We start from the raw sequence: 51,351 nt of genomic DNA on the forward strand, positions 1-51,351 counted from the left end.
GGTTGTTGCAGCGAAGCACGGGGTTAATCGTCGTGCCTGCGACTGGATTGTCAAATCTCCCCTTGTTGGAAGGGTCGATTTGACTTCTATCCCTCTCCGGGTTGCTTCGCTGAACCCGGAGTCTCACGAGATATACGATGAACACCCGCGCAATCACCCACCTTTCTATCATTGTCCTGAGTCTGACGACTGCGATCGCGCCCGCCAAATCGAGTAGCCAAGGTTTCCAAGCTCAAGCTAGGATAGCTCAATCTGGAGGCTATCTGTTGACTCAATCAGGAGGAGGCGTTAATCTTGACGCATTACCGAGTGGCTTTCATTTTTTCCGAAACATTTCCGATGATCGAAATTATCTGATTTTGCAAAAAAGAGGCAACCTAGTCGTTGGTTATGCCTATAAGTATCAAACTGAATTGAGTTATTGTTATCGAGGTACAGCAAACGGCAGCTTCATTACTGATGCTGCGTCGGCAAAACCAATTGTTAACTCTGTCCGTGAATCATGGGAATTTGATGAGAACGATAAAATCAGTCTAAACAACTACAAAAAAATACCTTTAGAAAACATTCAATCTAATATTGATTTTCAACAAATTCTTTATGAATGCAGAAGACTCTTAGCCGAAGCACCCTCCTCCGCCGTTAACGCTTGGACAGATTTTTTCTTCTATCGTCTTTACCCCCAAATGCAAGGGGAGAAGCTTGAACCCTCACAAACTCAATTACAGCAAGAGTGGGTAGCGATTCGTCGTGCGATCGCGGATAAAGTTAGATGGACATCACGGGAGTGTGAACAACCGCCTGATTCGGATGGATATGATGTGGTTAATTATAATCCGAATGAAGTTGCTGATGCCGTTTTCTATGCCCGTCATCCTGAACTTAATGAACGCAAGATTCGTCCGGGGGAAACGAATCTAGCCAGAGAATGGAATGCGATTCAAAGCCGTCTCCCTGAGTTTGTCTGCTATAACCCTTGAATTTTGTTATCTAACTTTATTTCCTGCTAACTCAGCAATAACTTGCTCCAACCCAGCAACAACTCGCGCTAATCGTTCATAGTCTACTTTATCAGGTGTATCTTCGTCAGTATGATAGTAAGGATAGCGAAAGGGTGCTGTATCCGTAACCATTACACCCAGATAACCCTGCTGCCAAAATGCCCACTGATCTGACCAACCCACACCTGGAATCATCGGGGGTAACGTCGCACCTTCAGAGGGGAATTTTACATGGCGGCGGAAGGATTCAACGACGTTGTGAACGAGTTTTCTTGACCCTAAATTACCGATAAACCCGATAAAATTTCCTTGTAATGGATAAATCTTGTCTAAGGGAAACGGATATTGCTGAGAACCAATTTTATCGGAATAATAACCCATCGTTTCTAAACTCAGCATCGCCACAATATTGTCATTGCGATCGCGGCATTGTTTAGCATAGACTAAACTTCCCATGTTATCGGTTTGGAAAAAGGGCGGTTCCTCATTCACAAACTCCACAAACCGCAGCGTTCTCGCCGATTTTTTTCCGGCAAATAAACGCGCTAATTCCAAGGTTGCGGCTGCGCCCGTACCGTTATCATTCGCCGCCGGACTGGTATAAACTGAATCGTAGTGACCGCCAACGACAACGATTTCTTCGGGTTTTTCAGTACCAAGAATTTCAACTTCAATATTGTAGTAGGTTTGATTATCAATCTCGTATCCCTGTCGCTTGACTTTATAGCCAGATTCTGATAATTGCTGTTCCAAAAAATCAGTCGTCGCGATTAAACCGTCATAGTACAAATAGTTGCGTCGTCCAATTTCACCCGCCAGTTTTTCTACATCTTGCTGAAGCGCATTTTGCAAGGCGATTTCTTTCTGAGTCAGGGGTGGGAGTTCACCGTGATAACTTTCTCCAGGCATTCGGATCATTAGGAACCACGCGCCAAGTAGGACTATTACAAGGATTAGACTCAGTATAGCGAGTCGGATGGCTCCGGAGCGATTTAGTAGAGGAATTTTCCACCACGGTTTATTAGTTGAGTCATTGGTCATTGGTCATTGGTCAAGTCGGGGCGGGTGTAGGGTGCGTTAGCGAAGCGTAACGCACCATTTCAAAAGATAGTAGTGGACTGACACAGCTAAAATTGTGGAATAGATTTGACGTTTAAACCGGGCGCAAGCCTTGCGCCCCTACAATTCTAATCCACCAAATAAGGTGTGCCACGCCAGTAGTGGCGTGACCCAACTAAAATGGTGCAATAGATTGGGTACGTAGTGAGGGCTTTAGCCCTCTCCAGCTAGGCGTTAGAGAACTAAAGTTCTCACTACAAACAAAGTCTTATTTTAGCTGGGTCAGTCCAGTAGTGAAACCCGCCCCTACACAACTTCCCTCATCTCCCTCATCTTCCCCATCTCCCCCATCTCCCCCAGCTTCCCCAGCTTCCCCAGCTATGAAACCACCTCATCGTTATTGGTATTGGGCTGGGGAGGTAAGGTACAACAGTTAATATCATTCAAACAAACTTTACCCCACTGCAACGCCCAACGCACCAGTGCGACCCGATTATCGGTATGGGTCTTCTGCAAAATATTACTAATATGGTTATCGACAGTGCGCTTACTGATTTCCAAGTCCTGGGCAATTTCCTGATTGGTTAAACCAGCGGCGACCAGGTCTACAATTTGTAATTCCCGGTCTGAGAGAGAAACCGATTTATTTGACTTGCCACCAGCCATAGGTATTTTGCCCTTGGTAAATCTACTTATGCCTTTTTAATTCTAACGAACTATGGGATACCTACACGCCATAACTCATCCTGGTTTGAGAGATTCTTTTTAACCAAAGGTTAAGGCTCTGGTAGTCTGAGGGAAAAGTTGAGGTGTATATTGCCGTGACTAATCCTCGTGTTCTCTGCCTCGGTGAAATTTTATTCGATCGCCTAGCTAATCAGGTGGGGCGATCGCTCGAACAAGTCGAATCCTGGACGCCTTATCCTGGGGGAGCGCCAGCGAATGTGGCTTGTGCGTTGGTTAAGTTGGGAACCCCGGCGGCGTTTATCGGAGCTGTGGGAGTTGATCAGCCAGGAAACCAGCTTGTCCAATTATTAGAAGATGTCGGGGTGGATAGTAGTGGGGTTCAACGCCATCCTACCGCACCAACCCGACAGGTTTACGTCCTGCGTTCAGACAAGGGCGATCGCGAATTTGCTGGGTTTGGTGATTTTGACACCTCCCAATTTGCTGACGCTTTCCTTGATGCGTCTAAGTTACCCGAATCCTTATTTGAGGGAGCTGATTATTTAGTGTTGGGTACCCTGGAGTTAGCCTATCCCCAAACCCGACAAGCGATTTACAAAGCCCTGGATCTCGCCAATCGCTACGATGTCAAAGTTTTAGTGGATATTAACTGGCGTCCGATGTTTTGGTCAGATCCCAGTAAGGCAAAACCACTGATTGAAGAATTTGTCAAGCAAATCGATTTTCTCAAAATAGCCAAAGAAGAAGGGGAGTTATTCTTTGATACCTCGGATGCAGGGGCGATTACCCATCGTCTAGATTCAGTTGAAGGAGTTTTGGTGACGAATGGAGATCAAGATATAACCTACTGTCTCGGTGAACAGGAGGACACCTTCTCACCCTTTACTATGAATGTGCAAGATACCACAGGGGCGGGTGATGGTTTTGTCGCGGGCTTTATTCACCAACTTTGTCAGAATGGGCTTAAATGTCTAGCGACGCCAGAGTCAGCACGAGATGTGGTCAAATACGCCAGTGCTGTGGGTGGATTAACGACGCTCAAACCTGGTGCGATCGCGGCTCAACCCACCCGACGCGAGGTAGAAGCGTTTCTGAAAGACAATAGGTAATGGTTTAACCTTGTTTTTGCGATCGCTCTGTCACCTGATTATCTTGCGATCGCTTCTTGCGTTCTGCATATTCATGAAAGTTCACGACTTGAGGGTCAGAGGCTGCAATATCATGATTAGCATTGGGTGGGGAAACCTCCGGTGGAACAGGTGGAGGCGTCATTGTAAAGTGCTGCATCGGAGGTGCTTCAACTTTTTGATACGTGACCCCACGAAATCGGAATGTTTTAACTGATGGTTGTGGCGGGTGTTGTGGCTGAGAAGAACGGACAGCTTGTTCTTTTGGAGAGGAGGTGACACCATTCCCTGAATGAGGGACACTCGGTTGAGTCACTGTTGCCAGTTTTCCGTTAACCAGGGTTATTTTTTTCTGGTGTAATAATTCTTTCAACGTGTCCCAATTTCTTTGAGGATTCTCTTTTAACCAAGCGTCCACAGCTTTTATGGCTGGAACAGGAGGTAAGTTAAATTGCATCAAAAGAATAGCGAGAACTTTTCCTTCAGTTGTCATTTTTTTTTGTAAGTTAGGAAGCAAACAGTTGGGACAGTAGATACACTTGAGAGGAGTGATATAAACTCTGGAAAAAGAAAACCCTGATACGAATTCTTCATTTTTTTAAGAAAGTTGTCTATAATTGTCTTCGCCATCCGGATGTTACTGCCTCAGCCATTTGGCGTAATTTTTTAAGCCATTTGGCGGATTGACAATATTCGTCATTTGTCATTTGTCATTTGTCATTTGTCAGGGAACAGGGAACAGGGAACAGGGAACAGGGAACAGGGAACAGGGAACAGGGGATAGGGAATAGAAATTTTGTCTTCTATCTCCCTCAGCTTCCCCATCTTCCCCAGCTTCCCCAGCTCCTCTACACCTCTACAGTTGCAGATTCAGCGCATTGAGTTGAGCTTGGGCTTTTTGTAGAGATTCATACCATTCCTTTTGTGGATCACTGTCAGCCACAATGCCAGCACCCACTTGTCCCCAAACCGTTGCTCCAGGTTGAGAATGGCTCGATTTACTATACAGCAACGTGCGAATTAAAATATTTAAGTCCAGGTTTCCCCGCCAATCTAAATAACCGCAAGAACCATAAAATAAATTGCGTTTTACTGGTTCAAGTTCTTCAATAATTTCCATGCAGCGAACTTTCGGACAACCCGTAATGGTTCCCCCAGGAAATACACCTCGAATCAAGTCTATCGGGTCACACTTAGGACTAAGTGTTCCCATAATATTGCTAACCAAATGCATAACGTGGCTGTAGCGTTCAATAGTGAGAAGTTCATTCACTTGTACAGTTCCCCATTCACAAACTTTGCCGATATCATTGCGCTCTAAGTCAACCAACATGATATGTTCGGCTCTTTCCTTCTTATTAGAAATTAACTCTTTTGCTAACTGATCATCTTGAGTTGAATTAGCGCCACGTTTTCGCGTTCCAGCAATCGGTCGAGTCTCAACTTTTGTGCCAGATAACTGAATCAATCGTTCTGGCGAACAGCTAATCATTGCTCCCCACGGCGTTTGCCAATAACTGGCAAAGGGAGAAGGATTAATCTGTTGCAATGCTCGATAAATTGACCAGCTATCCAAAGCAGTATACGCTTCAAACCGCAACGACAAATTCGCCTGGAAGATATCCCCAGCTTGAATATATCGTTTCGCTTGCTGCACCGCCGCCATATAATCGTGCTGAGAGCTGTGGAAAATGGGAGTGATGGGATTACTTTTGTCCGGTTCTGGTGTATTCTTTACTCCTGTCTTCCTATCCGCTTCCTCTAGCTGATGTTGTAGGGAGTCAAGTTGAGCCGCATCCGTCGTCGCTAACCAGAGAAGTTGCTGATGATGATCCAGCACCGCAAAGGATTCGGGTTCATACCAGTAGGCGATGGGGAAAGGTAGAGGATTAGTGTTTAGGTGGGGGAGTTGTTCAATCTCCCCGGCTAAGTCATATCCCAGCCATCCTAACCACCCCCCGGTAAAGGGAAGTTCAGCAGGTACAGGCGATTCTGCCTTTTGCACTTGAAGCAGGCGGCGCAGGAAAGGTAGAATGTCTCCCACAGGCGGAGTCCATAGTTGAGGTTGATTCGCAATAAAGCGAGGAGAACCTGCACAAATCGAATATCGAGCCAGATGGGTATTATGTGGCGTCACTGGGCTTTCTAAAAGAGTAGCAATGTGATAATTTGCCGCTAAATTTTTTCCCAGAGTCGAATCTCCTCTGGGATGGAGAAATAGTGCCTCAAAGACGTGTGAACCACTACGCTTAGCCAGAGGAAGCTTGCGCCAATGCCAAGGGTGTAGGGGGTTAAGGGAGGATGGGGTGGGTTCAAATAACTCAGTCGCGATCGCGGTATTCACGTCCATTCTGTGGTAAATTTTTCCTGATGCTGTGCTTTTGGCTACAATATTTGTATAACATCAACCCTTTATAGACAATAACAATTTAGTCAATTTCCTGAGCGAGTGAATCTACCTATCCGTCTTCAAGATCCTAAGAATTCCGAAGCAATAGGTTTAAGCAAACTTGGGGAATTGAAAAATAGAGATCGAGAAAATAGTGGCAAATTTTTAGCCAAAAGCTGATGAATGAATCGATAACATTTTTACAAACAGGGCTACCCGAAGGTCCAATTGTTGCATTTACTATTCTACTGTTAGTCAGTTTAACCATTCCGCCATTGTTCGAGCGCCTGGGATTGCCTGGGTTAGTCGGATTGCTTTTGGCAGGAGTCATCCTGGGTTCCAATGGGTTGCAGCTATTGGATGCTGACAGCGAAACCATGAAACTGCTATCGGATATCGGTAAAATTTATCTGATGTTTGTGGCGGGGCTAGAAATTGACTTGGTGCAGTTTCGCAAGAAGAAACATCGGTCTTTAGTATTTGGATTGATGACCTTTATCGTACCACTCGTCGCCAGTATGATGATTGGGCGATTCTTTGGTTTTGGTTGGAATACATCCCTGCTGATGGGTTCTTTATTTGCCTCCCATACCCTGTTAGGGTATCCTATCGTCCAGCGCTTGGGTTTAGTTGAGAAAGAACCAGTCATTGTTACCATTGGCGCGACAATCTTTACTGATATTAGTGCGTTACTCGTCCTAGCTATCTGTGTTTCGATTAATGCGGGAGACTTTTCTGTCTATAGTTTGCTCCAGCAATTGGTGTCATTAGCCATTTACACCGCCATTGTTTTATTTGGCTTTGATTGGATAGGGAAGGAACATTTTCGGCGGACGGGAGATGATGAGGGCAATCAATTTTTGTTCGTACTCCTGGCGGTGTTTTTGGCGTCGGTAGGGGCGGAAATTATTCAGGTGGATCAGATTGTCGGTGCCTTTATGGCAGGTTTAGCGGTTAATGATGTGGTGGGAAACTCACCCGTGAAAGAAAAAGTGGAGTTTGTCGGTAGTGTTTTATTTATCCCCTTTTTCTTTGTAGACATGGGCTTACTTCTAGATATTCCTGTGTTTATCGAAAGCCTCACCACCAGTTTTTGGCTCACCCTAGCCATTGTCGTGGGATTGCTGGGAAGTAAATTCCTCGCCGCCGCGATCACAAAAGTCCTCTATCGTTACAGTTTTAACGAGATGATGGTGATGTGGTCTCTTTCTATCCCCCAAGTCGCTGCCACCCTAGCCGCCGCATTGGTTGGTTTGCAGGTAGGGTTAATCACAGACACCGTCTTTAACAGCGTCATTGTCTTGATGCTAATCACCTCAATTTTGGGTCCTCTATTAACCGGAAAATTTGCCCCGAAACTCCCTTTACCGAAAGCCAGCCCGAAAATTAGCCAGTCCAAACTTTGGTGGGAAAATCATCGCTTTGAACAGTTAGAGGAACAAGAGCCAGCTCCGTTTAGGATAGTCGTGCCAGTTAGCAAAAGTCAAACCAAGGGGTATTTAATGGAAATGGCAGCACTGATAGCGCGTCACCAATCCGGTCAAATTATACCTCTGTCCATTTCTCCAGCCCATACCTACATGGACGAACCCCAGATGCAGGTTAACCTGCGTCATAGTCGGCGACTCCTAAACAAAGCGCTAACGGTTAGTTCGGAGTTTGAAGCTGATGCAAAACCTTTACTGCGAATTGAGAATGACATCGCCTCTGGAATTGTTCACACCGCCCGTGAACAAGATGCCAGTTTAATTGTCATGAGTTGGCGAAAAAATACCGGATTGCGGGCACGTTTGTTCGGCACAATCATTAACCGAGTATTTTGGGCATCTCACTGTCCGGTTGCGGTAATGCGACTCTTAGATGAACCCGTCAACCTGCGTAAAATTTTGGTACCCGCGAAGAATTTCTCGCCGCAGACAATCCGCACGGTGAGATTTGCTCAACTCCTGGCTGATACCCATCAAGGGGAGGTGAAACTGCTGCACGTTTGTCCGGCTAAAACAGCACCTTCTGACATAGCGGCGATTGAAGAGGAGTATATCAATATGCTGAATGTCACGGGAGGGCAGGTCAAATCAGAGGTGCAAGTGATTAAAGCTGACGATGTGGCGCTGGCGATTTTGAAAGTAGCTAAGTTAGCGGATATGGTAATTTTGCGCTCTTTGCGTCGCCGTACTATTGCGGGGTTAGGGGTGAGTGATATTACTACACAATTGATTAAAGAACTTAGCTGCTCATTAGTTTTGTTTGGGGAACCGTATTAAGGGCAATGGTACTGAAAAACGTGCATTTTTTGATTTCTGAAACCCTTGATATACCGTAGGGTGGGCAATGCCCACCAGCCAAAATTTTAGCTGTCATGCATTTAAATGTGGAAGTTTTCATCACTCAGCCATTTCATGATTATTACTTTGTTTCTGCTGAGATAACAAGCGAGAACGAATTCCACTTAAATCAGGTTGAACGCTCACTAAACGCTGACGCACAGATTCAGCTAACTGCTCTTGACGGTTAAGATAGGCTTCCACAGCGTCTTGGTGTCGAAGATAATACCCAATTGTCGTATAAACATCAGATAACGATAGTGTTGAATAACGCTGAACAATGGATTCAGGAGAAGCACCATCCTGAAAAGCGCGAATTACTAACTCCAGCAAAACCCTTGAATTTCCGACTCGAATCGCTCCTGTTGAATCCTCAAAAAGAGGTGGCATTTCACGCTCTAAAGTCAGACTCATTTACTAATGCCTCCTACAGGTCTACATTATAAATAATCATAACTGAAATCAACTGCGCTCAAATTGGGTATCAGTTGTTGTTATCAGTGGCACAAAAATCTTTACTCATAACAGTTTTGCCTAACATGAATCCCTACGCAATTATTTCTCAAACTCAACGCCAACGAGTCAGCGATGGTATAACGCGATCGCTTCTGGAAAACTGCGAGAATGCGCCCCGCATCCTGGTACTCGTTTGGTCTCAACTCGGTGACTTTGACACACTCGAATATGCCTGGTGGTTACAGCGAGAGGCTGAACAGTTGCAGGCTAAGGGAATCGCCATTCGCGCTGTGGGGATTGGTAATCTGGATTCAGGAAAACAATTTTGTAACTATACCGGATTTCCGGCGGAATGGTTGTTTGTTGATCCAGAGGCTCAATTGCATCGCCAGCTTAACCTCTATCCTGGGTTAAATCTCAAACTTCCGGGACTTTCTACCTCACAAAGGGCTTGGTTAAATCTACTCTTAATGTGTGCGGGGATTGGTAGCCCAGATACGCTTGCAGAAGTATTTCGCGGTTATCGGGGCGATCGCAATGCACCTCAGCTTATCGGCGATGAGGAAGTTGTGAAAGCAAAACCCTTACCGCCTCTCAAAGGCTCATTTTTTCAATTCGCTGGTGGAAGTGGATATCAGCGCCCCTTTGAACTCGCCACCTTGAGACTACGGAATATGGTAGAAGTGTTAAGCCATTGGAAAACCTACGTTCCCAATCCCGCCTACATGACACAGCGAGGTGCAACCTTCCTCTTTGACGCCGACGGTAACGTATTGTACGAACATCGCGATCGCGGAATACTTGGCTTTGCTGCCAACATGAGCCGCCCATTATCATTTTTAGCTGGAATAGGGTAAAAGGGTAGAAGGGTAGCGATCGCATCGATTCCGGAATACAAGTACAGACAATTGGTGATTGAGTAAGAAAGAAAGTTTTATGTAGGGGCGGGTTTTACTATTATCATTTTTTACCTTACCCATCCGTAACTAAAACCACCCCGATGTAGAGACGTAGCATGCTACGTCTCTACTCCTTCAAAGATATACCCTAATCATGAACTATTGTTTTCCCAAACCAAATTCCCCTTTCCTCTGGATTCCCAGCAATCTTCTCCTCAGCCTTCTCATCTTCATCAGCACAGCCAATGCCGAAATAATCCCCGATAACGATAACTTTTCAACCAACACCAACATTACCAATGGTGAGATTCAAGGCGGAATCCGCACCGGAAATCATCTCCTCCACAGTTTTGAGGAATTTTCTATTCCTACCAACTCCCAAGCCATCTTTAAACTGACTCCCCAAAACCTAGACATAGAAACCATTATTAGCCGCGTCACAGGCAACAAGACATCCATCATAGATGGCATCCTTGCCGCAGATGGCACTGCCAACCTAATCCTAATTAACCCCAACGGAATTATAGTTGGCGCTAATGCACAACTTAATATCAATGGTTCCTTTTTAGCCAGTACCGCGAATAGTGTTATTTTTGCTGATGGCAGTGAATTCAGCACCACCAATCCCCAACTCCCTCCCCTGCTCACCATTAACGTACCGATTGGTTTACAGTTTGGTGAAAATCCAGCACCGATTATTCATCAAGCAAATAGTAATTTATCAGTCGATTCCGGTCAAACCTTAGCCCTAGTGGGAGGAAATTTATCATTAAATGGAGCCAATTTAACAGCACCACAAGGACGAATTGAATTAGGAAGTGTGGCAAGTTCTGGACTCGTTCATCTAACTCCAATAACCCCAGGTTTTACCTTCGACTATTCTGATATACCACAATTTGGCATGATTAACTTAACCAATGCCACAGCCGTTAATACCAGTGGTTTAGGTGGTGGCACAATTCGGGTGCGGGGGGGACAAGTCACCCTGACTCAAGGCTCAAACCTAGTGGCGGAAACCTTCGGGAATGTAAACGGCGGCGGGATTGATATTCAGGCAAATCAGATAAAACTGCAACAAGGTTCCTTTGCTTCTACCTCTACATTTGGTGCAGGTACAGGAGGAAATCTGACCCTTCGTGCTGACCAAGTGAACGTGACTGGCACAACTCCTTTAGAACCCTCACGGCAGATTTTATTCGCAACATTTAATCCACTGAATCTTAGTAATGGCTTATTTAGCTTTAGTGGTGGACAGGGTAATGCTGGACATTTAACCATTGAAACCGACCAATTGATTGTACAGAACGGCGCGATGATATTAACCGCAGCCTTGGCTGAGGGTAAGGGTGGCAATTTAACCTTAAACGTTTCGGAGTTAGCCGATTTAACCAGTGGGTCTCTGTTACTAACAGGAACCACGGATAAAGGAAATGCAGGTGATTTCACAATTACGGCTAATCAATTGAGAGTGCTAGACGGTACATCCCTAAGCACCACGCCTGGCGGTACAAGTCAGGGTCAAGGGGGAAATCTAACCGTAACCGCTGAATTGGTGGAACTTAGAGGAACTCCAGCCAACGCCGTTGTTCCCGGCGGGTTGTTCACAACAACGCTGGGTGCGGGGGATGCGGGTGATTTTACCCTGAATACAGGTCAACTTATTGTTGCTGATGGGTCTCAAATCTCAGCGTCGGCGGCGGGTGGGGGACGAGGCGGACATCTTATGATTAACGCTGATACGGTGGACTTGAGGGGAATTTCTGCTGATGGTCAGTTTTTAAGTGGTTTGTTTACGTCGTCATCGCTGTTAACCGTAGAAGGACAAAGGGGAACAGCACCCGCTGGAGATTTAATGATTACCACGCGACGCTTAAGTGTGCAGGATGGCGCTCAAATTTCCGCCGCTACAGGGAGTGCCGGGACAGCCGGAATGTTAACAATTAATGCGGCTGAATCGGTAACCGTGGCGGGTGTGGCGACGGGTGTTGATCCCGGTGTCGAACGTGTCTCCTTTGGCATCATTGGTGATGGTATCGTACCCAGTGCGATTGAAGCGAATACGAGTGGTGCAGGTGGCGCGGGGGATTTGCAGATTCAAACCGGAGAGTTAAATGTGAGGGATGGCGCAGAAATTGGCGTCAGGGGGACAGCATCGGGTGCTGCTGGTAACTTGGATATTATCGCTGATTCGATTTGGCTGGACAATCAAGGGGCAATTAGTGCAGCTACGGTGGCGGGGACAGAGGGAAATATTCGACTCGACGCCTCGAATGTGTTGCTGCGGCGCAATAGTCAGATTACGACGAATACCGAGAACAGTGATGGGGGTAATATCCGCATCAATACTAATCTTTTAGTCGCGATCGATAATAGTGATATCACGGCTAATGCTCGTCAAGGTCAAGGGGGTCGTGTTAGTATTACAGCTCAAGGTATTTTTGGCACTCAGTTTCGGGATGAACTGACCCCCAATAGTGATATCACTGCCACATCAGATTTAGGACCACAATTTAATGGTCTGGTGACTCTCAATATTCAGGGGATTGACCCGAATCGGGGATTAGTTCGCTTACCGGAAAACTTTACTCAACCCGGTGATCAAATTGCCACAGGTTGTGTCGCTGAAACTGGAAATTCCTTTGTCGTGACGGGACGCGGTGGATTACCCGAAGACCCCAGTCAAATTTTACGTGGTCGAACCCTTTGGCAAGATTTGCGAACTTTTGATTTGGCTGAAGAAAATCTGGAGGAGACGGGACGTGGAGAGAATCGACAGCAATTCCCTTCGTCAAGAGAGGAAATACATCCAGAGGAAAACCTGACCTCTCGCCGTTCTTCTATTGTGGAGGCTAAAGGATGGGTTATTGATGGCGATGGTAATGTTGAACTGGTGGCGAATATTCCTAATAATAGACTGAGGGGGCTAGAGTCATCCAGAACATCTCATTGTTATTAAATAAAACAGTAGGTTGGGTCGAGATACAAGACCCAACACAAGCCAATGCTGCAAGGGATAGAGGAGAAGGGGAAGCAGGGGAAGCAGGGGAAGCCGGGGAAGCTGGGGAAGCTGGGGAAGCTGGGGAAGCTGGGGAAGCTGGGGAAGCTGGGGAAGCTGGGGAAGCCGGGGAAGCTGGGGAAGCCGGGGAAGCTGGGGAAGCCGGGGAAGCTGGGGAAGCAGGGGAAGCTGGGGAAGCCGGGGAAGCTGGGGAAGCAGGGGAAGCAGGGGAAGCCGGGGAAGCCGGGGAAGCAGGGGAAGCCGGGGAAGCTGGGGAAGCTGGGGAAGCCGGGGAAGCCGGGGAAGCCGGGGAAGCAGGGGAAGCCGGGGAAGCTGGGGAAGCTGGGGAAGCTGGGGAAGCTGGGGAAGCCGGGGAAGCTGGGGAAGCTGGGGAAGCCGGGGAAGCCGGGGAAGCTGGGGAAGCTGGGGAAGCTGGGGAAGCTGGGGAAGCTGGGGAAGCCGGGGAAGCCGGGGAAGCCGGGGAAGCCGGGGAAGCCGGGGAAGCCGGGGAAGCCGGGGAAGCTGGGGAAGCTGGGGGAGCAGGGGAAGCTGGGGAAGCAGGGGAAGCAGGGGAAGCCGGGGAAGCCGGGGAAGCCGGGGAAGCAGGGGAAGCCGGGGGAGAAAAAGTTAAATTTAGAGGTTATCTGAGCGGTATGGCAACAGAAGTTAACTTGATACTGTTGGGTTTCACTCCGTTCAACCCAACCTACTTTAGTAATGACTTAAATTAACAATCACCTATGGAAAGTTTTATTCAGAAAAAATCATTTATATTACTTTTATTAACCGGGAATTTATTTGTTGACTTACTGGTTTCGAGTAAGATAGCTCATGCCCAGGTTATCCCTGATGACACATTACCCCAAAATACAGTGGTCACTAAAGATGGTAATATTAGTGAGATTCAACAAGGGACAAGAGTAGGCGATAATCTATTCCACAGCTTTGATCAGTTTTCTGTTTCTGAAGGTTCAACGGCATTGTTTAACCTAGAAACGATCAATCAGGATGTCCAAAATATTATTAGCCGGGTTACCGGAAATCAAGCGTCACAAATTAATGGCACAATTCAGAGTAACAATACAGCCAATTTATTTTTAATTAATCCTCAAGGTATTATTTTTGGTGCGAATGCCAAACTCGATATTGGCGGATCTTTTTTAGCCAGTACAGCCAATAGTATCCAATTTCCCGATGGGCGGGAATTTAGCGCCACGAATTCCTCAACCCCACCCTTATTATCAATAAATGTACCGATTGGTTTGCAGTTTGGTTCAAATCCGGCTCCAATCAGCAATCAATCGACGGCTGGCTTACAAGTAAATTCAGGTCAAACCTTAGCCCTAGTCGGTGGCGAACTGCGGTTTCCGGGAGGACATTTGACAGCACCCCAAGGGCGAATTGAATTAGGTAGTGTTGGTGAAAATAGTTTTGTCCAGATTACGCCAGCGATTAATGGCTTTACTCTGGGATATGAAGAGGTGAAAAATTTCCAAGATATTCACCTATCCCAGCAATCTGTTGTAGATGTTAGTGGTACAGGTAGCGGGTTTATTCACATCCAAGGTGGTCAGGTGAACCTGATGCAAGCCTCACAGATTCGTGCAGATACACAGGGTAATATTGACGGCGGTGATATTACGATTCAAGCGGAACAATTGAACCTAAAAGAGGGCGCTTTTGTTTCGGCGTCTACCTTTGGTGATGGGGCGGCTGGTCGCTTAATGGTCAATGCTGCATCAGTGGAAATTATTGGCATAAGAAATCTACAAGAGGTATTAGATACACTTTTTGAGGAGAAAACAATTACCCTTCCGGAGTTGGGTACGGGTCTATTTTCGCTAAGTTTCGGTTCTGGTGCGGCAAATAGCTTAATCATTAATACGGAAACATTAAGTTTGCAAGAGGGTGGTTTTATCTCAACCTCTCCCTTTAGCACGGGTTCAGGCGGCGATATGATGGTGAGGGCGTCTGAATCGGTGGAAATGGTGGGTTCAGAACTATTTGCTGATAGTTATGGCGAAGGAGATGCAGGTCAACTAACCGTACAAACCCGACAGTTAAGGGCTAGCGAAGGAGGTGGAATATTTAACTCTACCTTTGATGCAGGGCGTGGCGGAAATGTACTAATTCAAGCATCCGATTCCATTGAACTAATGGGTACAACACCCGATGGTCGATTCAAAAGTGCGATCGCCTCTAATGCATTTCAGGATGCGACTCAAGCCACGGGCAATGTGATCATTGAGACTCAACGCTTAACAATTCGGGATGGGGCGGGAATTGGCGCGGCTACCTTCGGTACGGCTCAAGGGGGAACAGTGAAGATTCAGGCGTCAGATCGGGTGGAACTGATTGGCACTTCGGAAAATGGTCAAGAGTTGAGTAGTTTAAATACCCAAAGTTTTGCTGAGGGTGCAGCCGGAGATATTGAGGTTTATACCAAGCGATTGGTGCTGCGTGATGGCGGAGTGGTATCAACCACCACGCAAAATGTTGGGCGGGCGGGACGAGTGGTAGTTCGAGCCTCAGAATCTGTGGAACTGAGTGGTATTTCCGCTGATGGCGAGTTTCCCAGTAGTTTGCGATCTGATGCATCGTCTGATTCGGTTCCCAGTGGTTTTATTCCACCGCCTCAGACTGAGGTATTGGGAGAAGCGGGAGATGTCACGATTGATACAGGACGTTTAATCATCCAAGATGGAGCAGAAGTCACGGTCAATGGGGAAAAGTTCGCTGCCGCAGGGAATTTGAGAGTTGATGCTGATTTAATTTGGTTAAACAACGATAGTCGAATTTCAGCGACAACCCTGGCGGGAACAGAGGGAAATATTACGCTACAAACGCAAAATTTATTGCTACAGAATCAGAGTCAAATTAGCACGAATGCGGAGAATACCAATGGCGGTAATATTACGATTGATACCGATACGTTAGTCGCCCTGAACAATAGTGATATCAGTGCCAACGCCCAAGCGGGATCAGGAGGTCGAGTTACGATTAATGCTTTTGGTATTTTTGGCATAAAATGTCGAGAACGAAAATGTCGAGAACGGTTAACTCCGGAGAGTGATATCACAGCCACATCAGCCCTAGGACCGGAATTTAGCGGTATCGTCAATATCAATATTCAGGCGATTGATCCCAATCAAGGATTAATCCGGTTACCAGAAAACTTTACTGAATCCAATAACCAAATTGTTACAGCTTGTGATGTGGAGCAAGGCAATTCCTTTGTGGTAACTGGACGAGGAGGTTTACCCGAAGACCCCACTCAAACCCTGCGAGGTCGAACCCTTTGGCAGGATTTACGGGTTCTGGCGTTGAATGAAGATGAAGGAGATCCTGTAGAGACGTTGCCTGCAACGTCTGGGAACGGGGCTAGTAGAGACGTGACCGTGGAACGTCTGGGAGATAGAAGAGAATCTCCCTCTGAGCGTCATTCGCCCATCGTAGAAGCTCAAGGATGGATTATTAATTCCCAAGGTCAAGTTGAGTTAGTGGCTCATGTTCCTGACGTTACTCCCCACAGTTCCTGGTATGGAGCAGCAAAATGCTTAAATTAAGTTATAAGCACGTCCTCGAACGAAATTAAGCCCTGAACTAAAGTACTCTAAGAGAAGCCGCTCCGCGTCTACTGGCTCAAAGCTTAAACCCGTTAAAACGGGTTCAAAGACTGACCTAGTAAGCTTCAGCTTACTTGAGCTTAAAGATTAAAAAAATTATTTTCTGGGTCTAAATTGGCGATATTCAGATCAAGGAGCGTGCCATTGCATTTAGGAAAGCTTGTTACAGCAGGTTGCGCTGGTCTATTTAAAAATCAAAAGGCTGAAGAACTGCTAAAAGCCCTATATAATCAGTATTTCTCCCCCCTATTGCCTATTGCCTGTTTTATTCTTTCCCTCATGACTTTTTTGCCCCAAATCAGACTGAAAACAGTTATCAGGCGATCGCGAACTCAAAAAATAGCGATATTCTCCTCACGCCTCAAGGTTTTCAGTCGCTGTATCGGGTTAGGATTACTCACATTGTTCCTGATAACGTGGGTTTTTCCCACCCTAGCGCAGCATCCGCCGATACCGCTTACGGGATCAACTCAGATTCAAGTCTTGAGTCGGGAACAGGGAACTCTTAACAAGGAACAGGATATAAACTCCGTTCAGGAGAATGACAATGCTTTAACTCAACTCGAACAAGGCAAAGCCCTCTATGCGGCGGGGCGCTTTTGGCAAGCGATTAGGGTTTGGCAAGAGGCGATGCAAGCGTATCAAGCTCAAGGCGATCGCATCCACCATGCCCTGAGTTTAAGTTATCTCTCCTTAGCCTATCAAGAGTTGGGACAATGGCAGGAGGCGGAACAAACGATCACCCAAAGCTTAAATCTAGTCGCTAATCTGCTCAAACCCACCTCCAATCATCAACGCCTTCTCGCCCAACTGCTGAATACTCAAGCCAGTCTCCACTATGCCCAAGGACAAATGGAAGCGGCTTTAGAAACCTGGAAACAGGCAGAACAGGCGTATCAAGACGCGGGGGATCAAACGGGTATATTCGGGAGTCAAATTAACCAAGCCCAAGTTTTACAAGCGTTGGGACTCTATCGGCGATCGCAGATTACCTTAGAGCGAGTGCAAACCCAACTCCAAACTCAACCCGATTCGTTACTCAAAGCCGCCGGATTACGCAGTCTGGGCGTCGCGTTGCAAGTGGTGGGTAATCTGGAGGAATCGCAACAGGTTTTGCAGCAAAGTTTGGCAATAACTCAGCGCTTGGATGCAGTCGCTGAGCAAAGTGCGACGCTATTTAGCCTGGGAAATACAGCTAGAGCGTTACAGGAATTTGAAGATGCGATCGCCTATTATCAACAAGCCGCCTCAACAGCAACCACCCCTCTTACCCAAGTGGAAGCCCAACTCAACCAACTCAGCCTGCTGATTGAAACCCAAAATTGGACAGACGCCCAAACCTTAGTCCCCCAAATTCAGGCTGAATTATCTAGTTTACCTCTAAGTCGGGCGGCGGTTTATGCTCAAGTGAATCTCGCTGAGAGTTTGATAAAAATGGGAAGCAATGTAGAGACGTTGCCTGCAACGTCTGGGAGCCAATCTGTAGGGGTGGGGTTGAGGGATAATAACGTTACCCAAGACGCCGCTAAGTTGACTAAAGCTGTTCTAGCTGGGGAACAGGGTAGAATGCCTCAATCCCTGATCCCTAATCCTGGAGGCGCTAAAGCGCAACTACAAGCGCAACTACGAACGATCGCACAATTGTTAGCTAGAGCGATCCACCAAGCCAGACAGCTTAATGATAAGAGAGCCGAGTCTTACGCCTTGGGTCAATTGGGACATCTCTATATGCAGACACAGCAGTGGTTAGAGGCGCGAGAGTTAACCGAAGAGGCGTTAAGTTTGGCGCAAGGAATACAAGCCACTGAAATCGCCTACCGTTGGCAATGGCAACTGAGTCAGATACTCCAACATCAAGGTAATCTGACAGGTGCGATCGCGGCAAATCGGGAAGCCGTTCATACCCTGCAATCCCTACGCCGTGATTTGGTGGCGATTAATCCTGATGTGCAATTTTCCTTTCGGGAAACCGTTGAACCCATTTATCGCAATTTGGTGGAATTGCTCTTAAGCAATCAGCCCACACCAGAACAGCTCACCCAAGCTCGTGAAACCATTGAATCCCTGAGATTAGCGGAACTAGAGAACTTCTTTCGGGAAGCCTGTTGGCAAGTTCAACGCCAAGCCATTGATCAGATTGATCCCCAGGCTTCGGTGATTTACCCAATTATTTTGCCTGATCAGTTTGCCGTTATTGTCTCCCTACCAGGAAAACCCGTGCGCTATTTTCAAACAGATGTAGCTCAGACTCAAATAGACAGCACCATTGAGCAGCTACTACAAGCCTTAAATCCAGTATGGTCAAACAAAGAACGGTTACGCCTGTCCCAACAACTTTATGATTGGTTGATCCGACCGATTGAACCGGAGTTAAAAGAGAATGAGATTAAGACCCTAGTCTTCGTTTTGGATGATGCTTTGCGGAATTTGCCTATGGCGGCGCTTTATGATGGACAACAGTATTTGATCGAGAACTACAATATTGCGCTATCGGTCGGATTACAACTGATCGAGCCGCGATCGCTCCTTCCCCAACAACTGAAAGCCTTAACTGCTGGACTCACCGAGGCGCGGGACGGTTTTCCAGCTCTCCCCGCCGTGAAGTTGGAAGTGGAAAACATCGCCGCCCAAATTCCGACTAAGGTCTTTTTAAATCAACAGTTTACCCATCAAGCGCTGCAAGAGCAAATTGAAGCGACTCCCTTTCCAGTGGTTCATCTAGCGACTCACGGACAGTTTAGTTCCAAAGCCGAGAACACATTTCTGCTCACTTGGAATAGTCGCATCAAGGTGAAAGATTTGGATCAACTCCTGCAAGCCAGACAGCGACAGAATACCAACCCGATTGAACTGCTGGTTCTCAGTGCTTGCCAAACGGCGACAGGGGACAAGCGAGCGGCTTTGGGACTGGCGGGATTAGCCGTGCGATCGGGCGCTCGTAGTACTCTAGCAACCTTATGGTCAGTTAATGATGAATCGACGGCTCAGTTGATGGTTGAGTTTTATCGACAACTCACCCAATCTCAAGTCAGTAAAGCCCAAGCCCTGCGTCAGGCTCAACTCACTCTTCTACGTCAACCTAATTATCAGCATCCCTTTTACTGGGCACCCTTTGTCTTAGTCGGAAATTGGCTTTGACAAACGTGAAGAATTGATATTGAGAGGCACGGTTCATTCCACGTTATGATACTATACTGGGTATTAATAATAATTAAGGGGTGTGACCCCACACTCCACTATAAAAACTAAGTGTTAAGCGGGGCGACACATCCAGGGTTGTAGGTACTCTCTCATTCTTCAGTTGCTTTACTAGGGAATTGGTATGCTCAACAATAAATAGACAAGTTACCATTAATTTAGTAAAATGCGTGTTTTATTTGTCTGTCTGTTATGGGATACCGCTTAAAATCCCTGTGATGCACTACAACTCATTCTTCTTCACGAGGGTTTTTTATCATGGCTTGGAAACATACACCTCAACCGCTTGCATTTTTGTCAGTAGGTCTTTTCCTAAAGCTGCTACTGGTTAGTAGTTTAGCAGTATCATTACATGCTGAAACCATACCCCTGTCTGAAACAGCCAGTGCGACCTTTATTCCCGACAGGAAAGGAGCGCCCAAAGATTCAGCCGGGGGAGCCTCACGGGATGGTGGTGTATGTCCCAATGACACCAGTGAGCTGGGAACATCAGTCACACCGTTCCAATTAGCCACAAATCATGGATTCACGGTAGCCGAACGTCCCACATTCTTTGTTTACATCCCACCAACAGTAGCTCAAGACGCTGTATTTATTCTCAAGGATGAAACAGAAGAGTATTTCTACCAAAAAACCGTATCACTTCCTAACCAGAGAGGTTTGGTCAGCTTTAAACTACCCATTGATGCACCAACTCTGGAAATTGGCAAGACCTATCAGTGGTCGTTTTTACTCATTTGCGGACAATCCCTCCGACCCGATAGTCCTAAAGTAGAAGGGCAAATTCAGCGCATTCAACCTGATCCCGCCTTACTCAGCAAACTTCAGCCATGGTCTCCTGTCGATAGAGCCGCTTTTTATGGAGAGGAAAGTATTCAATAACAAGGGTTTCAGGCGTTTTTATTAGGGGTATTTGACCGGACATGATATCAAACGTCAATTTGATGAAAGATGCCCAAAATCTATCTGTGGGCATTTTTTATTAATTAACTAGATGTGAGACCATAAGTAAGTCATTGATGATAGCGTCAATGGCAATAGTTTCATTAAAGATTAAACATACAGCATTTCTCAGTCTAGTGAGGTGCAGTAACAAGACGAAATTAGCCTCTGTGAGCGCAAAAGTCTTATTCTCAATGTACCTCACCAGCATGGAAAAGGCTGTATACCTCTTTGAAAAAGTCTCTGAGGGGAATTCAATGAGCTGAAGTCGGATTTTAAAATAAAAAGGAGGAAACTTGCAAATTACGAAGGAGTTAACAAACCACTCATTTGAGTATTATTACTTAGTCTTCTTTGGAGTCACTCTTGTCCGATACTTTCTGATTGCTGGGGGAGCCTATTGGCTCTTTTATGTCGTTCTGGGAAAGTCACTCGCCAACAACAGTTTGCGTCTGAAGCCACTAATGAATGATTCTATCAGAAATGATATCGTACTATCGGTTTTATCGGCAACTGTTTTTGCTTTTTGTGCAGCGCTAATCTTATCAGAGTACGGTTTGGGAGTAACGCTCCTCTATACTAACCCAGATGAATATGGACTGTGGTATATAGGAGTTAGTTTTGTTGCAGTGCTTGTGCTTCAGGATACATACTTTTACTTTATCCACCGCCTTTTTCACCACCCTTGGCTGTTTAAATGGATGCATTCTGGACACCACCGTTCGGGAGAACCAACCCCGTGGAGTTCCTTCGCATTTGATCTACCCGAGGCAATTATACAGTCACTCTTCTTTGTCGTTATCATCTTTATCGTCCCGCTCCATTTCATCACCTTAGCGGCGGCACTGATTACGATGACAATATGGGCAGTAGTGTCTCATTTGGGATTCGAGCTATTTCCCTCATCATTTCTTCACCACTGGCTGGGGAAGTGGTTTATCGGGGCAACCTATCATTCAATACATCATCGCCAGTACACTGTACACTACGGATTGTATTTCACGTTCTGGGATAAGTTGCTTGGTACTTAACTTTACTTACCCTGCTCCCTCTGCTTCCCCTGCTCCCCCTGCTCCCCCTGCTCCCCCTGCTCCCCCTGCTCCCCCTGCTTTCACCTTAAGTTGATACCAATGCACGTCGGTGCGCCCCTACAGTGTTGGTGCTTGGCGCGAAGGAATCGTTTTAAAGACGCGAATCAAATCGGCTTGACGAATCGGTTTACTAATATAATCATCCATCCCCGCCTCTAAACACGTTTCTCGATCTTCCTGCATCGCATTAGCTGTTAGAGCCACAATCCAAGGGCGCTGGGAGTAGTTTTGGCAGATATAACGGGTAGCGGTTAAACCATCCATTTCTGGCATCTGTACATCCATTAATATGACATCGTAGGATTGACGGGAGATGGCATCAAGAACTTCCTGTCCATTACTGACCAAATCAGCTTGATAACCTAAACGTTTTAACAGCAACAATTCTACCTTTTGATTGACTATATTATCTTCAGCCAAAAGAATCCGTAACGGCAACTGTTGGGCAAGAGGTGAATCTCCAGATTCTGGCGAAGCAGGCTGAGACTTAATAGCAGTCGCTTGCCTTCCTAAAACTTGAGTCAAAGTATTATAAAGTTGCCCAAGTTTAATCGGTTTAGGTAAACAAGCAGCAAAATGACGCTCAATTAAAGACGTTTTCGTTGTCAATTTTCCTATAGGCGTTAATAATACCAAAGGCAATTCTTTGAAACCTGATTGGTTGTGGATTTGCAGACCCAGAGTTAGCCCGTTCATTTCGGGCATTTGCCGATCGATAATTGCCACATCAAAGGCTTCTTTCTGATTGAGCCAAGCCAAGGCTTCATTCCCCGATTGAGTACTTCGGGCAATCATGCCCCAACATTGGGTTTGCTGGGTTAAAATTTGGCAACTTGTCGGATTATCATCAACAATTAAAACTCGTTTACCTGCAAGCTGAGGTTGAGGAGTTGTTAAATTCGGTTCAGACGTATCTTGATCTACCGTTAAAACAACACAGAAGGAAAAAGTAGACCCTTCACCCAAGGTACTGTCTACCCAAATTTCTCCCCCCATCATTTCACTTAATTGTTTAGAAATAATTAAACCGAGTCCCGTACCCCCATACTGGCGAGTGGTTGAAGAATCCAGTTGACTAAAGCGTTGGAATAAGCGGTTAAAGCGGTCTTTAGGAATGCCAATGCCCGTGTCTTTTACCGAAAACATAAGGCAAAGAGTCGGCGAGGTATGGCTATCCTGGTTTTGAGTCGAATCGGTGACATAGCAATGTTCAACCTTGACTGAAACGCTAACTTCCCCCACATCAGTGAACTTAATTGCATTACTCAACAAATTGATGAGAATTTGGCGCAGGCGGGTGACATCTCCGACCAGAGTAGAGGGGACTTCTGGGTCAATAAAATAAGTTAATTCTAATCCCTTTTGTACGGCTTTGGGCGCAAACAGATCAACAGCGGTTTCCAGACAGTCACGTAGATTAAAGGGTTTGAATTCAAGTTCTAGTTTACCCGACTCAATCTTGGCAAAATCTAACACATCATTAATCGTGATCAGTAGAGTTTCCCCACTTTGGCGAATCGTTTCTACCAAATCCTGTTGGTGGGCATCCAGTTTTGTATTCTCTAAAATTCCGGTTAAGCCAATCACCGCATTCAAGGGGGTGCGGATTTCATGGCTCATGGTTGCCAGGAATTCACTTTTCGCTCGGTTAGCGGCTTCTGCGGCTTCTTTTGCCTCTGCTAGGGTGGCGTTTTGAGCTTGCAGTTGCTGCTGAATATGGCGTAACGTGAGTTGAGTTTTAACCCGCGCGATTACTTCTTCGAGTTGAAATGGCTTTGTAATATAGTCTACGCCACCTACCTCAAAGGCTCTCACTTTATCCCAGACTTCATCAAGGGCGCTCAAGAAAATTACCGGAATTTCGGCGGTTTGTTCGTCAGCTTTCAAGCGTTGACAAACTTCATACCCATCCATTTCCGGCATTTTAATATCCAGCAAAATTAAATCCGGCGGATCAGTATTAACCGCATTCAGTGCCTGTTTCCCACTAATGACTCGACGAACTTCATAGCCTTGGTTCGCCAGCATGGTAAACAAGATACGTAAATTATCAGGGATATCATCGACAATTAATATGTCTCCCTTGATGGCTTGAGATTGACGTTCACTCATGAAGGAGGGGCTGTGTTAAATCCACTATGCGATCAAAACAAAGGGTGTTAACCCATTGGGTCAAGGTTTGAGCCAGAGATAGTTGCTCTTCTGGAATTTGGGCAATAAGCTGGATAATCACTTTCTCTCTAGCGCTGAGTGCGGCTTTGTGCAGTTGTGCCAGCCATTCAATCGGCATTTGTGCCAACGTTTTTTGTAAAGCAGTTTCCTGCAAGGGTGCTGGCGACGTATCCGGCGATGTGAGAGAGAGAGGTTCAGCTTCTGCATACAAATAACGCACGCCTAAATGTTGCGCCATTTTTTCAAAGATAACCTCTTCCTGAAACGGCTTGCTAACGAAATCGTCGCAGCCTGCGGACAAAACAACCGATCGCTGTTTATCGAAAACACTAGCAGTCAAGGCTATAATTACCGTGGCTTGACCCTGCAACGATTGTCGAATTCGACGAGTGGCTTCATAACCATCCATCACAGGCATCCGCATATCCATCCAGATTAGGTGAGGTTGCCAACTCTGCCAACGTTCAACAGCTTGCTGTCCATTTTCGGCTTCCTGCACCTCAAACCCCATCGGTGCGATTAGATTAACCAGCAACACCCGACTTTCCCATTTATCATCAGCAATCAGAATCCGATAAGTCGGTTGATTGGGGGCTAAACCAATCGCCCGTTTAGACTGTTGAATCTCAATGTCAGCCGCTTGAGCGGGATTAACCTTAATTGTAAACCGAAACGTTGTTCCTTGACCCAAAACACTGCTGACGGCGATGGTTCCTCCCATCAGTTGGACAAATTTCTGGCTAATCGGTAAGCCTAATCCTGTGCCTTCTTGGGATTTGCGCCCGGTTTCGGTTTGGATAAAGGCTTCAAATAAGGTATCAAGTTCGGCTGGGGCAATTCCTGGACCCGTGTCTTCAACTTCAAAGGTGATTCGGGATTCGGGATTCGGGATTCGGGATTGGGGATTTATATTCCGTTCCCCAAGCAGGGCGGGTTTAGTCAAGTTATCGGTTTCTTGGGTAACGTTATCGGTAAAACCCGCCCCTACACATTGGTTTACAGACGTGCCATGTAGAGACGTTGCATGCAACGTCTCTACATGCAAGGTGACACTCCCTTCCCCTGTAAATTTAATTGCATTTCCCAATAAATTAATTAAAACCTGACGTAACTTACTCTCATCCGTCCGCACATATTGGGGAACTTCTGGATCACAATCAAAGATTAGCTGTAAGCCCTTTGATGCCGCTTTGAGCTGGAGCATTTCTTCTAAACTTTTGAGTAAGCGATACAGATCAAAACTGGTTTCATTCAGCGTAATTCGACCCGCTTCTATTTTAGACATTTCCAGGACATCATTGAGCAACGTGAGTAAATGTTCACCACTGCGAGCAATAATTCCTAAATACTCCTGTTGAGTTGGAGTTAACGTCGAATCGCGGGTCATCACTTGGGCAAAACCCAGAATCGCATTCAAGGGAGTCCGTAGTTCATGACTCATATTCGCTAAAAACTCACTTTTAGCCCGGTTCGCCGCATCAGCCGCTTCCTTGGCATCTTTGAGTTGAGCCATGAGGGCGGCTTGTTGTAGCGCCACGCCCAACTGATTACTCACCTGTGTCAGTAAACTAATTTCTGCGGCGTCCCAGTGACGGGGACTAGAGTTTTGATACGCCCCTAATAATCCCCACAGCTTATCGCCGACAAAAACCGGACTTAAACAGTAAGCTTTGATATGAAATACCTCTAACAATTTGACATGACAGGTCGAGTAAATCCTTTGGTAAATATCATTAACGACAATATTTTCATGATTTTTAAATCGACCGCCCTGAGTTTTTTGTAAACAGGTATCTGACCAAACCGATGTCAACTCAGAACCGACTAAGGGCGACCAACCTGATGCGACAGATTCGGAGACAAAATCTCCACTCCAGTCCGGATTGAATCGATAAACCACGACGCGATCGCAGTTAAGAATTTGCCGTACTTCTTGGGTCGTCGTATTAAAAATCTGATCAATATCTAACGTTTGACGAATACTTTCAATCACCCGTGCTAATGCCCGCGCCTGTTCAGCAGCCTTGGCTTGCTGGACAGCTTGAGCTTGCAATAACTCCAAATATTCCGACTGTTGCAATGCTACCCCTAATTGGGCTGCCACTTGCATAAGTAACTTAACTTCCCGTTCTTGCCAATGGCGGGGTTTACTATGTTGAAAAGCACTCAGCATTCCCCAGAGTTTTTCCCCTTTAAACAACGCCACAACCGCAAAGGATTTAATCCCAAAGGATTCTAAGGTTTCAATATGACAATCGGTTAAATTTGCCTTATAGATATCATCAGCAAAAAACGCTTCATTTTGGCGTAATCGACCACCTTGATGTTTACTTAAATAGGTATCATCCCAAGCACTCCCCACCAGTTTGGGTAAATCTCCTGCTTCCGATTCAAAAATAAAATCGCCGAAATAATCCTCACGAAATTTATAAATGGCAATTCGTTCAACATCCAACAATTGCCGGACTTCTGTAGCCGCTGTTTGGAAAATTGTATCTAAATCTAACGTTTGGCGAATTTTATCAATAACCTGAGCTAACGCCCGTTCCCGTTCCGCTTCCTGGGCTAACTCATCCGCCCGTTGTTGTAATTGCGCCTCCAGTGTGGTTTGCAATTCTGCCGATCGCCGTTGGGCTTTGCCTAAAAGTTCAGCCTGTTGAATCGCTACCCCTAATTGAGCGCTAATTTGCACCAAAAAATTAATATCTGTCTCATCCCAGGATCGTGGTGCGGAATTTTGAAACGCGGCTAAAAGTCCCCAGAGGTTTTTACCTTTGTAAATCGCAATAATTGTGTATGCTCTGGCTTGATAGCGTTCTAAGCTTTGAATATAGCAATCCGAAAACCCGGCGGTATAAATATCACGACAAACCCGAAAGACTTCACCTTTGATAAAGTCACCGCCTCCAGTTTGCTGTAAATAGGTATCAATAATTTGAGGATTGGCTAAGGATTTAATACTACAATCACTAATATTTTGGCATAACTGGGGATCTTGATATTGCTCTTGGACTAATGGTTTCCAGCCCTCAGCCACCGATTCAACCACGAATTCACCACTCCAATCGGGATTAAACCGATAAATTGCCACCCGATCCGCATTCAGCAACTGCCTTGCTTCTTGAGTTGTCGTCTGGAATATGGTATTAATATCGAGCGATCGCCGAATCTTATCAATAATAGCCGCAACTGCTTTTTCTCGTTCAACCGCTTGATTAACCGCTTTCGTCAATAACTCTGACTGCATCTGCAATTGCGCCACAAACTCCGCTTGCTGCAACGCCACGCCTAAATGAATGGCAATTTGATGGACAAACTCGATTTCATTACTTTGCCATTGGCGGGGGCGCGAACATTGGTGAATACACAGCAATCCCCAAAGCTGATTCCCTTTAAGTAACGGCACAACCAAGTTGGCTCGAACTTGGAAACGGGATAAAATTTTAATGTGACAATCGGGTAAGTTCAGAGCATAAATATCTTCAGCCGCCCAAATTCGCCCCTGCTGATAATGAGTCGCATGTCTTTCTCCGAAACAGTCATCCTCTATTTTGGTGGCGATGGCTGACGTAAACGGCGACACCACATCTTCAGAGACAACTTCCCCACGGCGACAGCCAGACTCTGGATCAAAGCGAAACATCCCCACCCGATCCGCATTCAGCAGTTGACGCACTTCTGTGGCGGTTGATTTAAAGATACTCTCCAAATCCAGAGATTCCCGAATTTTAGTCACCACAGCCAAAAGCGCCTTTTGCTGGGCAACTTGAGTCGGTTCTGGCATTCTCATCGCGTCCAATTGTGCCACACGCGATCGCAGATAGGTTAATTCTGCTTGGAGTGACTCGTAGGTTTTGGCGTTGAGAACGATATCCTGATCAGACATGATAGGGTTTCGGGTGTGGGGGTGTAGGGGTGTAGGGGTGTAGGGGTGTAGGGGTGTAGGGGTGTAGGGGTGTGGGGGTGTAGGAAGATGGGGGAGAAAGAGGATAACTTGCTGAAAAACACCCTTTTATCCAAATTTACCTTGTTCTTTTAGCGCTTGTCGAATTCTTAACTGAGCTTCCTGATCATTAGGATAACGGACAATTGCCTCTCGCCAAACGCTGAGGGCTTCATCCAATTGACCCTTTTGTCTCAACGCATCTCCTAAATACCAATACGCTTGTGGCTTTTTAATATTGAGGCGAATCGCTTCCCGATACTCGTCTATAGCCGCCTGCCAATTTTCTTGAATCATCCAGCTATTGGCTAGATTTAAACGTAAAATAGCCTTGTCAGGAGACTGTTGACTCAACGTCTGATACGATTCAATTAGCGTCTCTAGTCGATTAATGTTGGATAGCATTAAACCGACATTAAAAGGAATATCTGTGTTTTGAGGATGGCGCTGGATCAACTCTTGAATAACAGGCATCGCTTGATCAGGTTTCCCTTGTTCAATCAAGGCTTGGGCTAACTTGACATACCCATCCACCGTTTTTGGCGATCGCGCGATCAGATCCTGGAAGACAGCTACCGCTTCATCCCATTTCTGTTGTGCCAAGAGTGTATTACCCAGCAGTAAGCGCACCATATCATTACTACGTTGTTTCTGGATAACTTGACGAAACACCGTTTCTGCTTCTGAGTAATCCTGTTGCTGATAAAGGGCGATCCCCTTTTGAAACAACGACGCGATCGCGATCGTCTTACCAATCAAAAAAATAACCGTTATTAAACCGACACTAACGACTGTAGCCGCTATCCAACTTAAATTAAACACAGATTAGACAGATTGTAATGACACAGACATAAACCTAACTATTGCATAACACAGATTACACAGATTGTAATTAAACCGACAGAAAACTAACGATTCTATAACACAGATTGACATAGACAACTAAATAATCTCCCTGACAATCAAATCATCGTCTGTTAATTGAGAACTAACCTCTCAGTGTAATCAGTGCGACTAACCTCTCACCTCCCACCCAAATCTCTCCCTTAAATCTGTGTAATCAGTGTTTCAGGCTAACAAACAAGCGGCGGGAAACATCAGATATTCCAAAAAGAACAGTTTCCAGATAAATTGATAGAAACTGGCGATCGCGACTTTATCCTGCAAATCTACATTCTGACTACGCCACCAAACCAAAACTAAAGCCGCCAAGTGTGTTATCCCCAAGACAAGCGGGTTAACCACGTCAAACAGTAGCACTCCACCGAGAATCATACCCAAATAGCAGAGGGTAATAATCCATCGGGTGATGTTAAATACTGCTGGCTTACCCAGTCGAATCGTGAACGTGGTGATATTGTATAACTTATCTCCATCAATATCCGGGACATCCTTAAAAATCGCGATCGCGACGGTAAACACCAAAACAAATAACGTCAGCCCCCACACCGCAGGCGTTGGCGTCATCGCTTCACCCTGTTGCCATACCCAGCTAAAATGCAAGAATAGTCCTAAATTGACTACAGCACCTCGCACTGAGAAGATACAAAGTGCTGCCCAAAAGGGAAACCGCTTCAATCGGATAGGTGGTAAGGAATACGCCGTACCAATGGCTAAACTGACGCTAACCATGAGAAATAACCATCCTCCCAGTATCCGGGCTAACAGCAGCGCACAGAGTCCAGCTATGGTAACAATCAGTTTAGCTTGTCTTCTGGAAAACTCCCCCGCTGCGATGGGAAGATGAGGTTTATTAATCTGGTCAATCTCCACATCTTCGAGTTGATTGAGTCCCACAATGTAGATATTACCGCAACAGCAGGATATCCAAGTACCCAAGAGTTGAGTTAAATTTGAGAGTGCGATCGCACCATCGGTAATCGCTAAGGCAATCACATACAATGCCAATACACTTAGAGTAGTACCGATGATCGTATGAGGGCGAGAAAACTTCCACAAAGCATAAAACCAGTCTGTGGGTTGCTTAAGCGGGTTGAGAGGGGCAGAAGTCAAGGTTGATGGAGAAATTCGGCTCATTCTGGAGTGTAATAGGCTTTCCCATTCGATTTTACTCTCTTGAGGGACATCGAAACATCAATTCGTACTCGTTTACTCTTTTCTTGATTCGGCAATTCACCAAACAAAAGACATAAGACGTAGCTTGCTTCTCGCCATAGCGAGTATGACATAGCTTGCTTCTCGCCATAGCGAGTATGACAAATGACGAATGACAAATGACAAATAACAAATAACAAAAGGCAAATATGGCACGAGGCGATCTAATTTACGCTTATCGAGAATTGTTCAACCGACAAGGCGTCTACAAACATTATGGGATTGACTGTGGCGACGGTACGGTTATCCACTACCGCAAACCCAGTGAAACCATTGAACGCACCTCTTTACCGACATTTGCTAGAGGTGGGAAAATCTATGTCAAAGAGTATCCCACTCATTTTATACCTGATGTAGTCGTTCGCCGCGCTGAAAGTCGTTTAGGTGAACGAAACTATAACCTGCTATCTAACAACTGTGAACATTTTGCTGTCTGGTGTAAAACTGGCGTCAGTGAAAGTCCGCAAATTCAAAATTTTATTCCGATTATTACTCAGATGAATACTGAGAATTTATACGAACCAATTAAACGAGCGCTGCAAGAGAAAGATCCGGACAAAGCCAATCGGTTATTAACTAAAGCCCTAGCCGAAATTAAAGGCGTTTGGAATACGCTGCAACCGCAATATAATCAAGATGTTCGGGAGATAAGCGCTTGGCAGAAAGTCGCCATTCAAGCGCTAAAACAAAATCGGGAAGACTTAGCACGGGCGGCAATTGTCCGGAAGAAAGACTATGAGAAACGGGCGCAGGAGAATAAAGAAAAGTTAGATCAGCTTGCTCAGATGACGGAAACCCTGATCCGCAATCGCCTGAATGTGAAATAGATTTTGCCTTAAGTTTACTAAAACCATGACATCCCTTCAGATAAAAGTAAGCGTGACACTACTAATGAATTTTTTTAATAGTAATCTCACGCTTAGCTATAGAATCAGGCTATAAGATAGAACAGGTTTAGCGACGAGACGATAGCGCCATCACAATCCGCAGCAAATACCAGAATAGCAATGCCACTGACGCAAATAATTCTAGTGAAGCTGCAACATAGTGATGGGATGAGTAATGATGCATCACCTTAGAGGTATCGTAGAGAATCGCGGCGGAAGCAAAAGCAACCATAACCACGGAAAAGAATAAGCCCAAGGTGAAACCAAAAATTACGCTACAGATGATTAGTCCCAAGGCTACTAATCCACCAACTTTTAAGATACCACCCAGAAAACTAAAGTCTTTGCCTGTAGTAAAAGCAACGGCGGTTAAACCAGCAAACATCAAAAGGGTGAGTATTCCCGCCGTTGGGATAACAGTGGGATCTGAGAAATAAGCTGCAATGTACAGAATCGGGGCAAAAATCAGGGCTTCCGCAACAACGTAAATCCCCAATCCAGCATACTGAGTGTTGACCGAATCCGCCTTAGCCGCTAACTCTCTGGAGAACCAACCGAGTACCGCAAAACCTGCCAGAATCGCCAGCCAGCTAAACCGACTTGCCGTGACAAACTGGGTTAATAGGGCGGCTATGCCAGTTTGAAAGAGTATAAACTCTAAAGCAATAAACGCTCCCACCGCCCCAGCCAGATGCATGTAGGTTTTCTGAATAAATTGAGCGCGTTCACTGGGGGGTGATTGTGCAACTGTAACCATAGATTTCCTCCTTACTTGGGTAAGTTCTCTTGGTCGCGAAGCTGATGTATAAATACTATTTTATTTGAGTCGTGAATTGCCATCCTACTGGAGAAGGCTTTACGCGATCGCACCCGATAATTCTTGCCAACGCTGATGCCACAATTGCTGCATTTTGTGCATAATCTCAGGTAAATCCTGAAAATCCTGACTTTGCTGATTAATTTCCGAGGCTAATCCCTGAAGTCGGCTAAACTCTCGGCAACAGTAGAGTACCCGTTCCCAAGCCCCATACCAATCCTCTGCCGCTTGTTGGTGGGCGCGAATGGGTTTCAGGCGTTCTTCCTCGTTTCTCAGGTATTGAGCCTGTTTTGCCCACGCCTGACGCCAGGGTTGCACGACTTCGGGTTGATCATGCTGATCATACCAGTCGCGTTCCCTGCGGAAGATTTTGCCTAATTCCTCAAGCTGAGAACAAGAGGTGCAGCGCCCAATCGCCGCCAATCCTGCATCAATCCACAGGGGCAAGTTGCGATAACTGACAAAGATAGCACGGGATTCCACCAGCTTGACCCAGATTTGGTGTTGCCAGCATTCGACGCGATCGATTTGCTGGAGGGGAATGTTAAGAAATGTAGCGACTTGGTGGCGTACTTCGTCCAGAGAAAATTGGCGAGGATCAATTACCCCAGCCGTGATCAAGTTCCGAGACATGGTAAATCACTCCTGATTTGGGTATTTGCGGTAGCGTTGGCTTGATTTAGAACAGTTGATGCTGGATTTGTAGCGATATCGGCTGTTTTGCCATAAAAACGCCCAAATCCTCAACCCTAAATCGATTGACCCAAAGTCTTAGCCACCCCGCACAAGTTGCCATAAGGAGTCGGAGTGGCTAGAGGAGTGTTAATATTTCTTCTAGCTTCCAGACTGGTCTGGTCAGTTTGGGGGTTAGCCGCTCAGAGCTGCGCGAACAGCTTTGAGTGGCGCTAAGAGTTTTTGGTTTAATTTGGATTATTTTAGCAGATTGAAGGATGGATGCTCCAGAGTCAAGGTTTTGTTACAAAAGTTTGTAGTCAGTACCCCAGCGTTTATGGCGCTAAAGCGCAACTACGAACATAACTTTAGCTATTACTGGCAATGCTGATCGCTGCTTTAGCGGCTAACTTGTGAGTGGCTTGATGGCACGCAAGTAAGACTAGATTAAATCCTTCGGGTTGTATGTCTTGTAGGGATAGGATTTGACAGGGTTGCAATTGTAAGTAAAGATCGGCTAATTCCCGTAACGGTGAATTTTCCATCTCTTTAGTATAACGCTTGGCATTTTTGAGTCCTAGCTCGATGACTAAAAGGTGGGTGGGAATGGTGCTAACGGTGTAGTGATCACTAATTAAATGAATTCGTTTTTGTCCAGCCATTGATGCGACGAGTTCTAAACCTTTGATGGCGGCTAAAATTTCAGCCTCTGTTGAATTACTACAATTTTCCAGTGGATAGCTATAGTGTTGCCAATCAAGGGAAAAATTTGCCTCAGATTGTTCCTCCTGCTGAGAGAGGCGTGTCAGGATAACCACTCCAGCCCCAGCAGTATTCTGTGACTGTAGATAACTCCCATCTACAACTACCCAAATTTCCGGTTCAAATAATGCAAGTAATTTGATGCCTGTTCGTTCTTGAGGAGTGACAACGTGTTCCTCCGCTTTTAATTCCTCAGCATTCATGAATGGTTAAAAGGATAGAAGGGTAAGTGGTAGGGTGGGCATTGCGATACAAGATACTCCTGACATCTTACTCTGTAGGATATGCAATGCCCACCAAACGTATGGGGGGTAAACTGCTACTGGATGAGTGTGTCAAAATGTAGCCATACAGAGACAACAAGTAGCCCAATTGGTAGAGCGTCCGATAGAGTTACAGCATCCAAAAAACTTTTGCTTGATGCCGATCTATCATTAGTTCAATGAGGTTATTACGGCTGAAAACTAATCGTCTATCGCTAGCATCTTCAAGCGTTTCAATATCCTTAAGACATCGTATAAATCATCACCTGGGTTAAACATATCAAAAATTCTAGACATTGCATATTGGGGTAAGGGATTCTGTACCAACTTGAGAAAGCGAAAACTACTGCCATTGGCAATTAGTCCAAAACTAGGACGTTCGGGATGAGGATTAGATAACATATAGGCTAAAATTTGAGGTCTGGCTATATCGAGAGAAAAATCTGCTTTTTTGGACTCAATTACGACTAACCACAGTCGTTCTAATAATACTAAGACATCAATATCCCCTCTAATCAATATGCCATTATCTTCTGCGGAGATCTGGGTAGACGCTTCGGATTTAATATGTAAGGGGAATTGGTAGAAGTCAGCTAAATCCAATAACTGACCTAGGACGACCATTTTGACGGTGTTTTCTAAGGTTGGTGGATATTTTAAAAGGTTAGAAAAGTTTGTTTCAATGCGATCAAGCCGTTGTTTTTCTGTGTCACTAATATCGGGTAGATTGTCTTGCCACTCGCGGAAAAACTGTTCCTGCTTAGTAAACTGAAGCCCAAACCGAGTTTCTAAGTCAAGTAATGTAACATTTTTTGCCTGAATTGTTTGTACCATCGTGTTGAGCTGACTATGAGGTATAAGCTAGACCAAGGTGGAATGAATTGCAATTTTACTACATTTGATGAATTAACTTTACGTCCGGAAACCGTAGGGGCGCACCGACGTGCGCCCAATCCAATGGTAATATCTATTCCACCATTTTAACTGTGCCACGCCAGTAGTGGACTGACACAGCTAAAATTGTGGAATAGATTTGACGTTTAAACCGGGCGCAAGCCTTTATCACTGATTGTCTTCAGAATTCCTAGAATATTATCTAGCCATACCTACCTGACAATTGAAAAAGGGCGGGTTTTGAAGCAACGCTATTATCAATAGCGTAATGAAAATCCATAAACCCGCCCCTACATGGGTAAATAATTAGTCACGACAATTGAAAAAGGGCGGGTTTTGAATCAACCTTATTATCAATAGCGTAATGAAAATCCATAAACCCGCCCCTACATGGGTAAATAATTAGGAAAAATTAATCTCGCCACAAGGCAATTCCGCCTAATAATCCATTGATATTGGGGACAATTTTGACATTGGGCGGTAACTCGAAGGTTATTTTTTTCGCTTCTCCCCCCCCAATATAAAGATAGTCGTAATTAAATAACTCGGCTAGGGTCGCGATCGCCTTTTTTAACCGATTGTTCCATTTCTTCTCTCCCTTCTTCTCTAACGCCGCCCGCCCTAACCGTTGTTCGTAGGTGTCTCCCTTGCGAAAGGGGTGATGCGCCATTTCTAAATTGGGGACGAGTTTACCATCGATAAATAAGGCTGAACCAAATCCTGTCCCTAGGGTAATCATCAATTCCACGCCTTTACCCTGAATTGTGGCTAATCCCTGCATATCTGCATCGTTAGCCACACGCACCGGCTTTTTTAAGGCTTGAGACAGGGTAGTGGCTAGATCAAATTCTTGCCAACTGGGATCTAAATTCGCGGCGGTTTTGACGACTCCAGCCATAACTACCCCAGGAAAACCCACAGATACGCGATCGCACTCTCCTTGGGCGGCGGCTAATTCTGCGATCGCCTCAATGACAACATCCGGTTTAGCGGGTTGGGGTGTGGTGACTCGATGGCGTTCAGTGATTGGATTTCCCGCCTGATCTAACACGATCGCCTTAATTCCACTTCCACCAATATCTACGCTAAGAGTACGACTGGATTCATCTGCTTGCGCCATCGGATTTTGATCCTCCTGTTTCAGATAAAAAAATAGGAAACCACTACAACATTTTGAATGTGTAGGGGCAGATTTAGGGACTAACTTTGATTGTTGTTCCTAGCTTGGCTGCTAAACCCACCCTTGATTTGAGTTTTGAATGTGTAGGGGCGGGTTTAGGGACTAACTTTGATTGTTGTTCTTAGCTTAGCTACCAAACCCGCCCTCCCCTCCGTTCGTTCAAAAGCCAAACTTGGGCTAGGGCAGGTTTAGTTACATCTGGATGAGGTAATAAACGATAATAGTCAAACCCGCCCCTACACACAATTTAGAACGGTTCAGATTAGATCATTTTCGCCCTCGCCCGTTCTGAACGTGCCTCAGCACTTTCCATCACGTCTGCCATTTTATGCACCATTTCTCCGGGATAGTTTTCTAACACTTTTGTCGAGAGAGAAACACGATTCGTCCCTTCATCTAAGTCAATCACGATCGCTTTAATGGATTGACCCACCTCAAACATATCGGTCAATGATTCCACCATGTTTTGGCTGACTTGCTTGATATGCAACAAGCCAGTAATCCCTTCTAATTCCACAAACACACCAAAAGGTCTGATATTAGAGACAGTACCTTCCACTAACTGTGCAACCTCTAGCATCGAGAAACTTGCAGCGCGAGTGGCTTCCCGTTGGGAAAAGACTAACTTGCTGCGATCGCGATCGGCTTCCAAGATGCTGACGGTTAAACTTTGACCAATCAACGACTCTAAATTCCCCCGTTGATTCAGGTGCGATCGCGGAATAAATCCTCGCAATCCTTGCCAATCTACCGTAACGCCGCCTTTATTCACGCCAGTCACCTGCACCTGTAGCGACTTGCCACTGTCTTGGATTTGCACCAATTGATCCCAAATCTTATTGATTTCCAACTGACGCCGTGATAGAGTTATCTGACCTTCAGCATTCTGTTCCCGAATAATCAGAAATTCCAACTCTTCCCGCAATGGCAGCACCTCTGACCAATCTTCTACGGGTGCTACTGACACTTCCCCTCCCGGAACATACGCCAGGGATTTCCCGCCAATATCGACATAAACGCCTTCCATTTCATAGCTATGCACTTTGCCTCGCACCACCTGCCCTTGGCTAAATTCGTAGTCATACTCTTCTAGGGCTTTGGCAAAATCTTCCATGGAAAAGGCAGTTTTGCTGGTTTGAGGACGGGTTGATTCTGAAGTCATGAGTATTAAGTGTTGAAAAAAATCGATGTATCATTTATCATTTGCCATTCGAGGTTATTGATGGCAAATAATCGATGACGAATAACTACAGTTCTTGCTGAAATAGCGTCTTCACTTTTTCCCAAGCATCTTTTGCCGCTTGTGGGTTATAGCTAGCACGTTGATCGCAGAAAAATCCATGATCAGCGCCCTCATAGCGAAAGATCTGGTGAGAAATTTGCTGCTTTTTCAGTTCAGCTTCAATCTGGTTAACTTGTTCAGCCGGGATGCTAGCATCGTCCCAACCAAAGAAGAGATGGATGGTTCCCGTAATATCTTGGGTGCGGGTAATCGTTGGTTCATCTCCTCCTGGCGTCATCGTGGCAATTCCTGCACCATAGAAGGAGGCTGTGGCTTTGATGTCGGGTAAGGTTGCCGCTAGATAGGCGACATGACCCCCAAAACAGAAGCCGATACAGCCGATCGCATTTGATTTAACGGGTGTTTGCCCCCGTAAGTAGTCAATCGCCCCTTGGATGTCACCCAGCAGTTCCTCCGCCTTAGTTTGCGCCTTATACTCCTTGCCGATTTTCAAGTCTTGTTCGGTGTATCCCGTTTCAAAACCGGGGGCTTGGCGTTGATAGAGGGCGGGTGCGATCGCGACATATCCCTCTTTGGCAATCCGCTGAGTCACGTCTCGGATATGGTCATTTACGCCAAAAATTTCCTGCAACACGACCACCCCTGGCAAAGACTCCTCTCCCACGGGCATCGCTAAGTAAGCGTCAATTTGTAGAGAGCCGTTTGTAATCTTAACCCAATCGCTTTTGATTTCTCTAGCCGTCATAATTCAGGTTCACGTTATGTTCGTCGATCTATCGCAGTCCTCACTGCTATGGCTTTTGACCTTCTGGTCAACGGTCAAACTTCTGTTTCATTTTAACTCTAACGTCCCCTCAATTCAGCAAATTATTTACAAATTACTCTAATTTTATTAGCTTGCTTATTATTTTTCAAGGTTTTTGTTCTTTTTTGCTGTTGTTCCAGCACGCTAATAATTGGCGTATGTCTGAACAGCGTTAAAATTAAAAATCTGCTTATTTAAGCAAAAAATACTGTTGCACGTCGTTAGTTGATTAAAGCGAACTATTTAATAGGCGAATACCCTGACTATAACAGATTACTTATTTTATTTTTTATCATGATAGGCAATTAAAATGCACAGTTGCTTAGTCAAGATGCTATTCTGGTAGGGACAGCCGAATGATACATCAGATTAAGAAAATCCCACCCGAATCGCGAGGGGCTGCGGCTTCAACCGGAACGAAGTGGAGGTAAGCCGTAGGGGGAGAGCGGGAAATACGAGGGTTAGACGCCCGAAGTATTTCCAATATTCCCGCTGAGTGGCATGATGGTAGTCATGAAACAAGTTCTCACGATAGTCGTCAAGCTTCAACCAACGCCAGAGCAGGTGACCAAATTAGAGGCAACCCTTCAGGCGTTTGCGGATGCTTGCAACTACGTGAATGAACAGACCAATCCAAAGCTGACCAACAAGATTGCTATCCAATCGCTGACTTATCAAACCATTAAAAGTCAATTCAACCTGGTAGCGAATATGGCGGTCAGGGTTTGTGCCAGAGTAGCAGCTAACCGGAAAACAGCTAAGCAAAAAGACAAACCTGTCAAGGGCTTTGTGCCAAGCAGCATGGATTGTGATAAGGACTTGTTTCGACTTCGTGAACACGACTGGACAGTAAGCATTGCTACTGTTCTGGGTAGAGAGCGAGTCGAGTTAAAGCCCGGTAACTACCAGAAAGGAAAACTTAAAGGAAGAAAACCAACCTCAGCTCAACTTTGCCAGCACCGTGATGGTCAGTTCTATCTGCACATTCAGCTCAAAGACACCCTTCCCGATCCCCAGGATACTGATCAAGTAATTGGGGTTGACTTGGGGCGTCGCGATATCGCCGTCACATCAGAGAATGAAAAATGGGACGGCAAACATATCCAGTCGGTGCGAGATAGATTTTCCCAAACCCGAGCATCTCTCCAGAAAAAAGCCTCGAAAGGTACTAGAACAACTCGACGTAGGTGTCGAGAAGTTGGGAAACGGCTGTCGGGGAGAGAGAGACGCTATCAGCAATGGCTTAACCATAATATTTCTAAGTCGGTGGTCAAACGAGCAGTTGAGTTAAGTGCCTCAATTGCGATAGAAGACTTGACAGGCATCAGGGAAAGGACTAACGAGAAGCCCAGAAATAAGACCGAACGACGACGCTCAAATTCGTGGGCATTCTATCAACTGCGAATGTTTATCGAGTACAAGGCAGCTTCTGCGGGCGTTCAAGTCATCCCTATCTCCCCTGCTTATACCTCCCAGATGTGTCACAAGTGTCTGCACATTCATCCGGTAAAAGGAAAGTCTTACCGTAGTGGCAAGAGTTTTAAGTGTGGGCATTGTGGTTGGCATGGGGATGCCGACTTTAATGGAGCTAATAATATTGCACTTGTGGGGCTGTCTATAAACCAGCCTGGAGGCACGAAGTTATCGTGCAAGCTAAGCCGAACTATCGAGTATGTTCAACTTAGCTTGTTTGATTTCTTCAGGGCTACTGAAAACCCAGACCGAGAGCGATAGCAGGTCTGGGTAGTTTATCATCCGATCTTCAACTATACGTTATACTCTTGTGTCTATTGAAGAGCAAGTGCTTAGGAGACTTTATAATGGTTCAACATCATATCCAGCCTGATAGCGAAATCCCTGCTTCAAAGCAGCTATTCGACCAAATTCAGTTTGCGATCGCCTCTCGCCAATATCCGCCGGGACATAAACTGCCCAGTACCCGTCAGTTAGCCATGGAGACGGGGTTGCATCGGAATACAATCAGTAAAGTATACCGCCAGCTAGAAGAAACCGGACTGGTTGAATCCATCGCCGGATCAGGGATTTATGTGAAAGCCCAAGGTCATGAAGGCGGAACTCAGCGTCAATCTCCGATTCTCCAGCAATATCCCCAAGCCTCCAGAATTGTCCAGCAGAGTTTGGACGAATTACTCTCTCAAGGTTGCTCCCTCAATGAAGCCCGCGAACTCTTTTTAGCCGAAATTGACTGGCGGTTGCGCTGTAGTGCTAGAGTCCTTGTTACCGTAGAGTCACGAGATATGGGCGCTGGGGAGTTAATGGTGCAGGAATTGGAATCTGCCCTGGGAATTCCCGTCCAGTTAGTCCCCTTAGAAGAATTAGAACAAACCCTAGAACGAACCAATTCCGGAACAGTCGTCACTAGCCGTTATTTTATCCAAAAAGCCGAAGCGATCGCCGCGCCGAAATCTGTGCGGGTGATTCCTGTGGATATCCACGACTATGGACAAGAAATCGAGATTGTTAAAAGTCTTCCCAAAGACAGTTGTCTGGGTTGTGTAAGTTTGAGTGGGGGTATTCTACGGATTGTAGATGTGATTATCCACAGTTTACGTGGGGACGATTTACTCCTGATTACCGCTCAGGTTAGTGATAAATATAAACTGAATGCTTTAGTTCGTAGTGCGCGAACAATTATTAGCGATCAAGCCAGTTATGATGCCGTTAAACGGGCAATTCTAGACGCCAGGGATGATCTGATCCGTCCGCCTAAGCTGGTTTGCAGTGAAAATTATATTGGCACAAAATCGATTAATTTACTCAAACGTGAGTTGGGTTTAGGGTAATTAGGGGTTGCTGAATAAGGATTGTGGTGAGGATAAGGAACAAGGAATAGGGAACGGTTTTAGTGCGAGCGTCTCGCTCGCTATTTTGTATGTTTTTATAGCAGTAGACACATCGATTAGGACTTTCGGCACCATTGTAGAGACGTTGCATGCAACGTCTCTACATAAATGATGTGTCCTAACAGCCATGGCGGTTGCTATATCTATCGAGGCAAACTTGCTTGCACTCGTTCCAAGGTTTCAAATTGGCTATTAAACATAGGACGGCTGAGAACCTAGGAAATGCACGGTATGATACCAAATCTGGGTTAGCTAACCCTGTTATAACCCAGTCCGCGCAGGCGGACTACCCTTCGGGAAGGCTTCGCCTATGTTTGTGTAGCAGCGATTTCAATCGCCTCCTCAAGAGGGAGTAATAAAGGCGAATTTGGTATGATCAAGGTAATCATGCTTCATTGCCATGCCTAAGTTTACCTTTGCCGCTATCTCTCTAGACGATCTAAAATCCTTCATTCACCTCCATGAAGGATTCATCGGTAACTATGAATGGAACCAAACTGATTCTATTGTCCTAACAGAGCATGAACAGCAGCGAGTTACAGAGGTAAGTGCCTATTTACTCAACCATGACACAACCCTGATGAATGAAGCAACCGTCTGGGGGAAGGCAATTTTTCCATTGCTGATCCTAGCCGAACAAAATAATATCGAAGCGTGGGCAGAGGTAACACTCAAAGCACAATACAAAACCTTTGAGTTAGAAGGTGTAGCGGATGGTGTACTGGGCAAAAGTGCGATCGGTCGAATTGAAGCGCCTTATCTTGTTGTTTTAGAAGCCAAAAAAGGTCTTGATGCCCAAAACCCTGTGTATCAGCTTTACGGTCAACTCTTGACGGCTGCCCATTTAAATTGGGAACTCAATGGTAACGATTGTCAAGAAATATTTGGTTGCTACACGATTGGCGATACTTGGAAGTTTATCCGGGCAGAGATTTCAGAGATTACCAGCAATCGCCCTGTTCTCAAAACTGAATACTCTCGCGAATATGTTGAAAAACTAGAAGCAGAAACGATTCTCAAGCTCCTGAAAAGTATCGTGCAGCGTTAAATATAATACCAGGGAGGAGAATGACACCATGCCTAGGGTTTTAGATCCAAGCAAATCCTACACCTTTAGCAAGTATTTTGATTTGCCTTACTCACCTGAAGATATTTTGGCAGATTTAGGCTGTACCCTTGAGCGTACCGATCGCAAAGATCTGCCCTATACGCAATGTGAATTAGATTGGCTACCTGAATTCGCACAGAGTATACGGCGCAGACTGAAACGGGTGAATACCACGACTGAACAGGCACGCCGGGAGGCATTGATTTTTCCGTTGATCGATCAGATTTGCGATCGCTTAAACTATTCAATCAATATTGAGTATACCGTTAGTGTGAGCAATTGGTTAAAAGGTTCACTCGATTACTATATTTCCAGTCCCAGCAATTTTCTAATCATTGAAGCCAAGCAATCGGATTTAACCAAAGGCTTTACTCAGCTTGCTGTTGAATTGATTGCTCTCGATCATTGGGTAGAAAGTGATAGTCCGATTTTGTACGGTGCGGTTTCGAGCGGGGAAATTTGGCGATTTGGGCTGTATGATCGCGCCGCACATCATCTGGTGGAATATTTACCTTTACATCCAATACCGCAGAATTTAGAGTTTGTAACGCGGACGATTATTGGAATTTTGCAGGGAGAGGCGATCGGGGACAATCCAGTCTTGATCTGACACGGGGAATCGCCCTGAGGGGAATGGGGAAGATGAGGAAGATGAGGGAAATAATGAAGATGGGGGAGATGGGGGGAACAAACCATTTGCTTGAGCAAAGTGAAGGGTCACGTCGGGGCGGGTTTAGTTACATAACCAATAAGCACAATCGTCAAGATGCCAAAGATTAAGCCGTAGATCCAAAGGTTAATGTGAAAGTTCAGCGATTCTTTCGCGTTTTCTTTCACCACTGGATCATCCGATACGAACAAAACGGCGATCGGAATCGCGATCGATACTAACGCCGCACTAATAAAAATTGATCCATGACAGAGGGCAGATAAAAGCTTGCGTTTGTCGCTATCATAAACATCATACGTCATGCGACAGTCCTCCTTCCCCTCAAGGGAAACTAACTCTTCATCCTGACTGTAGCAGGTTCGCTGAACAATACAGGTCGTAAATTCCGACCTACGCAGGGGGGATATTCCTCTTATAAGGTACACAGATCCTGTAATTTGCATACCCCTACACCCTACACCCTACACCCTACACCCCACACCCTACACCCTACACCCTACACCCTACACCCCACACCCCCTTCACGCCGTCAAACTCACCTCTGGCTGAGGTATTTATTGCTGTCGATGTTGCTGAATCGGAATCGCGATCGCGAATTCTGCGCCTTGTCCTGGTGCAGATCGACAGTTAAGCTGACCCTGATGTCTATCAACGACGATTTGATAGCTAATCGATAGTCCTAATCCAGTTCCTTTACCCACAGGTTTGGTGGTAAAGAAGGGATCAAAAAGTTGACGCTGAGTTTTATCGCTCATTCCCGGACCGTTATCGATAATTCGGATCGCAACTTGGTTAGGTGCTACTGTTTCAGTCCGAATCCAAATTGTGGGATGATTTTTGCCATTGCCATTATCCATTTTTCTTGAGTCCTCTAATGCATCGATCGCATTACTCAAGAGATTCATAAAGACCTGATTCAGTTGTCCCACATGGCATTCAACTTTGGGCAATTCTGCATACTCTTTGACAATTTTAATTGCTGAATATCCGGGTTTTTCCTTGACTTGATTTTGCAGGATTAGCAATGTGCATTCTAATCCTTCGTGTACATCTACCGCTTTGAATTCCGCTTGAGCAATCGGCGCAAAGTTACGCAATGATGACACAATTTGGTGAATCCATTTTGCTCCCGCTTCCATTGATGTCAACAGGTTTGATAAGTCATCTCGCAGAAAAACTAAATCCATTTCTTCTGCTGCTGTCTGAACTTCTGGGACAGGTTGAGGATAGTGTTTATCGTACAGGGAAACTAAATGTAGTAAATCTTGAACATAATTTTTGGCATGGACTAGATTATGAAAAATAAAGCCAACTGGACTATTAATTTCACAGAGTAATCCAGTAACGAGTCGTCTTAAACTCGACATTTTTTCCCTATGCACCAATTGCGCTTGGGCGTGTTGTAAGTCACGCAACGCCTGTTCTAAGAGGGTGGCTTTTTGCTGAATTTCATCCTGCGATCGCCTCAGGGCAATTTCGGTTTTTTGACGTTCCTGAATGTCAGCTTCTAAACGCTGGTTAGCAACTTCGAGTTCCACCGCACTGGCAACATCAAAAGCTTTGGGCATTAATGGGATTAATTCTAGGGCAGTATAGACAGAAATTAACGCTGTGATCGCTTTGACGAATCCAGATAGCCAATAATCGGGATGCCAAATTGTCCAAATTCCCATCCCATGAGTCATACCGCAAGCAACGATAAAAGCGGCAAACATGAGAAAGACTCGTGAAAATGGCAAGTTTTTTCGTTGGTAAACGAAATAGATTAAGGTTAAAGAAATTGAAGCATACGCTAGGGCAATGAAGGCATCGGATAGCAAATGTAGCCAGACTAAACTCGGTTTCCACAGATAGCAGTTGCCATGAGGCATGAAAAGTGGGACAGTCAAACTGTGCGTGATCAAAGACTTCATCATGTCTCTTTCTCAATCAAGGATTAGCTTTTAACTCGGTGGGTACAATTAATTAAAGTGAGGCGCGTCATTCGTCCTTTGTCAGGAGTTAAGGTCTGTTTGCCAAACTTAATTAAGTTTATTTTACTTAAAAAACACTGATCTGGTCATATTAAAACAGTCTAGATAGTTAACTTGATAAAACAAGCCTGACTTTAAGTTGACACGGCTGTCCCTATCCCTCCTTTAAGTTGTCAAACTTGCCTCGGTTTGAGGTATTTGTTGCTGTCGATGTTGCTGAATCGGAATCGCGATCGCGAATTCTGCGCCTTGTCCTGGTGCGGATCGACAGTTCAGCTGACCCTGATGTCTATCAACGACGATTTGATAGCTAATGGATAGTCCTAATCCGGTTCCTTTACCTACAGGTTTGGTGGTAAAGAAGGGGTCAAAGAGTTGATGCTGAGTTTTCTCAGTCATTCCTGGACCATTATCGATAATCCGGATCGCAACTTGGTTAGGTGCGATCGCTTCAGTCCGAATCCGAATCGTGGGATAATTTTTTCCATTATCCGTGGTTCTTGATTCCTCTAACGCATCGATCGCGTTACTCAAGAGATTCATAAACACCTGATTGAGTTGTCCCGCGTAGCATTCTACTTTGGGTAAATCTCCATACTCTTTAACAATCTGAATTTCCGCATATCCCGGTTTTGCCTTGAGTTGATTTTGCAAAATCAGCAATGTACCTTCTAACCCTTCGTGCAAATCCACTGCTTTCACCTCAGCTTGATCCATCCGGGCAAAGTTACGCAATGACAGTATAATCTGACGAATCCGCTTGGTTCCCACTTCCATCGATTCGAGTAGGTGAGGTAAGTCCTCTCGCAGAAACCCTAAATCCATCTGTTCCGCCGCCGCTTGAATTTCTGGGACAGGTTGGGGATAGTGCTTATCGTACAGGGAAATTACATCCAGTAAATTTTGTGCATAATTTTTGGCATGGACTAGATTTCCGAAAATAAAGTTAACTGGATTATTAATTTCATGGGCTAACCCGGCAACGAGTTGTCCCAAACTCGACATTTTCTCCGTATGAACTAATTGGGCTTGGGCATGTTGCAAGTCACGCAACGCCTTTTCTAAAAGGGTCGCTTTTTGCTGAATTTCATCCTGCGATCGCCGCAACGCCACTTCGGTTTGTTGGCGTTCTTGAATTTCAGTTTCTAAACGCTGGTTGGCGGCTTCGAGTTCTACCGCACTGGCAACATCAAAGGCTTTGGGCATTAATGGTATTAATTCTAGGGCAGTGTAGACGGAAATTAACGCCGTAATTGCTTTGATTAATCCAGATAGCCAATAATCGGGATGCCAAATTGTCCAAATTGCCATAGCATGGGTCATACCGCAGGCAATGATAAAAGCGGCAAACATGAGAAAGATGCGGGAAAACGGCAAATTCCGTCGCTGGTAAACAAAATAGATTAAGGTTAGGGGAATTGAAGCATAAGCTAGGGCAATGAAGGCATCGGATAAGACATGTAGCCAGACTAAACCGGGCTGCCACAGATAGCAGTTGCCATGAGGCATGAAAAGTGGGGCAGTCAAACTGTGCGTGATCAACGACTGCATAATGTCTCCTTCTAGTCTAATAATCAGCTCTTATCTAGTAAAATTGAAACGGTTTGAGGGGACTCAATCAGTGATCTGTGAAACCGTGAACTATGACTCAGCGTACAGTCAGGAACTCCAAGCCTCCTTGTTACCCCTTACTAACCCTGATTTTTGATGGTGGAGGATGTAACCCCCTAGTCAGGAAATAAGGAGAAAGTTCTCACCCTGTTAACGTTTGAACCTGAAGAAATTGGATTGACTCAAACGGCACTGACTTAAGTATTCCCCAAAACTAGAAGAAACTACACCTTCTAGGGTTATAAGTCTATAGGGTGAATTGTTATAAAAACGCTTGACAATATATGACTTAGGATATATAAATTACCAACTCAAGCTCACCGACCCAGGATCTCAACTTCTATAATAGAAGGCTGAGTGTTCCGTAATTAGGCGTTTTGAATGTCCACTGAACTTAAGGCTGAACTGCAAACGGCGGTTGAACACCGACGAAATTTTGCGATTATTTCCCACCCAGACGCGGGGAAGACGACGCTAACCGAGAAGCTGTTACTCTATGGAGGTGCGATTCACGAAGCTGGTGCGGTGAAAGCACGACGGGCGCAGCGTAAGGCAACGTCGGATTGGATGGCGATGGAACAACAACGGGGAATTTCGATTACCTCGACGGTGTTGCAGTTCGCGTACAGGAATCGCCAGATTAATTTGCTGGACACGCCGGGACACCAAGATTTTAGTGAAGATACCTATCGCACATTGGCGGCGGCGGATAATGCGGTGATGCTGGTGGATGCGGCGAAGGGGTTGGAACCACAGACGCGCAAGTTGTTTGAAGTCTGTCGGATGCGATCGCTGCCGATTTTCACATTTATGAACAAAATGGATCGTCCGGCGCGGGAACCCTTGGAACTGTTGGATGAAATTGAGCAGGAGTTAGGGTTACAGACGTATGCCGTGAATTGGCCCATTGGTATGGGCGATCGGTTTAAGGGCGTGTTTGACCGCCGTCTGCGGCAAATTCACCTATTTGAACGCACGGCACATGGGAGTAAGGAAGCGGGAGACACGGTAATCGATTTGGGGGATTCCCGGATTGAAAAATTGCTGGATCAAGACCTGTATTATCAGTTGAAAGAAGAGTTAGAACTGATTGAGGGGATTGGACCCGATTTAGATTTAGAGTTGGTGCATCAGGGTCAGATGACGCCTGTGTTCTTTGGTAGTGCTATGACCAACTTTGGCGTCAAGCTGTTTTTGGATGCCTTTTTAGAGTACGCCATGCAACCCGAAGCCTACAAGTCTACCGAGGGGGAAATGCCGCCAACCTATCCAGACTTCAGCGGATTTGTGTTTAAGCTGCAAGCCAATATGGACCCCAAGCACCGGGATAGAGTGGCATTTGTCCGGGTTTGTACGGGTCGATTTGACAAGGACATGACCGTGAACCATGCCCGGACTGGTAAAACGGTACGGTTGTCAAGACCTCAGAAGTTATTTGCCCAAGGCAGGGAATCTCTGGATGTGGCATATCCAGGCGATGTGATTGGCTTAAATAATCCAGGAGTGTTTGCGATCGGGGATACGATTTACAATGGCAAGCGTTTGGAGTATGAAGGAATTCCCTGCTTTTCTCCGGAATTATTTGCCTATTTAAAAAATCCCAATCCCTCTAAATTCAAGCAATTCCACAAAGGGGTGACAGAGTTGCGCGAAGAAGGGGCGATACAGATTATGTATTCTGTGGATGAGTCCAAGCGCGACCCCATTTTAGCCGCCGTGGGACAGTTGCAATTTGAGGTGGTACAATTCCGCTTACAGAATGAGTATGGCGTAGAAACGCTATTAGATATGTTGCCCTATAGTGTTGCCCGTTGGGTAGCTGGGGGGTGGCAAGCTTTAGAAAAAGCGGGACGGCTATTTAACACGGCGGTGGTGAAAGATAACTGGGGGCGTCCAGTTTTGTTGTTTAAGAATGAGTGGAATTTACAGCAGGTGATTGGGGATCATCCAGAGTTACAGTTGAATGCCACAGCACCTGTGGCGTCGGGACAGGAACCTGATTCGTTGTGACCTCTCCCCTAACCCCTCTCCGGCGAGGAGAGGGGAATAATTTTGTAAGCAATTACAACCAAGAAAAAAACGATGGCGAATGGAATTCGCAGCTACACAAACCAAGTCCGCCTGCGCGGACTGATGTTGAGACTGAGTTGACTGAAATAACGACAACATGGTCACAATTGACAGCCCAGCAATTCTTTTCTGGATACAGCGAAACAGATGCTATCTATGACAACGTTATGTGAGTTATAATTTAAGCTGGAATTACGATGGTTTATTTTGTGGCGAAAACGGGTTGATGTACTTACCTGAGTCCGAGCGTGTAATTTATGAACGCAATCCCCTTATTCAGGTTGCGTGCCAATTGCGGTTCCCACCCATACTTAAGATTTCTCGCCAAGAGCCAGTGGATTTTCAGGATGAGATCAGGTTTCAGTACCCACTCTTCGAGAGTACACAGCCGCAGGTTCCATCTGAAATCTCTCAAGCCATTCAAAAATTTGGTTTACCCCTATTGAGCGATATATCCTATAGCTTTAAATCTGAAGACCAGATATGGCACTTATGTATTAGCAAAGATTCTATTACTCTAAGTACATCTGCATACGAGAGGTACGAACATTTCCAAAAACGTTTTCGAGAAGCGGTTGAACTTTTTGAAAGAATATATATACCATCTTTTTACACAAGGGTTGGGCTTCAATATCAAGACTTGATTATTCGCTCAAAGCTAGGGCTTGAGAATAAACAATGGTCAGATTTGATCACAGAACATATTGGTTCCGAGTTATACAATGCTAAACTTGCACCCTCAATTCAGTCAATTATAAAAGACCTAGTTTTGAAAACTGAACAGGGTCAAGTCCATTTTAAGCATGGACTTGTTTCCGTGAAACAACCAGACAGAAGTGACGATGAGCTTGCTTATTTATTAGATGCTGATTTTTATACAGAACGAAAAATAGAGAGAGGTGAAAATGTCTGGAACATACTCGGTAAATTCAACAAATCAGCTAGAAATCTTTTCAGATGGAGCATCACAGATACCCTCCATCACGCTATGCGACCCCAGACACTTGAAACCACAGAGATATAGTCAAACTTTAGCAGAAATTCCTACAAAAAATTTTGTTGTTGATCGAGAAAGTGGGAAAACGCTTATAGTTCAGCATCCATCTTTTGAACTAAGAATGTCCGATTCTTCTCTATCTTTCAGAAGTGATTGGAATCGCCTACCTCTCAGTAAACTTATTGCACTACTGAAATGTTTGCTAATCCTCCAATCTCTGCCGGAATCTGCTTTAGAAGAAGCGGCTGAGGAACTTCAAGGAATTGCTGATTTTTATTCTGATCGCTTTTCTCAAGCTAATCTGTCTACTATTCCAGCTAGCCGTGTTAAAGGTAAATTGAAATCCGCTCAAGTTAGACCACCTATTGTTGTGGAACCATAGCTTGTCTAACAATATTTGATGCATGAAAAAAAAAGCTATCTACCAGCCGTCAATTAAGAATGCTTCTCTCAGGCAAGGAGAGATACTAACAGATGTGGTTCAGTACAACCCTGTTGTTAGTGAACTATCACGAGAGGCTGAAGAATTGTCTTTTGAACCAGTCATTCATCCTTATGCAATTATTGTTACACAAGATTGTGATTTAGATTGGGATTATAGAGCTAGGCAAAGTAATAATGCTCAATCATCAAAATTGTTAAATTCTGTAATTTTATGTGAAATTGCAACAGCACAAGAAGTTAGAGACATAGCAGATAAAGATATCATGAATAGGAAAGCATGGGAGTTAGTTAAATCCCAACGTCATGAAAGGTTTTATTTTTTTGAAAAGATTCCTGTTGAATATGAATTAGAACAAGCAGGTTTACCTGAGTTGACGGCTGATTTCAAGAAAATATTTGGAATTGATGCATCTACCTTATACTGTCAACTTGACCTAGGGATAGCCAAGCGACGCACCGTTTTATCGAGTCCTTACCTAGAGCATTTTTCTCAACGGTATTATAGTTTTCACAGCAGAGTTGCATTGCCTTATCAATACGAAAGTGAATGAGAAAGTTAATAGTCGGCAGGTATAAAAACGAATAAATGGCATCCATCGGATGTCCTTATGCTTCTGACTCATCTCAGGAAATCAGCTACGATCAATAAAATAGTACAAAATAGTAGTTTTGCGATCGCACTAAATCCGGGTTAACTACCCCCCTTATAACCCAGTCCGCGCAGGCGGACTTTGTTTGTGTAGCAGCGATTTCAATCGCCACGACAAAACAATCGCCATGGCAAAAGGGAGTTCTTATTCACAACATCCTAATTAACCCGATAGACCAACCACTTCCCCTGAACCTTCAATTACTTCCCCAATCCGATAAGCCGCAACACCTTGAGATTCAAACCAACGACAGGTTTTTTCCGCTTGAACGGATGACACCAACACCACAAACCCAATCCCCATATTGAACGTATTAAACATCTCTCCCCGACTCACTTGACCCGCCTCAGCTAGCCACTGAAAAATCGGTAAAATCTCCCAGCTATTCGGCTCAATCTGCACCGATTGCCCTTGACCTAAACACCGAGGTAAATTCTCTGGTAAACCGCCACCCGTAATGTGAGCCATACCATGAATTTCAATCCCAGCTTGTAGCGCATCTAGAATCGGTTTCACGTAAATTTGAGTCGGTGTCAGCAGCACGTCTCCTAAACGTTGACCTCCCAGTAAATCGGGACAGCTATCCCAACTGAACGGCGATTCCTGGTTAACCGAATCGCTAACAATTTTGCGGACTAAACTAAACCCATTACTGTGAACCCCCTGACTGGCTAAACCAATCGCCACATCTCCCAATTGCACCTGAGAACCGTCTAAAATTTCGCTTTTTTCCACAATCCCCACGCAAAAGCCAGCAATGTCATACTCTCCCGGTTGATAAAAACCGGGCATTTCTGCGGTTTCTCCTCCCAACAATGCACAGCCAGCCTGACGACATCCCTGAGCAATACCCGCTACCACCTGAGTGAGTTGTTCTTGATTCAGTTTTCCTGTGGCTAAATAGTCCAAAAAAAATAGGGGTTGTGCGCCAGATGTCAAGACATCGTTGACACACATGGCAACTAAGTCAATACCAACGGTGTCGTGACGATTCAACTCATGAGCCAGTTTCAGCTTTGTCCCTACTCCATCCGTTCCCGACACTAAAACGGGTTCGCGATATCCCATCGGTAACTGGAAGCAACCATTAAAGCCACCGAGTCCACCTAAAACTTCCGGTCGATGGGTGCTTTGGACTAGCCCTCTAATTTGCTGTACAAACGCTCGACCTGCTTCGATATCAACACCAGCTTCTCGATAATCCATGGGATAGCACTAGGAATGAAAGAATTTTTCCGAATGTAGGGGCGGATTTCACTATTATCATTTTTTTCTGCCGCTTCTAAAAACCTAGACAAACCTACCCATAAGGAATTCTGCCTTGGTATAAGTCCACGGTGTAACTTTTGGTCGATAACCGTTAACGCTTGCGCTTGGCTGATACCCGGCGTTGTTGCTCGATATCAGCCTTAACCAA

General features: G+C 45.4%; 39 protein-coding genes and 1 pseudogene. 19 read left to right on the forward strand and 21 right to left on the reverse strand.

Translation table 11 applies throughout. The annotated features are described in order from the left end of the window. Window positions 1-137 precede the first annotated feature (137 nt). Window positions 138-980 carry a hypothetical protein gene (locus RIC07_RS38855; RefSeq protein WP_446399181.1) on the forward strand — a complete coding sequence of 281 codons (843 nt, stop codon included), beginning with the start codon at window positions 138-140 and terminating at the stop codon, window positions 978-980. A 6-nt stretch (window positions 981-986) separates the two neighbouring features. Here RIC07_RS38855 and RIC07_RS38860 read toward each other — a convergent pair whose 3' ends face one another. Together RIC07_RS38860 and pedR are read right to left on the reverse strand one after the other, a co-directional pair. After that, the gene (locus tag RIC07_RS38860) at window positions 987-2,042 is read right to left on the reverse strand and encodes a M28 family peptidase (protein WP_446399182.1); all 1,056 of its coding nucleotides are present in this window, start codon (window positions 2,040-2,042) and stop codon (window positions 987-989) included. Between the two features lie 396 nt (window positions 2,043-2,438). After that, on the reverse strand, window positions 2,439-2,726 hold the full coding sequence (gene pedR, locus RIC07_RS38865; protein ID WP_446382387.1) for a photosynthetic electron transport-dependent transcriptional regulator PedR: 288 nt from the start codon (window positions 2,724-2,726) through the stop codon (window positions 2,439-2,441). A gap of 155 nt (window positions 2,727-2,881) precedes the next feature. On the opposite strand from pedR, the gene RIC07_RS38870 reads away from it, so the two are divergent. Next, window positions 2,882-3,856, forward strand: coding sequence for a carbohydrate kinase family protein (locus RIC07_RS38870; RefSeq protein ID WP_446399183.1), 975 nt, complete (start codon window positions 2,882-2,884; stop codon window positions 3,854-3,856). A gap of 4 nt (window positions 3,857-3,860) precedes the next feature. Here the strand turns inward: RIC07_RS38870 and RIC07_RS38875 are convergent, their stop codons facing one another. Both RIC07_RS38875 and RIC07_RS38880 read right to left on the reverse strand, forming a co-directional pair. After that, on the reverse strand, window positions 3,861-4,367 hold the full coding sequence (locus RIC07_RS38875; RefSeq protein ID WP_446399184.1) for a hypothetical protein: 507 nt from the start codon (window positions 4,365-4,367) through the stop codon (window positions 3,861-3,863). A 363-nt stretch (window positions 4,368-4,730) separates the two neighbouring features. After that, complete coding sequence (locus RIC07_RS38880) at window positions 4,731-6,224, reverse strand: anthranilate synthase component I (RefSeq protein ID WP_446399185.1); 1,494 nt, start codon at window positions 6,222-6,224, stop codon at window positions 4,731-4,733. Window positions 6,225-6,442: 218 nt separating this feature from the next. Between RIC07_RS38880 and RIC07_RS38885 the strand changes: the two genes are divergently transcribed. Then, window positions 6,443-8,527, forward strand: a complete 2,085-nt coding sequence (locus RIC07_RS38885; protein ID WP_446399186.1) for a cation:proton antiporter domain-containing protein — start codon at window positions 6,443-6,445, stop codon at window positions 8,525-8,527. 120 nt (window positions 8,528-8,647) lie between these two features. On the opposite strand, the gene RIC07_RS38890 is transcribed toward RIC07_RS38885, so the two are convergent. After that, a complete protein-coding gene (locus tag RIC07_RS38890) occupies window positions 8,648-9,001 on the reverse strand; it encodes a DUF433 domain-containing protein (RefSeq protein ID WP_446399187.1) in 354 nt (117 codons plus the stop codon). Between the two features lie 125 nt (window positions 9,002-9,126). On the opposite strand from RIC07_RS38890, the gene RIC07_RS38895 reads away from it, so the two are divergent. The 7 genes from RIC07_RS38895 (at window position 9,127) to RIC07_RS38925 (ending at window position 21,734) form a co-directional block, all read left to right on the forward strand. Beyond that, window positions 9,127-9,900: a peroxiredoxin-like family protein gene (locus RIC07_RS38895; RefSeq protein WP_446399188.1), complete on the forward strand. Its 774-nt coding sequence runs from the start codon at window positions 9,127-9,129 to the stop codon at window positions 9,898-9,900. Between the two features lie 196 nt (window positions 9,901-10,096). Beyond that, window positions 10,097-12,898, forward strand: a complete 2,802-nt coding sequence (locus tag RIC07_RS38900; RefSeq protein ID WP_446399189.1) for a two-partner secretion domain-containing protein — start codon at window positions 10,097-10,099, stop codon at window positions 12,896-12,898. Next, complete coding sequence (locus tag RIC07_RS38905) at window positions 12,889-13,668, forward strand: hypothetical protein (protein ID WP_446399190.1); 780 nt, start codon at window positions 12,889-12,891, stop codon at window positions 13,666-13,668. The genes RIC07_RS38900 and RIC07_RS38905 overlap by 10 nt, the downstream gene beginning before the upstream one ends. Window positions 13,669-13,677: 9 nt before the next feature. Further along, a complete protein-coding gene (locus tag RIC07_RS38910; protein ID WP_446399191.1) occupies window positions 13,678-16,503 on the forward strand; it encodes a filamentous hemagglutinin N-terminal domain-containing protein in 2,826 nt (941 codons plus the stop codon). 339 nt (window positions 16,504-16,842) lie between these two features. After that, window positions 16,843-19,701, forward strand: a complete 2,859-nt coding sequence (locus RIC07_RS38915; RefSeq protein ID WP_446399192.1) for a CHAT domain-containing protein — start codon at window positions 16,843-16,845, stop codon at window positions 19,699-19,701. A 318-nt stretch (window positions 19,702-20,019) separates the two neighbouring features. Beyond that, window positions 20,020-20,643 (forward strand): DUF928 domain-containing protein, encoded by a 624-nt coding sequence (locus RIC07_RS38920; protein ID WP_446399193.1) that lies wholly within the window; start codon window positions 20,020-20,022, stop codon window positions 20,641-20,643. A gap of 356 nt (window positions 20,644-20,999) precedes the next feature. Then, complete coding sequence (locus RIC07_RS38925; protein WP_446399194.1) at window positions 21,000-21,734, forward strand: sterol desaturase family protein; 735 nt, start codon at window positions 21,000-21,002, stop codon at window positions 21,732-21,734. A 117-nt stretch (window positions 21,735-21,851) separates the two neighbouring features. On the opposite strand, the gene RIC07_RS38930 is transcribed toward RIC07_RS38925, so the two are convergent. The 5 genes from RIC07_RS38930 to RIC07_RS38950 form a co-directional block, all read right to left on the reverse strand. Beyond that, window positions 21,852-23,906: a response regulator gene (locus RIC07_RS38930; protein WP_446399195.1), complete on the reverse strand. Its 2,055-nt coding sequence runs from the start codon at window positions 23,904-23,906 to the stop codon at window positions 21,852-21,854. Continuing rightward, a complete protein-coding gene (locus tag RIC07_RS38935; RefSeq protein ID WP_446399196.1) occupies window positions 23,899-27,852 on the reverse strand; it encodes a GAF domain-containing protein in 3,954 nt (1,317 codons plus the stop codon). The genes RIC07_RS38930 and RIC07_RS38935 overlap by 8 nt, the downstream gene beginning before the upstream one ends. Before the next feature lie 126 nt (window positions 27,853-27,978). Continuing rightward, window positions 27,979-28,731, reverse strand: coding sequence for a tetratricopeptide repeat protein (locus RIC07_RS38940; protein ID WP_446399197.1), 753 nt, complete (start codon window positions 28,729-28,731; stop codon window positions 27,979-27,981). A 246-nt stretch (window positions 28,732-28,977) separates the two neighbouring features. Next, complete coding sequence (locus tag RIC07_RS38945; RefSeq protein ID WP_446399198.1) at window positions 28,978-29,946, reverse strand: homogentisate phytyltransferase; 969 nt, start codon at window positions 29,944-29,946, stop codon at window positions 28,978-28,980. After that, the gene (locus RIC07_RS38950; RefSeq protein WP_446399199.1) at window positions 29,943-30,098 is read right to left on the reverse strand and encodes a hypothetical protein; all 156 of its coding nucleotides are present in this window, start codon (window positions 30,096-30,098) and stop codon (window positions 29,943-29,945) included. The genes RIC07_RS38945 and RIC07_RS38950 overlap by 4 nt, the downstream gene beginning before the upstream one ends. 75 nt (window positions 30,099-30,173) lie before the next feature. Between RIC07_RS38950 and RIC07_RS38955 the strand changes: the two genes are divergently transcribed. Continuing rightward, window positions 30,174-30,851 carry a lecithin retinol acyltransferase family protein gene (locus tag RIC07_RS38955; RefSeq protein ID WP_446399200.1) on the forward strand — a complete coding sequence of 226 codons (678 nt, stop codon included), beginning with the start codon at window positions 30,174-30,176 and terminating at the stop codon, window positions 30,849-30,851. A 127-nt stretch (window positions 30,852-30,978) separates the two neighbouring features. On the opposite strand, the gene RIC07_RS38960 is transcribed toward RIC07_RS38955, so the two are convergent. The 7 genes from RIC07_RS38960 to RIC07_RS38990 form a co-directional block, all read right to left on the reverse strand. After that, window positions 30,979-31,668 carry a Bax inhibitor-1/YccA family protein gene (locus tag RIC07_RS38960; RefSeq protein ID WP_446399201.1) on the reverse strand — a complete coding sequence of 230 codons (690 nt, stop codon included), beginning with the start codon at window positions 31,666-31,668 and terminating at the stop codon, window positions 30,979-30,981. 99 nt (window positions 31,669-31,767) lie between these two features. Continuing rightward, complete coding sequence (locus RIC07_RS38965; protein ID WP_446399202.1) at window positions 31,768-32,361, reverse strand: hypothetical protein; 594 nt, start codon at window positions 32,359-32,361, stop codon at window positions 31,768-31,770. A 407-nt stretch (window positions 32,362-32,768) separates the two neighbouring features. Further along, window positions 32,769-33,365, reverse strand: coding sequence for a reverse transcriptase-like protein (locus RIC07_RS38970; RefSeq protein ID WP_446399203.1), 597 nt, complete (start codon window positions 33,363-33,365; stop codon window positions 32,769-32,771). A gap of 261 nt (window positions 33,366-33,626) precedes the next feature. Next, the gene (locus tag RIC07_RS38975; RefSeq protein WP_446399204.1) at window positions 33,627-34,259 is read right to left on the reverse strand and encodes a type I restriction endonuclease; all 633 of its coding nucleotides are present in this window, start codon (window positions 34,257-34,259) and stop codon (window positions 33,627-33,629) included. 472 nt (window positions 34,260-34,731) lie between these two features. Then, entirely contained in the window at window positions 34,732-35,439 is a 708-nt protein-coding gene (locus RIC07_RS38980) for an ROK family protein (RefSeq protein WP_446399205.1), read from the reverse strand. Between the two features lie 322 nt (window positions 35,440-35,761). Beyond that, window positions 35,762-36,661 (reverse strand): S1 RNA-binding domain-containing protein, encoded by a 900-nt coding sequence (locus RIC07_RS38985; RefSeq protein ID WP_446377528.1) that lies wholly within the window; start codon window positions 36,659-36,661, stop codon window positions 35,762-35,764. 85 nt (window positions 36,662-36,746) lie between these two features. After that, window positions 36,747-37,487, reverse strand: coding sequence for a dienelactone hydrolase family protein (locus tag RIC07_RS38990; protein WP_446399206.1), 741 nt, complete (start codon window positions 37,485-37,487; stop codon window positions 36,747-36,749). Between the two features lie 573 nt (window positions 37,488-38,060). Here RIC07_RS38990 and RIC07_RS38995 point away from each other — a divergent pair. From RIC07_RS38995 to RIC07_RS39010, 4 genes are all read left to right on the forward strand, one after another. Further along, window positions 38,061-39,281 carry an RNA-guided endonuclease InsQ/TnpB family protein gene (locus RIC07_RS38995; protein ID WP_446399207.1) on the forward strand — a complete coding sequence of 407 codons (1,221 nt, stop codon included), beginning with the start codon at window positions 38,061-38,063 and terminating at the stop codon, window positions 39,279-39,281. 86 nt (window positions 39,282-39,367) lie between these two features. After that, window positions 39,368-40,351, forward strand: coding sequence for a GntR family transcriptional regulator (locus RIC07_RS39000; RefSeq protein WP_446377532.1), 984 nt, complete (start codon window positions 39,368-39,370; stop codon window positions 40,349-40,351). A 460-nt stretch (window positions 40,352-40,811) separates the two neighbouring features. Beyond that, entirely contained in the window at window positions 40,812-41,459 is a 648-nt protein-coding gene (locus RIC07_RS39005; protein WP_446399208.1) for a hypothetical protein, read from the forward strand. Window positions 41,460-41,487: 28 nt separating this feature from the next. After that, window positions 41,488-42,129 (forward strand): hypothetical protein, encoded by a 642-nt coding sequence (locus tag RIC07_RS39010; protein ID WP_446399209.1) that lies wholly within the window; start codon window positions 41,488-41,490, stop codon window positions 42,127-42,129. A 131-nt stretch (window positions 42,130-42,260) separates the two neighbouring features. On the opposite strand, the pseudogene RIC07_RS39015 reads toward RIC07_RS39010, so the two are convergent. The 3 genes and pseudogenes from RIC07_RS39015 to RIC07_RS39025 form a co-directional block, all read right to left on the reverse strand. Further along, window positions 42,261-42,491, reverse strand: a pseudogene (locus RIC07_RS39015) (DUF4870 domain-containing protein); the annotation flags it as partial. A gap of 252 nt (window positions 42,492-42,743) precedes the next feature. Next, window positions 42,744-44,060: a sensor histidine kinase gene (locus RIC07_RS39020; RefSeq protein ID WP_446399210.1), complete on the reverse strand. Its 1,317-nt coding sequence runs from the start codon at window positions 44,058-44,060 to the stop codon at window positions 42,744-42,746. Window positions 44,061-44,327: 267 nt separating this feature from the next. Continuing rightward, on the reverse strand, window positions 44,328-45,713 hold the full coding sequence (locus tag RIC07_RS39025) for a sensor histidine kinase (RefSeq protein WP_446399211.1): 1,386 nt from the start codon (window positions 45,711-45,713) through the stop codon (window positions 44,328-44,330). A 441-nt stretch (window positions 45,714-46,154) separates the two neighbouring features. Here RIC07_RS39025 and prfC point away from each other — a divergent pair, with 441 nt between their 5' ends. The 4 genes from prfC (at window position 46,155) to RIC07_RS39045 (ending at window position 49,835) form a co-directional block, all read left to right on the forward strand. After that, window positions 46,155-47,783, forward strand: a complete 1,629-nt coding sequence (gene prfC / locus RIC07_RS39030) for a peptide chain release factor 3 (RefSeq protein ID WP_006106022.1) — start codon at window positions 46,155-46,157, stop codon at window positions 47,781-47,783. Window positions 47,784-48,069: 286 nt separating this feature from the next. Beyond that, entirely contained in the window at window positions 48,070-48,867 is a 798-nt protein-coding gene (locus RIC07_RS39035) for a TIGR04255 family protein (protein ID WP_446399215.1), read from the forward strand. A gap of 94 nt (window positions 48,868-48,961) precedes the next feature. Beyond that, on the forward strand, window positions 48,962-49,222 hold the full coding sequence (locus RIC07_RS39040) for a hypothetical protein (protein WP_446399212.1): 261 nt from the start codon (window positions 48,962-48,964) through the stop codon (window positions 49,220-49,222). A 22-nt stretch (window positions 49,223-49,244) separates the two neighbouring features. Beyond that, window positions 49,245-49,835, forward strand: coding sequence for a hypothetical protein (locus tag RIC07_RS39045; protein WP_446399213.1), 591 nt, complete (start codon window positions 49,245-49,247; stop codon window positions 49,833-49,835). A gap of 261 nt (window positions 49,836-50,096) precedes the next feature. On the opposite strand, the gene purM is transcribed toward RIC07_RS39045, so the two are convergent. Beyond that, complete coding sequence (purM, locus tag RIC07_RS39050) at window positions 50,097-51,140, reverse strand: phosphoribosylformylglycinamidine cyclo-ligase (protein ID WP_446399214.1); 1,044 nt, start codon at window positions 51,138-51,140, stop codon at window positions 50,097-50,099. Window positions 51,141-51,351: the final 211 nt, after the last annotated feature.

This window comes from Coleofasciculus sp. E1-EBD-02, assembly GCF_040218245.1.
Classification (GTDB): Bacteria; Cyanobacteriota; Cyanobacteriia; order Cyanobacteriales; family Coleofasciculaceae; genus Coleofasciculus.

Excerpts from the sequence above, each read along its gene's own strand:
- RIC07_RS38900 (WP_446399189.1), top strand. The coding sequence starts at position 10,097 with ATGAACTATTGTTTTCCCAAACCAAATTCCCCTTTCCTCTGGATTCCC.
- RIC07_RS39045 (WP_446399213.1), top strand. The coding sequence starts at position 49,245 with ATGAAAAAAAAAGCTATCTACCAGCCGTCAATTAAGAATGCTTCTCTC.
- RIC07_RS38885 (WP_446399186.1), top strand. The coding sequence starts at position 6,443 with ATGAATGAATCGATAACATTTTTACAAACAGGGCTACCCGAAGGTCCA.
- RIC07_RS38995 (WP_446399207.1), top strand. The coding sequence starts at position 38,061 with ATGAAACAAGTTCTCACGATAGTCGTCAAGCTTCAACCAACGCCAGAG.
- RIC07_RS38950 (WP_446399199.1), bottom strand. The coding sequence starts at position 30,098 with ATGTCATACTCGCTATGGCGAGAAGCAAGCTACGTCTTATGTCTTTTG.
- RIC07_RS38965 (WP_446399202.1), bottom strand. The coding sequence starts at position 32,361 with ATGTCTCGGAACTTGATCACGGCTGGGGTAATTGATCCTCGCCAATTT.
- RIC07_RS38895 (WP_446399188.1), top strand. The coding sequence starts at position 9,127 with ATGAATCCCTACGCAATTATTTCTCAAACTCAACGCCAACGAGTCAGC.
- RIC07_RS38880 (WP_446399185.1), bottom strand. The coding sequence starts at position 6,224 with ATGGACGTGAATACCGCGATCGCGACTGAGTTATTTGAACCCACCCCA.
- RIC07_RS38990 (WP_446399206.1), bottom strand. The coding sequence starts at position 37,487 with ATGACGGCTAGAGAAATCAAAAGCGATTGGGTTAAGATTACAAACGGC.
- RIC07_RS38935 (WP_446399196.1), bottom strand. The coding sequence starts at position 27,852 with ATGTCTGATCAGGATATCGTTCTCAACGCCAAAACCTACGAGTCACTC.
- purM (WP_446399214.1), bottom strand. The coding sequence starts at position 51,140 with ATGGATTATCGAGAAGCTGGTGTTGATATCGAAGCAGGTCGAGCGTTT.
- RIC07_RS38945 (WP_446399198.1), bottom strand. The coding sequence starts at position 29,946 with ATGAGCCGAATTTCTCCATCAACCTTGACTTCTGCCCCTCTCAACCCG.
- RIC07_RS39020 (WP_446399210.1), bottom strand. The coding sequence starts at position 44,060 with ATGCCTCATGGCAACTGCTATCTGTGGAAACCGAGTTTAGTCTGGCTA.
- RIC07_RS38890 (WP_446399187.1), bottom strand. The coding sequence starts at position 9,001 with ATGAGTCTGACTTTAGAGCGTGAAATGCCACCTCTTTTTGAGGATTCA.
- RIC07_RS38920 (WP_446399193.1), top strand. The coding sequence starts at position 20,020 with ATGGCTTGGAAACATACACCTCAACCGCTTGCATTTTTGTCAGTAGGT.
- RIC07_RS39035 (WP_446399215.1), top strand. The coding sequence starts at position 48,070 with ATGTACTTACCTGAGTCCGAGCGTGTAATTTATGAACGCAATCCCCTT.
- RIC07_RS38915 (WP_446399192.1), top strand. The coding sequence starts at position 16,843 with ATGACTTTTTTGCCCCAAATCAGACTGAAAACAGTTATCAGGCGATCG.
- RIC07_RS38985 (WP_446377528.1), bottom strand. The coding sequence starts at position 36,661 with ATGACTTCAGAATCAACCCGTCCTCAAACCAGCAAAACTGCCTTTTCC.
- RIC07_RS38855 (WP_446399181.1), top strand. The coding sequence starts at position 138 with ATGAACACCCGCGCAATCACCCACCTTTCTATCATTGTCCTGAGTCTG.
- pedR (WP_446382387.1), bottom strand. The coding sequence starts at position 2,726 with ATGGCTGGTGGCAAGTCAAATAAATCGGTTTCTCTCTCAGACCGGGAA.
- RIC07_RS39000 (WP_446377532.1), top strand. The coding sequence starts at position 39,368 with ATGGTTCAACATCATATCCAGCCTGATAGCGAAATCCCTGCTTCAAAG.
- RIC07_RS39005 (WP_446399208.1), top strand. The coding sequence starts at position 40,812 with ATGCCTAAGTTTACCTTTGCCGCTATCTCTCTAGACGATCTAAAATCC.
- RIC07_RS38910 (WP_446399191.1), top strand. The coding sequence starts at position 13,678 with ATGGAAAGTTTTATTCAGAAAAAATCATTTATATTACTTTTATTAACC.
- RIC07_RS38975 (WP_446399204.1), bottom strand. The coding sequence starts at position 34,259 with ATGGTACAAACAATTCAGGCAAAAAATGTTACATTACTTGACTTAGAA.
- RIC07_RS38860 (WP_446399182.1), bottom strand. The coding sequence starts at position 2,042 with ATGACCAATGACTCAACTAATAAACCGTGGTGGAAAATTCCTCTACTA.
- RIC07_RS38970 (WP_446399203.1), bottom strand. The coding sequence starts at position 33,365 with ATGAATGCTGAGGAATTAAAAGCGGAGGAACACGTTGTCACTCCTCAA.
- RIC07_RS38980 (WP_446399205.1), bottom strand. The coding sequence starts at position 35,439 with ATGGCGCAAGCAGATGAATCCAGTCGTACTCTTAGCGTAGATATTGGT.
- prfC (WP_006106022.1), top strand. The coding sequence starts at position 46,155 with ATGTCCACTGAACTTAAGGCTGAACTGCAAACGGCGGTTGAACACCGA.
- RIC07_RS39025 (WP_446399211.1), bottom strand. The coding sequence starts at position 45,713 with ATGCAGTCGTTGATCACGCACAGTTTGACTGCCCCACTTTTCATGCCT.
- RIC07_RS38875 (WP_446399184.1), bottom strand. The coding sequence starts at position 4,367 with ATGACAACTGAAGGAAAAGTTCTCGCTATTCTTTTGATGCAATTTAAC.
- RIC07_RS39040 (WP_446399212.1), top strand. The coding sequence starts at position 48,962 with ATGTCCGATTCTTCTCTATCTTTCAGAAGTGATTGGAATCGCCTACCT.
- RIC07_RS39010 (WP_446399209.1), top strand. The coding sequence starts at position 41,488 with ATGCCTAGGGTTTTAGATCCAAGCAAATCCTACACCTTTAGCAAGTAT.
- RIC07_RS38960 (WP_446399201.1), bottom strand. The coding sequence starts at position 31,668 with ATGGTTACAGTTGCACAATCACCCCCCAGTGAACGCGCTCAATTTATT.
- RIC07_RS38930 (WP_446399195.1), bottom strand. The coding sequence starts at position 23,906 with ATGAGTGAACGTCAATCTCAAGCCATCAAGGGAGACATATTAATTGTC.
- RIC07_RS38955 (WP_446399200.1), top strand. The coding sequence starts at position 30,174 with ATGGCACGAGGCGATCTAATTTACGCTTATCGAGAATTGTTCAACCGA.